This window comes from Pseudomonas sp. S2_B10 (assembly GCF_054668425.1).
This window is the reverse complement of the sequence record NZ_CP162768.1, coordinates 576716-632185: the sequence shown is the minus strand read 5'-3', so window position 1 is coordinate 632185 and position 55470 is coordinate 576716. Positions and strand designations below refer to the sequence as shown.

54 protein-coding genes (2 of these 54 only partly in view) are annotated in these 55470 nt (G+C 60.6%); 22 read left to right on the top strand and 32 right to left on the bottom strand.

Annotated elements, in window-relative coordinates:
• The 5 genes from AB4O45_RS02675 to AB4O45_RS02655 all read right to left on the bottom strand — a co-directional run.
• Positions 1 to 982, bottom strand: the 5' portion of a protein-coding gene (locus AB4O45_RS02675; protein WP_016775201.1) for a branched-chain amino acid aminotransferase. Its footprint begins 38 nt before the window's first position; the window shows 982 of its 1020 coding nt (coding positions 1-982); the start codon lies at positions 980 to 982; the stop codon falls past the left edge of the window.
• A 216-nt stretch (positions 983 to 1198) separates the two neighbouring features.
• Positions 1199 to 2572 carry a dihydrolipoyl dehydrogenase gene (gene lpdA / locus AB4O45_RS02670; protein ID WP_460161034.1) on the bottom strand — a complete coding sequence of 458 codons (1374 nt, stop codon included), beginning with the start codon at positions 2570 to 2572 and terminating at the stop codon, positions 1199 to 1201.
• Positions 2573 to 2576: 4 nt separating this feature from the next.
• Positions 2577 to 3851: a dihydrolipoamide acetyltransferase family protein gene (locus AB4O45_RS02665; protein WP_056789044.1), complete on the bottom strand. Its 1275-nt coding sequence runs from the start codon at positions 3849 to 3851 to the stop codon at positions 2577 to 2579.
• Positions 3852 to 4910 (bottom strand): alpha-ketoacid dehydrogenase subunit beta, encoded by a 1059-nt coding sequence (locus AB4O45_RS02660; RefSeq protein WP_003224000.1) that lies wholly within the window; start codon positions 4908 to 4910, stop codon positions 3852 to 3854.
• Between the two features lies 1 nt (position 4911).
• The gene (locus AB4O45_RS02655; protein ID WP_071172847.1) at positions 4912 to 6147 is read right to left on the bottom strand and encodes a 3-methyl-2-oxobutanoate dehydrogenase (2-methylpropanoyl-transferring) subunit alpha; all 1236 of its coding nucleotides are present in this window, start codon (positions 6145 to 6147) and stop codon (positions 4912 to 4914) included.
• A gap of 184 nt (positions 6148 to 6331) precedes the next feature.
• Here AB4O45_RS02655 and bkdR point away from each other — a divergent pair, with 184 nt between their 5' ends.
• Entirely contained in the window at positions 6332 to 6820 is a 489-nt protein-coding gene (bkdR, locus tag AB4O45_RS02650; RefSeq protein WP_039762201.1) for a Bkd operon transcriptional regulator BkdR, read from the top strand.
• Between the two features lie 177 nt (positions 6821 to 6997).
• Here the strand turns inward: bkdR and AB4O45_RS02645 are convergent, their stop codons facing one another.
• Positions 6998 to 7861: an MBL fold metallo-hydrolase gene (locus tag AB4O45_RS02645; protein ID WP_460161033.1), complete on the bottom strand. Its 864-nt coding sequence runs from the start codon at positions 7859 to 7861 to the stop codon at positions 6998 to 7000.
• A gap of 92 nt (positions 7862 to 7953) precedes the next feature.
• Between AB4O45_RS02645 and AB4O45_RS02640 the strand changes: the two genes are divergently transcribed.
• From AB4O45_RS02640 to AB4O45_RS02630, 3 genes are all read left to right on the top strand, one after another.
• Positions 7954 to 8295, top strand: a complete 342-nt coding sequence (locus AB4O45_RS02640; RefSeq protein ID WP_016775194.1) for an ArsR/SmtB family transcription factor — start codon at positions 7954 to 7956, stop codon at positions 8293 to 8295.
• A 166-nt stretch (positions 8296 to 8461) separates the two neighbouring features.
• Positions 8462 to 9706: an NAD(P)/FAD-dependent oxidoreductase gene (locus tag AB4O45_RS02635; protein ID WP_460161032.1), complete on the top strand. Its 1245-nt coding sequence runs from the start codon at positions 8462 to 8464 to the stop codon at positions 9704 to 9706.
• A gap of 10 nt (positions 9707 to 9716) precedes the next feature.
• The gene (locus AB4O45_RS02630; protein ID WP_236168611.1) at positions 9717 to 10517 is read left to right on the top strand and encodes a sulfite exporter TauE/SafE family protein; all 801 of its coding nucleotides are present in this window, start codon (positions 9717 to 9719) and stop codon (positions 10515 to 10517) included.
• Between the two features lie 85 nt (positions 10518 to 10602).
• Here AB4O45_RS02630 and AB4O45_RS02625 read toward each other — a convergent pair whose 3' ends face one another.
• From AB4O45_RS02625 to AB4O45_RS02600, 6 genes are all read right to left on the bottom strand, one after another.
• Entirely contained in the window at positions 10603 to 11883 is a 1281-nt protein-coding gene (locus tag AB4O45_RS02625; protein ID WP_016775191.1) for a TRAP transporter large permease, read from the bottom strand.
• Complete coding sequence (locus AB4O45_RS02620) at positions 11883 to 12410, bottom strand: TRAP transporter small permease (protein ID WP_056789065.1); 528 nt, start codon at positions 12408 to 12410, stop codon at positions 11883 to 11885. Before AB4O45_RS02620 ends, AB4O45_RS02625 begins: the two co-directional genes overlap by 1 nt.
• 75 nt (positions 12411 to 12485) lie before the next feature.
• Positions 12486 to 13460, bottom strand: a complete 975-nt coding sequence (locus AB4O45_RS02615) for a TRAP transporter substrate-binding protein (RefSeq protein WP_150634991.1) — start codon at positions 13458 to 13460, stop codon at positions 12486 to 12488.
• Positions 13461 to 13521: 61 nt separating this feature from the next.
• The gene (locus AB4O45_RS02610; RefSeq protein WP_460161031.1) at positions 13522 to 14415 is read right to left on the bottom strand and encodes an SMP-30/gluconolactonase/LRE family protein; all 894 of its coding nucleotides are present in this window, start codon (positions 14413 to 14415) and stop codon (positions 13522 to 13524) included.
• A gap of 44 nt (positions 14416 to 14459) precedes the next feature.
• Entirely contained in the window at positions 14460 to 15284 is an 825-nt protein-coding gene (locus tag AB4O45_RS02605; protein WP_252867827.1) for an NAD-dependent epimerase/dehydratase family protein, read from the bottom strand.
• Positions 15285 to 15556: 272 nt separating this feature from the next.
• The gene (locus tag AB4O45_RS02600; RefSeq protein WP_130899229.1) at positions 15557 to 16852 is read right to left on the bottom strand and encodes an OprD family porin; all 1296 of its coding nucleotides are present in this window, start codon (positions 16850 to 16852) and stop codon (positions 15557 to 15559) included.
• Positions 16853 to 17161: 309 nt separating this feature from the next.
• Here AB4O45_RS02600 and AB4O45_RS02595 point away from each other — a divergent pair, with 309 nt between their 5' ends.
• Together AB4O45_RS02595 and AB4O45_RS02590 are read left to right on the top strand one after the other, a co-directional pair.
• The gene (locus tag AB4O45_RS02595; RefSeq protein WP_056789076.1) at positions 17162 to 18817 is read left to right on the top strand and encodes an MFS transporter; all 1656 of its coding nucleotides are present in this window, start codon (positions 17162 to 17164) and stop codon (positions 18815 to 18817) included.
• Entirely contained in the window at positions 18814 to 19956 is a 1143-nt protein-coding gene (locus AB4O45_RS02590; protein WP_041480937.1) for an HlyD family secretion protein, read from the top strand. Before AB4O45_RS02595 ends, AB4O45_RS02590 begins: the two co-directional genes overlap by 4 nt.
• A 126-nt stretch (positions 19957 to 20082) precedes the next feature.
• Here AB4O45_RS02590 and AB4O45_RS02585 read toward each other — a convergent pair whose 3' ends face one another.
• On the bottom strand, positions 20083 to 20277 hold the full coding sequence (locus AB4O45_RS02585) for a hypothetical protein (protein ID WP_024013337.1): 195 nt from the start codon (positions 20275 to 20277) through the stop codon (positions 20083 to 20085).
• A gap of 106 nt (positions 20278 to 20383) precedes the next feature.
• On the opposite strand from AB4O45_RS02585, the gene thpR reads away from it, so the two are divergent.
• Complete coding sequence (gene thpR / locus AB4O45_RS02580) at positions 20384 to 20923, top strand: RNA 2',3'-cyclic phosphodiesterase (RefSeq protein ID WP_460161030.1); 540 nt, start codon at positions 20384 to 20386, stop codon at positions 20921 to 20923.
• Between the two features lie 244 nt (positions 20924 to 21167).
• Here the strand turns inward: thpR and AB4O45_RS02575 are convergent, their stop codons facing one another.
• The 5 genes from AB4O45_RS02575 to AB4O45_RS02555 all read right to left on the bottom strand — a co-directional run bounded on the left by AB4O45_RS02575 (position 21168) and on the right by AB4O45_RS02555 (position 26419).
• On the bottom strand, positions 21168 to 22265 hold the full coding sequence (locus tag AB4O45_RS02575) for a polyamine ABC transporter substrate-binding protein (RefSeq protein WP_095182000.1): 1098 nt from the start codon (positions 22263 to 22265) through the stop codon (positions 21168 to 21170).
• A gap of 195 nt (positions 22266 to 22460) precedes the next feature.
• A complete protein-coding gene (locus tag AB4O45_RS02570; protein ID WP_252876523.1) occupies positions 22461 to 23333 on the bottom strand; it encodes an ABC transporter permease subunit in 873 nt (290 codons plus the stop codon).
• Positions 23330 to 24244, bottom strand: a complete 915-nt coding sequence (locus tag AB4O45_RS02565) for an ABC transporter permease subunit (RefSeq protein WP_024013334.1) — start codon at positions 24242 to 24244, stop codon at positions 23330 to 23332. Before AB4O45_RS02565 ends, AB4O45_RS02570 begins: the two co-directional genes overlap by 4 nt.
• Positions 24241 to 25383 (bottom strand): ABC transporter ATP-binding protein, encoded by a 1143-nt coding sequence (locus AB4O45_RS02560; RefSeq protein ID WP_039763289.1) that lies wholly within the window; start codon positions 25381 to 25383, stop codon positions 24241 to 24243. The genes AB4O45_RS02565 and AB4O45_RS02560 overlap by 4 nt, the downstream gene beginning before the upstream one ends.
• A 274-nt stretch (positions 25384 to 25657) precedes the next feature.
• On the bottom strand, positions 25658 to 26419 hold the full coding sequence (locus AB4O45_RS02555) for a gamma-glutamyl-gamma-aminobutyrate hydrolase family protein (protein ID WP_150741092.1): 762 nt from the start codon (positions 26417 to 26419) through the stop codon (positions 25658 to 25660).
• A 282-nt stretch (positions 26420 to 26701) separates the two neighbouring features.
• On the opposite strand from AB4O45_RS02555, the gene AB4O45_RS02550 reads away from it, so the two are divergent.
• The 5 genes from AB4O45_RS02550 (at position 26702) to AB4O45_RS02530 (ending at position 33129) form a co-directional block, all read left to right on the top strand.
• Positions 26702 to 28078: a glutamine synthetase family protein gene (locus AB4O45_RS02550; RefSeq protein WP_007918694.1), complete on the top strand. Its 1377-nt coding sequence runs from the start codon at positions 26702 to 26704 to the stop codon at positions 28076 to 28078.
• A 256-nt stretch (positions 28079 to 28334) separates the two neighbouring features.
• Positions 28335 to 29825 carry an aldehyde dehydrogenase gene (locus AB4O45_RS02545; protein WP_460161029.1) on the top strand — a complete coding sequence of 497 codons (1491 nt, stop codon included), beginning with the start codon at positions 28335 to 28337 and terminating at the stop codon, positions 29823 to 29825.
• Positions 29826 to 29874: 49 nt separating this feature from the next.
• Positions 29875 to 31158, top strand: coding sequence for an NAD(P)/FAD-dependent oxidoreductase (locus AB4O45_RS02540; RefSeq protein ID WP_024013330.1), 1284 nt, complete (start codon positions 29875 to 29877; stop codon positions 31156 to 31158).
• Between the two features lie 349 nt (positions 31159 to 31507).
• Positions 31508 to 32056: a cupin domain-containing protein gene (locus AB4O45_RS02535; RefSeq protein WP_011333561.1), complete on the top strand. Its 549-nt coding sequence runs from the start codon at positions 31508 to 31510 to the stop codon at positions 32054 to 32056.
• A 167-nt stretch (positions 32057 to 32223) separates the two neighbouring features.
• Positions 32224 to 33129, top strand: coding sequence for a hypothetical protein (locus AB4O45_RS02530; RefSeq protein WP_460061840.1), 906 nt, complete (start codon positions 32224 to 32226; stop codon positions 33127 to 33129).
• Between the two features lie 160 nt (positions 33130 to 33289).
• On the opposite strand, the gene AB4O45_RS02525 is transcribed toward AB4O45_RS02530, so the two are convergent.
• The gene (locus tag AB4O45_RS02525; protein WP_406226771.1) at positions 33290 to 33574 is read right to left on the bottom strand and encodes a fructose-bisphosphate aldolase; all 285 of its coding nucleotides are present in this window, start codon (positions 33572 to 33574) and stop codon (positions 33290 to 33292) included.
• A 552-nt stretch (positions 33575 to 34126) separates the two neighbouring features.
• Between AB4O45_RS02525 and AB4O45_RS02520 the strand changes: the two genes are divergently transcribed.
• The gene (locus AB4O45_RS02520) at positions 34127 to 34411 is read left to right on the top strand and encodes a hypothetical protein (RefSeq protein WP_252884419.1); all 285 of its coding nucleotides are present in this window, start codon (positions 34127 to 34129) and stop codon (positions 34409 to 34411) included.
• Between the two features lie 70 nt (positions 34412 to 34481).
• Here AB4O45_RS02520 and AB4O45_RS02515 read toward each other — a convergent pair whose 3' ends face one another.
• Complete coding sequence (locus AB4O45_RS02515) at positions 34482 to 34913, bottom strand: hypothetical protein (protein ID WP_457262789.1); 432 nt, start codon at positions 34911 to 34913, stop codon at positions 34482 to 34484.
• 157 nt (positions 34914 to 35070) lie between these two features.
• Here AB4O45_RS02515 and AB4O45_RS02510 point away from each other — a divergent pair, with 157 nt between their 5' ends.
• Together AB4O45_RS02510 and AB4O45_RS02505 are read left to right on the top strand one after the other, a co-directional pair.
• Entirely contained in the window at positions 35071 to 35493 is a 423-nt protein-coding gene (locus AB4O45_RS02510) for an HD domain-containing protein (protein ID WP_095181993.1), read from the top strand.
• 145 nt (positions 35494 to 35638) lie between these two features.
• Positions 35639 to 36658: an AbrB family transcriptional regulator gene (locus AB4O45_RS02505; protein WP_460161028.1), complete on the top strand. Its 1020-nt coding sequence runs from the start codon at positions 35639 to 35641 to the stop codon at positions 36656 to 36658.
• A 133-nt stretch (positions 36659 to 36791) separates the two neighbouring features.
• On the opposite strand, the gene AB4O45_RS02500 is transcribed toward AB4O45_RS02505, so the two are convergent.
• Positions 36792 to 36956, bottom strand: coding sequence for a hypothetical protein (locus AB4O45_RS02500; protein ID WP_163012744.1), 165 nt, complete (start codon positions 36954 to 36956; stop codon positions 36792 to 36794).
• 83 nt (positions 36957 to 37039) lie between these two features.
• Between AB4O45_RS02500 and AB4O45_RS02495 the strand changes: the two genes are divergently transcribed.
• On the top strand, positions 37040 to 37822 hold the full coding sequence (locus tag AB4O45_RS02495; RefSeq protein ID WP_460161027.1) for a DeoR/GlpR family DNA-binding transcription regulator: 783 nt from the start codon (positions 37040 to 37042) through the stop codon (positions 37820 to 37822).
• A 112-nt stretch (positions 37823 to 37934) separates the two neighbouring features.
• On the opposite strand, the gene AB4O45_RS02490 is transcribed toward AB4O45_RS02495, so the two are convergent.
• From AB4O45_RS02490 to AB4O45_RS02470, 5 genes are all read right to left on the bottom strand, one after another.
• Positions 37935 to 39218 carry an NAD(P)/FAD-dependent oxidoreductase gene (locus AB4O45_RS02490; protein ID WP_460161026.1) on the bottom strand — a complete coding sequence of 428 codons (1284 nt, stop codon included), beginning with the start codon at positions 39216 to 39218 and terminating at the stop codon, positions 37935 to 37937.
• Between the two features lie 146 nt (positions 39219 to 39364).
• A complete protein-coding gene (locus AB4O45_RS02485; RefSeq protein ID WP_460161025.1) occupies positions 39365 to 40729 on the bottom strand; it encodes a glutamine synthetase family protein in 1365 nt (454 codons plus the stop codon).
• A gap of 573 nt (positions 40730 to 41302) precedes the next feature.
• Entirely contained in the window at positions 41303 to 42202 is a 900-nt protein-coding gene (locus AB4O45_RS02480) for a bestrophin family protein (protein WP_350567067.1), read from the bottom strand.
• A gap of 25 nt (positions 42203 to 42227) precedes the next feature.
• A complete protein-coding gene (gene moaA, locus AB4O45_RS02475; RefSeq protein WP_041480911.1) occupies positions 42228 to 43226 on the bottom strand; it encodes a GTP 3',8-cyclase MoaA in 999 nt (332 codons plus the stop codon).
• Positions 43227 to 43345: 119 nt separating this feature from the next.
• Positions 43346 to 44197 (bottom strand): CAP domain-containing protein, encoded by an 852-nt coding sequence (locus AB4O45_RS02470; RefSeq protein WP_460161024.1) that lies wholly within the window; start codon positions 44195 to 44197, stop codon positions 43346 to 43348.
• A gap of 197 nt (positions 44198 to 44394) precedes the next feature.
• Here AB4O45_RS02470 and AB4O45_RS02465 point away from each other — a divergent pair, with 197 nt between their 5' ends.
• Positions 44395 to 45015 carry a cell wall hydrolase gene (locus tag AB4O45_RS02465; protein ID WP_130929693.1) on the top strand — a complete coding sequence of 207 codons (621 nt, stop codon included), beginning with the start codon at positions 44395 to 44397 and terminating at the stop codon, positions 45013 to 45015.
• Here the strand turns inward: AB4O45_RS02465 and AB4O45_RS02460 are convergent.
• On the bottom strand, positions 45012 to 45725 hold the full coding sequence (locus AB4O45_RS02460) for a murein L,D-transpeptidase catalytic domain family protein (RefSeq protein WP_016775166.1): 714 nt from the start codon (positions 45723 to 45725) through the stop codon (positions 45012 to 45014). The genes AB4O45_RS02465 and AB4O45_RS02460 overlap by 4 nt on opposite strands.
• Positions 45726 to 45877: 152 nt before the next feature.
• On the opposite strand from AB4O45_RS02460, the gene AB4O45_RS02455 reads away from it, so the two are divergent.
• A complete protein-coding gene (locus tag AB4O45_RS02455) occupies positions 45878 to 47494 on the top strand; it encodes a L,D-transpeptidase family protein (RefSeq protein ID WP_460161023.1) in 1617 nt (538 codons plus the stop codon).
• Positions 47495 to 47644: 150 nt separating this feature from the next.
• On the opposite strand, the gene AB4O45_RS02450 is transcribed toward AB4O45_RS02455, so the two are convergent.
• The 4 genes from AB4O45_RS02450 to AB4O45_RS02435 form a co-directional block, all read right to left on the bottom strand.
• Positions 47645 to 48487, bottom strand: coding sequence for an NAD-dependent protein deacetylase (locus AB4O45_RS02450; protein WP_460161022.1), 843 nt, complete (start codon positions 48485 to 48487; stop codon positions 47645 to 47647).
• 54 nt (positions 48488 to 48541) lie between these two features.
• Positions 48542 to 49588 carry a class I SAM-dependent methyltransferase gene (locus tag AB4O45_RS02445; protein WP_460095151.1) on the bottom strand — a complete coding sequence of 349 codons (1047 nt, stop codon included), beginning with the start codon at positions 49586 to 49588 and terminating at the stop codon, positions 48542 to 48544.
• A gap of 150 nt (positions 49589 to 49738) precedes the next feature.
• On the bottom strand, positions 49739 to 51049 hold the full coding sequence (locus AB4O45_RS02440; protein ID WP_110645568.1) for an ATP-binding protein: 1311 nt from the start codon (positions 51047 to 51049) through the stop codon (positions 49739 to 49741).
• Complete coding sequence (locus AB4O45_RS02435) at positions 51046 to 51786, bottom strand: response regulator (RefSeq protein ID WP_039762337.1); 741 nt, start codon at positions 51784 to 51786, stop codon at positions 51046 to 51048. Before AB4O45_RS02435 ends, AB4O45_RS02440 begins: the two co-directional genes overlap by 4 nt.
• A gap of 299 nt (positions 51787 to 52085) precedes the next feature.
• On the opposite strand from AB4O45_RS02435, the gene AB4O45_RS02430 reads away from it, so the two are divergent.
• The 3 genes from AB4O45_RS02430 to AB4O45_RS02420 all read left to right on the top strand — a co-directional run bounded on the left by AB4O45_RS02430 (position 52086) and on the right by AB4O45_RS02420 (position 54023).
• The gene (locus tag AB4O45_RS02430; protein WP_016775158.1) at positions 52086 to 52349 is read left to right on the top strand and encodes a DUF2790 domain-containing protein; all 264 of its coding nucleotides are present in this window, start codon (positions 52086 to 52088) and stop codon (positions 52347 to 52349) included.
• A gap of 33 nt (positions 52350 to 52382) precedes the next feature.
• Entirely contained in the window at positions 52383 to 52721 is a 339-nt protein-coding gene (locus AB4O45_RS02425; RefSeq protein WP_056789129.1) for a hypothetical protein, read from the top strand.
• Between the two features lie 90 nt (positions 52722 to 52811).
• Entirely contained in the window at positions 52812 to 54023 is a 1212-nt protein-coding gene (locus tag AB4O45_RS02420) for a cytochrome c biogenesis protein DipZ (protein ID WP_460161021.1), read from the top strand.
• A 17-nt stretch (positions 54024 to 54040) separates the two neighbouring features.
• Here AB4O45_RS02420 and AB4O45_RS02415 read toward each other — a convergent pair whose 3' ends face one another.
• Positions 54041 to 54502: a GNAT family N-acetyltransferase gene (locus AB4O45_RS02415; RefSeq protein WP_323621657.1), complete on the bottom strand. Its 462-nt coding sequence runs from the start codon at positions 54500 to 54502 to the stop codon at positions 54041 to 54043.
• Between the two features lie 230 nt (positions 54503 to 54732).
• On the opposite strand from AB4O45_RS02415, the gene AB4O45_RS02410 reads away from it, so the two are divergent.
• Positions 54733 to 55470, top strand: partial view of a class I SAM-dependent methyltransferase gene (locus AB4O45_RS02410; protein ID WP_056789144.1) — the 5' portion only. The gene runs 75 nt beyond the window's last position; the window shows 738 of its 813 coding nt (coding positions 1-738); it begins with the start codon at positions 54733 to 54735; its stop codon lies off the right edge, out of view.

Genomic DNA, 55470 nt, shown 5'->3' with positions numbered 1-55470 from the left:
CGCCGGTCTGCACGCCAGTCAGCTCTTTGTAGAGCTGCTGGGTTACCGGGCCTACCTCGGTTTCGCTGTGGAACACATGCAGGTGGTCGTTGTAGCTGATGCCGCCAATCGGCGTGATCACCGCAGCGGTACCGCAGGCACCGGCTTCCTTGAAGTCCGACAGCTTGTCGATCAGCACGTCGCCTTCAACCACTTCCAGGCCCAGACGCGATTTGGCCAGTTCGATCAGCGACAGGCGGGTGATGCCTGGCAGGACCGATGGCGAGTTCGGGGTGACGAACTTGTTGTCGTGGGTGATCCCGAAGAAGTTGGCCGAACCGACTTCCTCGATCTTGGTGTGGGTCATCGGATCGAGGTAGATCGCGTCGGCGAAGTTGGCCTTCTTGGCTTTCGAGCCCGGCATCAGGCTGGCGGCGTAGTTGCCACCGACCTTGGCCGCACCGGTGCCTTGCGGGGCCGCGCGGTCGTAGCTGGAGATCTGGAAGTTGTGCGGGGTCAGGCCGCCCTTGAAGTAGGCGCCGACCGGGATGCAGAAGATCGAGAAGATGAACTCGGGCGCAGTGCGCACGCCGATGTTGTCACCCACGCCGATCACGAACGGACGCAGGTACAGCGCGCCGCCAGTGCCGTAAGGCGGGATGAAACGCTCGTTGGCGCGGACCACGGCTTTGCAGGCTTCGATGAACTGCTCGGTGTCGACCGTCGGCATCAGCAGACGCGCGCAGCTGCGTTGCATGCGCAGGGCGTTCTGGTCCGGGCGGAACAGGTTGATCGAGCCGTCCTTGCAGCGATAGGCCTTCATGCCTTCGAAGCACTGCTGACCATAGTGAAGGGCGGTGGAGCCTTCGCTGATGTGCAGGACGTTATCTTCGGTCAGGGTGCCTTTGTCCCACTCGCCATCGCGAAAGTACGACAGATAGCGCTTGTCGGTCTTGATGTAGTCAAAACCCAGCTTGTCCCAATTGATGCTTTCGTTACCCATGACACCCTCTATCACTGAACAACCGCCGAAACGGTTCAAGGCTTCTGACGTTTTTTTGGATGGGCACAACAATACTTCATTCTTGAGCGGTTTCGCAGCCCGGACTATCGGATGACACTCAGATAAATAGTGTTGCCCTCAAGAATTCGCGAGCAGGCTCGCTCCCACAGGGGGAATGCATTTCAAGTGTGGGAGCGAGCCTGCTCGCGAAGGGGCCTACAGATGCAGCGCATGCCCCAGCGCCCGCAACGCCGCTTCCTGCACCGCTTCGCCCAAGGTGGGGTGGGCATGGATGGTGCCGCCGATGTCTTCCAGTCGCGCGCCCATTTCCAGGCTTTGCGCAAACGCCGTCGACAGTTCGGAAACCCCAACGCCCACCGCTTGCCAGCCGACAATCAGATGATTGTCGCGACGTGCGACCACGCGCACGAAGCCGCTTTTCGATTCCAGGGTCATCGCCCGGCCGTTGGCGGCGAACGGGAAGCTGGAAACTATGCAGTCCAGCCCCGCAGCCTTGGCCTCGTCCGGGGTTGTGCCGACCACCACCAGTTCCGGGTCGGTAAAGCACACGGCGGCGATGGCGGTCGGGTTGAACTCACGGCTCTTGCCACTGATCAGCTCGGCAACCATCTCGCCCTGGGCCATGGCGCGGTGGGCCAGCATCGGTTCGCCGCTCACATCGCCAATGGCGTAGACGTTGCGCATGCTGGTCTGGCAACGGCTGTCGATCCTGATCGCCGAACCGTTCATGTCCAGATTCAGCGCTTCGAGATTAAATCCCTGCGTATTGGGTTTGCGGCCGACGGCAACCAGTACCTGATCGGTTTCCAGATTGAGGGTTTCGCCTTCGGGATCGCGCACCTGCAACGTGCCGTCGAAACCGAGCACGCTGTGCTTGAGGTACAGTTTCACGCCCAGCTGCTTCAGCGCGTCGTGGACCGGTTGTGTCAGCTCCGCGTCATAGGCCGGCAGGATGCGGTCCTGTGCTTCGACCACGCTGACCTCGGCGCCGAGCTTGCGATAAGCGATGCCCAGCTCCAGACCGATGTAACCACCGCCGACCACCACCAGACGTTTCGGCACAGACGTCGGTGCCAGCGCTTCGGTGGAGGAAATGATCGGCCCGCCAATCGGCAGGATCGGCAGATTGACGCTGGTCGAACCGGTGGCCAGCACCAGATGTTCGCACTGGATGCGGGTATCGCCGACTTCCACGGTTTTGCCGTCGATGATTTTCGCCCAGCCATTGATGACCTGGACCTTGTTCTTCTTCAACAGCGCGGCAACGCCAGTGGTCAGGCGATCAACGATGCCATCCTTCCACTCGACGCTTTTGCTGATATCCAGGGTCGGCGCGGCAACGTTGATGCCCAGCGCCGAATGCTGGCTGTGATGCTGCGTCTGGTGAAACTGCTCAGCCACATGAATCAGCGCTTTTGACGGAATGCAGCCGATATTCAGGCAGGTGCCGCCCAATGACTGGCCTTCGACCAGAATGGTCGGGATACCCAGTTGCCCGGCGCGGATCGCGGTGACGTAACCGCCGGGGCCGCCGCCGATGATCAGCAGCGTGGTGTTCAAAGTCTGCATTCCATTACTCCACAAACAAGGTAGCGGGTTGTTCGAGCAAGCCACGGATGGCCTGAATGAAAAGCGCCGCATCCATGCCGTCGACCACGCGGTGATCGAAGGAGCTGGAGAGGTTCATCATCTTGCGGATCACCACTTGGCCTTTGACGACCATTGGCCGCTCGACAATTTTGTTCACGCCGACAATGGCCACTTCCGGCAGATTCAGCACCGGCGTGCTGACAATGCCGCCCAATGCGCCGAGGCTGGTCAGAGTGATGGTCGAACCCGACAGCTCATCGCGGCTGGCCTTGCCATTGCGCGCGGCGTTGGCCAAACGCGAAATTTCCGCGGCGCTGTCCCACAGGCTGCGCGCTTCGGCGTGACGCACCACGGGCACCATCAGGCCGACATCGCTTTGCGTGGCGACGCCGACATGCACCGCACCGAGGCGGGTGATGACTTGCGCTTCGTCATCGTAACGGGCGTTCATCTGCGGGAAGTCGCGCAGGGCGACGACCAGCGCGCGAACGAGGAACGGCAGCAAGGTCAACTTGCCACGGCTGGCGCCATGTTTTTCATTCAGATGCGCGCGCAGTTCTTCGATCGCGGTGACGTCGATTTCCTCGACATAACTGAAGTGCGCGGCACGCTGAGTGGCATCCTGCATGCGCTGAGCGATCTTGCGGCGCATGCCGATCACTTGAATCTGTTCTTCGTCGTGGCGCTGGGCATAAGCGGCAGCGGCCGGCGCCGAAGCGTTCGACTGACCTTGCGCCAGATAGGCCTCCAGGTCTTCATGCAACACACGACCGGCCGGGCCGCTGCCGCGAACCAGACGCAATTGAATACCCAGATCCAGGGCATGTTTGCGCACGGCTGGCGAGGCTAGCGGGCGTTCATCCGCTTCGCGAGCGACCATCGGACCCTGGCAAACGGCAGCCGGACGTGGTGCGGCGGCTGCGGCGGGTTTGCTTTCGACAGCGGTCTCAACTTTCGGCGCAACCGGTGCTTCTTTGACCGGCGCGGGTGCGGCGGACTCTTTAAGGTTGCCGGCACCTTCAACTTCAATGCTGATCAGCACACTGCCGACCGCCATCACTTCACCCGGCTGACCACCGAGGGCAATCACTTTCCCGTGTACTGGCGACGGAATATCGACCATCGCCTTGTCGGTCATGACATCCGCCAGCACCTGGTCTTCAACCACCAGATCGCCAACCTTGACGTGCCACTGCGACAGTTCTACTTCTGCGATGCCTTCGCCGATGTCCGGCATCTTGATAACGTGCGTGCCCATTCAGACCTCCATGACCCGTTTCAACGCCGCGCCCACGCGGGACGGCCCTGGGAAATACGCCCACTCCTGCGCGTGCGGGTAGGGAGTGTCCCAACCGGTGACGCGTTCGATCGGCGCTTCCAGGTGATGGAAGCAGTGCTCTTGCACCAGCGATACCAGCTCGGCGCCGAAACCGCAGGTGCGGGTGGCTTCGTGTACCACCACGCAGCGGCCGGTTTTCTTCACCGACTTGACGATGGTTTCCAGGTCCAGCGGCCACAGGCTGCGCAGGTCGATGACTTCGGCATCGACGCCGGATTCTTCGGCAGCGACTTGCGAGACGTAGACGGTGGTGCCGTAGGTCAGCACGGTCACGTCCTTGCCCGGGCGAGTGATCGCGGCAACGTCCAGCGGCACGGTGTAGTAACCGTCCGGCACCTGGGCTTGCGGATGTTTCGACCACGGGGTTACCGGGCGGTCGTGATGGCCATCGAACGGGCCGTTGTACAGGCGTTTCGGCTCGAGGAAGATCACCGGGTCATCGTTTTCGATGGAGGCGATCAGCAAGCCTTTGGCGTCGTACGGGTTGGACGGCATCACCGTACGCAGACCGCAGACCTGAGTGAACATCGCCTCGATGCTCTGGCTGTGGGTCTGGCCGCCGTAGATGCCGCCGCCGCAAGGCATGCGCAGGGTCATCGGTGCGGTGAACTCGCCGGCCGAGCGATAACGCAGACGCGCCGCTTCGGAAATGATCTGGTCGGAGGCGGGGTAGACGTAGTCGGCGAACTGGATTTCGGCGACCGGACGCAAACCGTAGGCGCCCATGCCGACGGCGACGCCGACAATGCCGCTTTCCGAGATCGGTGCGTCGAACACCCGCGAGGTGCCGTACTTGGTCTGCAGGCCTTCGGTGCAGCGGAACACGCCGCCGAAGTAGCCGACGTCCTGACCGAAGACGACGACGTTGTCATCACGCTCAAGCATCACATCCATGGCCGAGCGCAGGGCCTGGATCATGGTCATGGTGGTCGTGGTCATGGCGGTTTCCAACTGAATATTGTTGTTGTGATCGTTCATGTCAGATCCCCAACTGCTGACGCTGGCGCTTCAAGTGCTCCGGCATCTCTTTGTAGACGTCTTCGAACATGGTCGCGGCGCTCGGAATCTGCCCGCCGGCGAGGGTGCCGTACTGTTCGGCCTGTTTCTGCGCGGCAATCACTTCGGCTTCGAGTTCGGCGCTGACGGCGGCGTGCTCTTCCTCTGACCAGTGACCGACCTTGATCAGGTGCTGTTTCAGACGCGCGATCGGATCGCCGAGCGGGAAGTGGCTCCAGTCATCGGCAGGGCGGTATTTCGATGGGTCGTCGGAGGTCGAGTGCGGGCCGGCGCGGTAGGTGACCCATTCGATCATGGTCGGGCCGAGGTTGCGCCGGGCGCGTTCGGCAGCCCAGGCGGAAGCGGCGTAGACCGCGTAGAAGTCGTTGCCATCGACACGCAGCGAGGCGATGCCGCAGCCGACGCCGCGTCCGGCGAAAGTCGTGGCTTCACCGCCGGCGATGGCCTGGAAGGTGGAAATCGCCCACTGGTTGTTGACCACGTTGAGGATCACCGGCGCCCGATAAACGTGGGCGAAGGTGAGGGCGGTGTGGAAATCCGATTCGGCGGTGGCGCCGTCGCCGATCCACGCCGAGGCGATTTTGGTGTCGCCCTTGATCGCCGAGGCCATGCCCCAGCCAACGCCCTGAATGAATTGGGTGGCGAGGTTGCCGGAAATGGTGAAGAAGCCAGCGTCCTTGACCGAGTACATGATCGGCAACTGGCGGCCCTTGAGCGGATCGCGCTCGTTGGACAGCAACTGGCAGATCAGGTCGACCAGCGGTACATCGCGGGCCATGAGGATGCTTTGCTGGCGATAGGTCGGGAAGCACATGTCGTCGATGTTCAGCGCCAATGCCTGGGCGCTGCCGATGGCTTCTTCGCCAAGGCTCTGCATGTAGAACGACATCTTTTTCTGCCGCTGGGCGACGACCATGCGGTTGTCGTAGATGCGCGTCTTGAGCATCGCGCGCATGCCTTTGCGCAGGATCTCGACCGGCACGTTTTCGGCCCACGGGCCGAGGGCGTTGCCCTGATCGTCAAGCACGCGAATCAGGCCACGGGCGAGGTCGGCGGTATCGGCAGGTTCTACATCGACAGGGGGTTTGCGCACCGTACCGGCATCGGTCAGATGCAGGTAGGAAAAATCGGTTTTGCAGCCGGGACGGCCCGAGGGTTCAGGGACGTGCAGGCGCAGCGGTTCATACGCTTGGGTCATGGCTTCTACGCTCGATTTTGTGAATTTCTTGTAGTGAGCTGGCAGTCATTCCGGGATGAGGAAATCTTGTCCTACAACAATCATAGGCGTGGCCAAGAAGAATATTTCTCTGTGTTTCGTTGCGCTGGCGACCATTTGCAGATAGAAATTCTGCATAAACATAAAAAACAGGTGGTTTTGTCTCATGCGCAAACTGGACCGTACCGACATCGGCATTCTTAACAGCCTTCAGGAGAACGCGCGCATCACCAACGCCGACCTCGCTCGCTCGGTGAACCTGTCGCCGACGCCGTGCTTCAACCGGGTCAAGGCCATGGAAGAATTGGGCTTGATTCGCGAGCAGGTCACGCTGCTGGATGCCGATCTGCTGGGGCTGCACGTGAACGTGTTCATTCACGTCAGCCTGGAAAAGCAGGTGGAGGAAGCGCTGCAGCACTTCGAGGAGGCGATTTCTGATCGGCCGGAGGTGATGGAGTGCTATCTGATGGCCGGCGACCCGGATTATCTGATCCGTGTGCTGGTGCCGAGCATTCAGTCGCTGGAACGCTTCATGATGGATTTTCTGACCAAGGTGCCGGGGGTGGCGAACATCCGATCGAGCTTTGCGCTGAAGCAGGTGCGTTATAAGACCGCGTTGCCGTTGCCTGCGAACGGTTTGACGTTGGGGACGTGAAGATCAAAACATCGCAGCCACGGCAGCTCGATTCGCCGATCGTTCCCACGCTCCGCGTGGGAATGCATCCCGTGACGCTCTGCGTCACTTCTTGAGGCGGAACGCGGAGCGTCCCTGGCGGCATTCCTTTGCTGCGCGTGGGAACGATCAGTTGGCTCCGCGCGTGAATCAGCGTGGTCAGAGTTTGTTAAGCGGAATCTTCAGGTAAACCACGCCGTTGTCCTCAGGCGCCGGCATATTCCCCGCCCGCACGTTCACCTGAATCGCCGGCAGCAGCAACGTCGGCATGCCTAACCCAGCGTCACGTGTCGTGCGCATCTCCACGAACGCCGCTTCATCGATCCCGTCATGCACATGAATATTGCTTTTGCGCTGTTCGCCGACAGTGGTCTGGCACTGCGAGGCGCGGCCCTCGGGCGGGTAATCGTGGCAAACGTAAAGCTTCACGCTGGCCGGAAACGCCAACAGCTTCTGGATCGACTTGAACAAGTGCTGCGCATTGCCACCGGGGAAATCACAGCGCGCGGTGCCGACATCGGGCATGAACAGCGTGTCGCCGACGAGGATCTGTTCGCCGTCGATCAGGTAGGCCATGTCCGCTGGCGTATGGCCGGGGACGTGCAGGGCGGTGGCCTTGAGGTTGCCGATCATGAATGACTCGTTCGGCGCGAACAGGTGATCGAACTGCGAGCCATCGACGCAAAATTCCGGCTCCAGATTGAACAGCGCCTTGAACACATTCTGCACTTTGCTGATCGATTCACCGATGGCGATCTTGCCGCCCAGTTCACGACGCAGGTACGGCGCGGCGGAGAGGTGATCGGCGTGGGCGTGGGTTTCCAGTAGCCATTGCACTTGCAGCCGGTGCACACGCACGAAAGCGATGATCTTGTCCGCCTGCGCCGTGCCGGTGCGCCCGGCGGCGCCATCGTAATCGAGCACCGGGTCGACGATCGCGCACTGGCCGCCGTCGGCTTCGTAGACCACGTAGCTGTAGGTCGAGGAGGCGGGGTCGAGGAACGCTTCAATCAGGGCGGGCATGGCGAAAACCTGTGCTGGGTAATTTCGGGTTGCAACACTTTATGTAAAAACATAATGTTCGCAGCTTAAGTGACCTTCAAGGCCTCGTGCAAATGCAATCCAGTCTGACCGAATGTGAAGTCGCCCAACTGCGCGCCTCGGCGTCTAAAGCCTGCGCCTTGCTCAAAGCCCTGGCCAATGAGGATCGCCTGTTGATCCTCTGTCAACTGACCCAGGGCGAACGCAACGTCGGCGAGCTGGAAAAAATGACCGGCGTACGCCAGCCGACGCTGTCCCAACAACTGGGCATCTTGCGCGACGAAGGGCTGGTCGCGACCCGCCGTGAAGGCAAATACATTTTCTATGGCCTGGCCAGTCACGAAGTGATTCAGGTGATGAAAACCCTCTCGGGGCTTTATTGCGGAGCGGTACTCAAGAGCTGGGAACAGCCATAAATGCCAGCCCTCACAAACATCTCCTGTGGGAGCGAGCCTGCTCGCGAAGGCGGCGTGTCAGCCGACGAATAGTTGACTGAGCCACCGCTTTCGCGAGCAGGCTCGCTCCCACATTGGTTGTTGTGGTGAGCCAAAAAATCCTTGCGTGCAGCAAAAGGAACAAGCAATGAACGATCAACACTGGGGCCTATCCATCAGTGCGGACATCGTGGTCATCGGCGGTGGCACGGCCGGCATCGGTTTTGTCGCCAGCCTGCTCAAGCGTGACCCGCAGCTTAAAGTCACCGTGATCGAACCGAGTTCACAGCACTACTATCAACCGGCGTGGACGCTGGTCGGCGGTGGCGCGTTTGACGTGAAGGACACGGTCAGGCCGATGAGCAAAGTCATGCCGCGTCAGGCGACGTGGATTCAGGCCAGTGTCAGCGCCATCGACCCGCAAAGCCGCCAACTCACCCTCGACGACCAGCGCACCGTCAGCTATCAGAACCTGATCGTCTGCCCCGGCCTGCGCCTGGCCTGGGAGAAAATCGAAGGCTTGCAGGAAAGCCTCGGCCAGCACGGCGTCACCTCCAACTACAGCTATCAACACGCCCAGTACACCTGGGATCAAGTGCAGAAACTGCGCGATGGCCGGGCGCTGTTCACCCAGCCGGCGATGCCGATCAAATGCGCCGGCGCGCCGCAAAAAGCCCTGTACCTGTCTTGCGATCACTGGCGCAAATCCGCCGTGCTGAAAGACATCAAGGTTGAATTCAATCTCGCTGGCGCTGCGCTGTTTGGCGTGCCGACCTTCGTGCCGCCGTTGATGAAGTACATCGAACAGTACGACGCGCAACTGGCGTTCAACTCGAATCTGGTCAAGGTCGACGGCCCGGCAAAAACCGCGTGGTTTGAAGTCAAGGACGCCGACGGCAATGTCAGCCGGGTCGCGAAAACCTTCGACCTGCTGCACGTCGTGCCGCCACAAGTCGCGCCGGATTTCATCGCACAGAGTCCGCTGGCCGATGCCGGCGGTTGGTGCGAAGTCGATCCACACAGCTTGCAGCATCCGCGCTATCCCGAGGTGTTCGCACTGGGCGATATCTGCGGCACCAGCAATGCGAAAACTGCCGCAGCGGTGCGCAAGCAGGTTGTCGTCGTTGCGCAGAACCTGCTGGCCGCGCGCAAACAACAGCCGCTGCCGCTCAAGTACGACGGCTACGGCTCGTGCCCGCTGACGGTGGAGAAGGGCAAGGTGATCCTCGCCGAGTTCGGCTATGGCGGCAAACTGCTGCCGACCTTCCCGCTGGACCCGACCGTGGCCCGCCGTTCGGCATGGTGGCTGAAGGCGACGCTGCTGCCGTGGTTCTACTGGCACGGCATGCTCAAGGGCCGCGAGTGGCTGACGCGTCTGTCCAGGGTCGACTGAGAAAACTCCTATGTTGCTGGCAAGTCTGTTTGGAGTGGTGATGGGTTTGGTCCTCGGCCTGACCGGCGCGGGCGGCGGGATTCTCGCGGTGCCGGCGCTGGTGCTCGGGCTCGGCTGGACGATGACGCAAGCGGCGCCGGTGGCCTTGTTTGCGGTCGGCAGCGCGGCAGCGGTCGGTGCGATCGACGGTTTGCGCCATGGCCTGGTCCGTTACCGCGCGGCGCTGTTGATCGCCGCGTTGGGTGCGGTGTTTTCGCCGCTGGGGATCTACTTCGCGCATCAGTTGCCGGAAAAGATTCTGATGATGCTGTTCAGTCTGCTGATGGTCTTGGTCGCCTGGCGAATGTTCAGAAAGGACCGTCAGCAAGCGGGGCCGAGCGATCACGGCCACGCCAGTTGGGGCCAGAAAAACTGCATGCTCAACGAGCAGACCGGGCGCTTCGACTGGACCGCCAAATGCACCGCCACCCTTGCTGCACTGGGCGCGATTACCGGCGTGGTTTCGGGTTTACTTGGCGTCGGCGGCGGCTTCCTGATTGTGCCGGCGTTCAAGCAACTGACCGATGTGCAGATGCGCGGCATCGTTGCGACGTCGTTGATGGTGATCAGTCTGATTTCCGCGATCGGGGTGATCGGCGCGTTTCATGCGGGGGTGCGTATCGACAGTCAGGGTGCGGCGTTCATTGTCGCCAGCATCGTTGGCATGATCGTCGGTCGCAGGCTGTGCGCGCAGGTGCCGGCGCGGGCGTTGCAGGTGGGGTTTGCCAGTGTCTGTCTGGTGGTGGCGGGGTACATGCTGGTGCGGGCGTGAAGATCAACAGATCGCAGCCTCGTTGCACTCGACAGCTCCTACAGGGGAATGCGATTCCTGCAGGAGCTGCGATCTTTTCAGCGGGTTACAACACCAGGTGCGGCAGCCACAGCGAAATCGCTGGAACGTAGGTCACCAGCAGCAGCACCAGGAACAGCACGCCATAGAACGGCAGCAGCGCTTTTACGGTGCTTTCGATACTGACCTTGCCCACCGCCGAGCCGACGAAGAGCACAGCGCCCACCGGCGGTGTTATCAATCCGATCCCCAGGTTGACCAGCATGATCATGCCGAACTGCACCGGATCGACACCGATGCCCATGATCACTGGCATCAGGATCGGCGTGAGGATCAGGATCAGCGGCGCCATGTCCATCACCGTGCCCAACAGCAGCAACATCACGTTGATGCACATCAGGATCACGTAGCGGTTGTCCGACAGGGTCAGGAACAGCGTGGTGATCTTCGCCGGGATCTGCATCAGGGTCATGATGTAGCCGAAGCTGGCGGCGAAACCGATCAGGATCATCACAATGGAGATGGTGCGCACCGTGCGGTGCATCAGCTTGGGCAGCTCGCTCCATTTGTAGTCGCGGTAGATGAACATGGTCACGAAGAATGACCACAGCACCGCGATGGCCGCCGATTCAGTGGCGGTGAAAATACCCGAGAGAATGCCGCCGAGGATGATCACCATCGCCATCATGCCCCACAGGGCTTCGCCGACGATCTTCAGCGCCTGGCGCATCGGGATCACTTCGCCCTTGGGGTAGTTGCGCTTTTTCGCGAAGATCAGGCACAGCACCATCAGGCAGGCGCTCATCAGCAGGCCCGGGACGATGCCGGCCATGAACAGCGAAGCGATCGACACCGTACCGCCTGCAGCCAGGGAGTAGAGCACCGAGTTATGGCTTGGCGGAGTCAGCAGGGCTTGCACCGAACCGCTGACGGTCACGGCGGTGGAGAAGTCCCGTGGATAGCCCTTGCGTTCCATTTCCGGAATCAGCACCGAACCCACCGACGCCGTGTCAGCCACCGACGAACCGGAGATCGCGCCGAAGAAAGTCGAGGCAACAATGTTGACCAGCGACAGGCCACCGCGGACGAAACCCACCAGCACCCCCGCACATGCCACCAGCCGCCGGGACATGCCGCCCTCGGCCATGATCGCGCCGGCCAGGACGAAGAACGGAATGGCCAGCAGCGAGAATTTGTTCACCCCCGAGGCGACCTGGATCATCACCGCCTGGAAGGGAATGTCGATCCACCATGCGCCGATCAGCGCAGCGGCGCCCAACGCGTAGGCGACCGGCATGCCGATCAGGATCAATACGATAAAACTGCCCAGCAGAATCAGAGCGTCCATTAAGCGGCACCTTCACTTTCTTCAACCAGGTCGAACTGCACGACCCGCCGTTTGCTCTGGTCACCGAGCAAGAGTTTTTCCAGAACAAAAATGAGCGTCAGCAGGCCGCCCACGGGGATCGGCAGATAGGTCACGCCAACGCGCAGATCGGGCAGGGCGGCCATGAACTGGTTCCAGGTGGAGATGCACAGCTTGGTGCCCCAGATGGTCATGAAGATGCAGATTGCCGCCATCAGCAGTTGCGAAAAAATCGCTGCTGCGGATTTCAGCTGCGGTGGCATGCGGTCGGTGAGCATGGCCACGGCCATGTGCGCACCGGCGCGGTAACTGGCGGCGGCGCCGATGAAGGTGAACACCATCATCAGCAGGATCGCCGTCGGCTCTGGCCAGCTCGAACCGGTGCCGAGCACGTAGCGGGCGAAGACGCCCCAGGGAATCATCAGGGAAATCGCCAGGACGGAAAGGCCGGCGACCCAGATGCACGTCATGTAGATCTTGTCGTTGATACGCAGCAGCAGATTCTTCATCGGGTTCCACCGTAACCGGGCGCGCCTGAACCGCTGGCGCGCCGGGCCTTTTTCATGAGTACGGAGCGGGAGGTGTTACTGAACGGCTTCGATCTTTTTGATCAGATCTGCGTACTTCGCACCGTACTTTTCACGTACCGGAGCGGTGGCGTCGTAGAAGGGTTTCTTGTCAACGGTGATGAACTCGACGCCGGCGGCCTTGAGTTTTTCTTCACTGGCGGCGGACTTCTTGTCCCACAACACGCGTTCTTCAGCCTGGGCAGCTTTGGCCGCCGTTTTCACCATCTTCTGTTGATCCGGAGTGAGTCTTTCCCAGGTGATTTTCGACATCACGATCGGCTCTGGCAGGATCAGGTGACCGGTCAGGCTGTAGAACTTGGCGTTCTGGAAGTGGTTGTGTTCGAGCAGGGTCGGCGGGTTGTTTTCCGCGCCGTCGATCACGCCGGTCTGCAGGGCGCTGAAGATTTCCCCGGTGTCCATGGCGATACCGTTACCGCCCATGGCGTTCATCATGTCGATGAACATCGGGTTGCCTTGTACGCGGATTTTCATGCCCTTGAGGTCTTCGAGCTTGCGCACCGGTTTCTTGGTGTAGATGTTGCGCGTGCCGCCGTCCATCCACGCCAGGGCCACCAATTTGAATTCGGAGTTGGTGATCTTGTCGAGAATCTCATCGCCCACCGGGCCATCGATGACGTTACGCATGTGTTGCTGGTCGCGGAAAATGAACGGCATGTTGAACACGTTCACATCCGGCACCACGGGGCCGACGATACCCAGGCTGACCCGGGACATCTGTATCGCGCCGACTTGCATCTGCTCGATGACTTCCTTCTCGGAACCGAGCACTCCGCCCGGGAAGTACTGGAAGGTCAGCTCGCCGTTGGTTTCCTTTTCAAGCGTTTTGCCCATGCTCTTTTCGGCCACCACAGTTGGGTAACCGTCTGGATGAATATCAGCGAATTTGAGTTTCATATCTGCCTGAGCGCCACCAGCAAAGGTGAACATCAGCGGGAGTGCAGCGGCGAGCAAGGTGCGTTTGAAGTTCATGGGGGGTGAGTCTCCAGTCTTGTTATTTTTGTGTTCAAGGCGCAGCGGTGCAGCAGAGGGTCTAAAGCAAATCGTTGAATTGCGGTTCGGCGAGGCCCTTGATGCCTGGCTTCAGGGCGAACACGCCGCCGGCCAGGGATTGCGGATCGTGGTCATCGCCGGGGCGAATCGAGGCGACAAACAAGGTGTCCAGGTTGCTGCCGCCGAAGGCACACATGGTCGGTTTCTTCACCGGTACTTCCAGTGAAAAATCCAGACGACCGTCCGGGGCGAAGCGGTGAATCAGGCCGGCGTCGTTGGCGCAGATCCAGTAGCAGCCTTCGGCATCCACGGCAGCGCCATCGGGGCGGCCGGGGAAGTGATTCATGTCGACGAAGATTCGGCGATTCGATGGCGTGCCGGTCTCGGTGTCGTAATCGAAGGCCCAGATCAGTTGCACGTTGGGGTGCGAGTCCGACAGGTACATGGTTTTGCCGTCGTGGCTGAAGGCGAGGCCGTTGGGCACGATGAAGCCATCCAGCTGCGCTTCGATCACGCCAGTCTGCCCGGCGCCGTAGCGATAGAGCCGGCCTTCAGGCGCGTTCTGGCCCATATTCAGCACCATGCTGCCCGCCCAGAAACGACCTTGGCGATCACAGCGACCGTCGTTGAGGCGCATGTCCGCGCGGCTGTGCCCGACGGTGGCGAGCAATTCGCTGTCGAGGCTGCCGTCGCTGTGCGGGTGCAGGCGATAGAAACCGCTTTCCATGCCGGCGACCCAGCCGCCACTGCGGTGGCGGCTGATGCAGGCGAGCATTTGCGGGGCTTTCCACGAGGCGACGTGCCCGGTGTCAGCGCTCCAGCGTTGCAGCCCGCCGTTGGGAATATCGACCCAGTACAGGGCGTTTTCCTGCGGCACCCAGACCGGGCTTTCACCGACCGCGTTGCGGGCGTCGACGATCAATTCGGCTTGCATACTCATTCCCATGGTTTTTATTGGAGGGGGATCAAGTCGAGCGATCAATCGCCAAACGGGCCTGCTGCGACGAAGGCGCCGCCCTGATAGATCCGCGCCGGATCATCGTCGGCTGGCATCGGTTGCGCTTCGACCTTGTCGCGGAACACTTCCGAGGTGTCCTTGGCTTCGAAACCGAGGTGGCTGGCGTAGCGGTTGTCCCACCAGACGTCTTTGTTGGCGGACATGCCGTAGACCACGGTGTGGCCGACATTTGGGGTGTACAGCGAGCGTTCGAGCAGTTGCGTGAGATCGTCGAAGCTCAGCCAGGTGTGCATCATCCGGCGGTTCTGCGGTTCGGGGAACGAGGAGCCGATGCGGATGCTGACGGTTTCGATACCGTAGCGATCGAAGTAGAAACTGGCCATGTCTTCGCCGTAGGACTTGGACAAGCCGTAGTAACCGTCGGGGCGGCGTGGAGATATGGCGTCGAGTTTCTCGTCCTGTTTGTAGAAACCGATGACGTGGTTGGAGCTGGCGAAGATCACCCGCTTCACACCGTGCTTGCGTGCCGCTTCGTAAATGTGGAACACGCCGCAGATGTTGGCGCCGAGGATTTCTTCGAACGGCCGCTCAACCGAAACGCCGCCGAAATGCAGGATCGCATCGACTCCTTCGACCAGTTGATGCACGGCTTGCTTGTCGGCGAGGTCGCAGAGCACGACTTCTTCGTGGTCATCGACGGCCGGGGCGAGGGCTGCAATGTCGGACAGGCGCAGCACCTTGGCATAAGGGCGCAGGCGTTCGCGCAGGACTTTGCCCAGGCCTCCGGCGGCACCGGTCAGCAGCAGGCGATTGAAAGGAGCGCGGGGGGTAGAGGTAGACGTCATGGCAATCCCTGAACACATTGTTATTAGGTTTGTTGTAGGTTGTCGTATGACTGCGCTGAAGTATCGGTAGGGTTTCCGGATCTTGTCAACGCGACTTTTGGTGTAGATGACGGAAGGGGCGATTCATTTTCTCAACACCCTATACCCGACTTGCAATGCAATCCCCTTGTGGGAGCGAGCCTGCTCGCGAAGGCGTTGTGCCAGTCAGAACAAGTCGACTGGTCCGGCGTTTTCGCGAGCACGCTCGCTCCCACAGGGCAAACCGCCAACCCTTACAACAACGAAATCGGATAGCTGATAAAAATCCGGTTCTCGTCAAATTCGTTGGTGCTGAAGTCCCGGCGAATGGTCGCGTTGCGCCATTTCACGTTGAGGTTCTTCAGCGGGCCGCTCTGCACGGTGTAGGCCAGTTCCGATTCGCGGCCCCATTCCTTGCCGTCGTTGGTGGTGGCGGTGTGTACGTTATCGCCGCTGATATAGCGGTTCATCAGGGTCAGGCCAGGCACGCCCAGCGCAACGAAGTTGTAGTCGTGACGCACCTGCCAGGAGCGCTCTTTGGCGTTGTCATAACTGGCGTTGTAACTGTCGTTGGCCAGGGTGCCGCCGCTGGTGCCGTTGACGCGCATCCAGGCATCGTCGCCGGTGAGTTTCTGCAGGCCGACGTAGAAGGTGTTGCCACCATATTTCGCCGAGAGCAGGGCGAACGCGGTCTTGTTGTCGAGGTCGCCGGCCTGAGCGCTGCCGTCTTCCTTGCCGGTGAAGAAACCGAGGTTGGCGCCCAGCGTCCAGTCGCCCATCGGCTGGCTGTGGCTGAGGTTGAAATACTGCTGCTGATAGATGTCGGTGAGCTCGGCGTACCACACGCCGACCATCGTGCGTTTTTCGTTGAAGGTGTATTCGCCGCCGCCGAAGTTGAAGCGATCGGAGGTGAATGCACCGCGGCCGTTCATCGACATGTCTTCCATGCTCGCGTCGTTGCGCGGGCTGTTGCCACGGAACTGGCCACCGTACACGGTCAGGCCGTTGATTTCAGTGGACGTGATTTGGCCACCGCGAAAGGTCTGCGGCAGGGAGCGGCCGTCGTCGGAGCGCAGGATCGGCAGCACCGGCATCCATTCACCGACTTTCAATTCGGTCTTCGAGACTTTGGCTTTCAGCGCCACGCCGAGGCGACCGAAATTGTCGGCCGGGCGACCGTCATCATGAATCGGCAACAACTGCGTACCGCCAGTGCCTTTGCCGCCATCGAGCTTTTGCGAATACAGCCCGAGCACATCGAGGCCGAAGCCGACGGTGCCTTGGGTGAAGCCGGATTTGGCGTCGAGAATGAAGCTCTGCGTCCACTCTTCAGCCTTGCCCTGCGGATAGGCCGGGTTGACGAAGTTGCGGTTGAAGTAGGCGTTGCGCAGGTTCAGCGTAGCTTTGCTGTCGTCGAGAAAGCCTTCGGCATCAGCGCTCATGGGCAAGGCCAGAGCGAGGCTGCTGCAACCGATCAGGCTGAGGGTCGAACGCGGCTTGAAATGGGCAAAACGTGAAGGGCGGACGGAATTGCGGGCGAGTGGGCTCACTGTGACGCTCCCTGGATCGTTTGTTGTTTTTATTATTTGTCATACGTCGTCGTACAACATCGATGCGGATATTTCCCAGATTTTCAGGGATTGTCAACTGGAAGTTATACGATGACCTCCCATGCGACGCCGAACCCATGTGGGAGCGAGCCTGCTCGCGAATGCGGACTTTCAATCAATGAAGTTGTCGACTGACACAGCGCTTTCGCGAGCAGGCTCGCTCCCACAGGGTTCCTTGGTGTCTGTCGAGTCGTGTGTTGCCCGTGAAATTGCGGCAAACTTCCCTCACCCCCAGCACCAGGCCGCTCCATGGATAAATACGCCCCGCGCAACTGGCAACCCCACGAAAAGCCCAGCCTGCCCGGTTCTCCGTCGACACCGCTGCACTCCACGCCCAAGCGCCTGGCGTACGCGGCGGTTGGCGTGCTGGTGGCGGTGACCGGTGGATTAGGCAACTCGCTGGTGGTTGCCAACCTGCCTTACCTGCAAGGCTCGCTCGGCGCGACCACGGCGGAAATGGCCTGGTTGCCGGCGGCGTATGTGATGACCAACGTGTCGATGAACCTGCTGCTGGTGAAGTTTCGCCAGCAATTCGGCTTGCGCGCGTTCACCGAAGTGTTTCTGGTGCTGTATGCGCTGGTGACCTTCGGCCATTTGTTCGTCAACGATCTCAACTCGGCAGTGGCGGTGCGGGCTGCCCACGGCATGGTCGGTGCGGCGCTGAGCTCGCTGGGTCTGTATTACATGGTGCAGGCGTTCCCGGCGAAGTGGCGGCTCAAAGCGTTGGTACTCGGCCTCGGCACGTCGCAATTGGCGTTGCCGCTGGCGCGGCTGTTCTCCGAAGACCTGTTGCAGATCGCCGAATGGCGCGGCCTCTATCTGTTCGAATTGGGCATGGCCCTGCTGTCACTCGGCTGTGTGTTGCTGCTGAAGTTGCCGCCCGGTGACCGCTTCAAGACCTTCGAAAAACTCGACTTCCTGACCTTCGCCATCCTCGCCACCGGTGTGGCGTTGTTGTGCGCGGTGCTGTCGCTGGGGCGCATCGACTGGTGGCTGGAGGCGGACTGGATCGGCGTGGCGCTGGCCTGCTCGATCGCGCTGATCATCATGGGCCTGGCTATTGAGCACAACCGCAGCAACCCGATGCTGATGACGCGGTGGCTGGGCAGCGGAACGATGATTCGCCTGGCGCTGGCGGTGACCCTGATTCGCATGGTCACCTCGGAGCAATCCACCGGCGCGGTCGGTTTCATGCAGAACCTGAACATGGGCTATGAGCAGTTGCACAGTCTGTATGTGGTGATGCTGATCGGCAGTATCGCCGGGCTTGCCACCAGCGCGTTGACCATCGACCCCAAACACTTGCTGATGCCGTTGATCATCTCGCTGGCGCTGATGGCCACCGGTTCGGTGATGGACAGTTTTTCCAACAACCTGACCCGCCCGCAAAATCTCTACTTCAGCCAGTTCCTGCTGGCGTTCGGCAGTACGTTTTTTCTCGGCCCGACCATGGTCTTCGGCACGCGCAACGTGCTGACCAATCCGCGCAACCTGGTGAGTTTTTCCGTGCTGTTCGGGATCTGCAACAACCTCGGCGGGCTGCTCGGCGCGGCGTTGCTTGGCACCTTTCAGATCGTGCGGGAGAAGTACCACTCCAGCCACATCGTCGATCATCTGGTGATGTCCGATCCGTTGGTGGCGGCGCGCGTGCAGAGCGGCGGTTCGGCCTACGGCGGTTTGCTCGCCGACCCGAGCCTGCGCAATCTGGCCGGCATGCGCAGTCTCGCCAATGCGGCGACACGCGAAGCGAACGTGCTGGCCTATAACGATGTCTTCATGCTGATCGCGGTCATTGCCGTCTTGACCATGATCTGGCTTTCGATTCGCGCGTTGTGGCTGATGAGCACCACCAAAGCCATTGAACCGACACCTTCCGTACCACCCAGCGGTGCCACTTCTTCATGACCGAACCGACCACCACAACCACCAATGCCATCGCCGCCACGCCTGAAGGGGAAGCGCCGCCATCGTCGCCGAACACTGCGCCGCGTTCGCTGCGGGTGCGGATCATATCTTCGCTGGGCTTTGCCGCAATCGCCATCGTCGGTGTCCTGATCGTGCTGTATGCGTGGCAACTGCCGCCGTTCAGCAGTGCGGTCGAAACCACCGAAAACGCCTTGGTGCGCGGGCAGGTGACGATCATCGGCCCGCAGCTCAGCGGCTATGTGTTCGAGGTGCCGGTGCAGGACTTCCAGTACGTCAAGGCCGGGGATCTGCTGGTGCGTCTGGACGACCGCATTTATCAGCAACGCCTCGACCAGTCCCTGGCACAACTGGCGGTGCAGAAGGCCGGGCTGGCCAACGTCGTGCAGCAACGCAACAGCGCTGAAGCGACGATCAAATTGCGCCAGGCAGTGTTGGCCGACAGCCAGGCGCAGTTGCGCAAGAGCGAGGCCGATCTGCGGCGTAATCAGGAACTGGTGCGCGACGGCTCGGTGTCCAAACGCGAGTTCGACGTGACCCTTGCTGCCAACGCGCAGAGCACGGCTTCTGTGGCGCAGGCCAAGGCCAATCTGGAAATCGCCCGGCAGGATCTGCAAACGGTGATCGTCAATCGCGGCTCGCTGGAGGCCGCCGTGGCCAGTGCCGAAGCAGCGGTGCAACTGGCGCGCATCGATCTGTCGAACACGCGGATTGTCGCCCCGCGCGACGGCCAGCTCGGGCAGATCGGCGTGCGCTTGGGGGCCTACGTCAACTCCGGCGCGCAGTTGATGGCGCTGGTCCCGGACCAGAAATGGGTGATCGCCAACATGAAGGAAACCCAGATGGCCAACGTACGTGTCGGGCAACCGGTGCGCTTCACCGTCGACGCCTTGAACCACCGCAGATTCACCGGCCATGTGCAGCATATTTCGCCGGGCACCGGTTCGGAATTTGCCTTGCTGCAGGCCGACAACGCCACCGGCAACTTCGTCAAGATCGCCCAACGGGTGCCGGTGCGCATCACTATCGATCCCGATCAGCAGGAAGCAGAACGCTTGCGGCCGGGGATGTCAGTTGTTGTCAGCATCGACACCGCCGCCGGCGACACCCAACCCCACTGATCAATGCATAACCCTGTGGGAGCGAGCCTGCTCGCGAAAGCGTCGTATCAGTAACATTTCTTTATCTGACACACCGCTTTCGCGAGCAGGCTCGCTCCCACAGGATTAGTGCTCACGGGGCTCTATTCATTCGGGCGAGGGGGTGACCCGGCAACTTTTGCGGTTGCGAATCTGCTCGTCGCTGGGCCTCTCGCGGACGAATTCGAAGCGCGGTTCGCCTTCGCTGTAATGCACCAGCCAGCCCCATTCCAGTTCGCTTTCGTCCTGTCCGGGATGTGGTGGCCGGGCCCACCAGGGTTCTTTGCTGAGGATCTCGCGCATGGCAGCCTCCGGTTGATGGCAATCCCTGAACTATAGCTTCCTGTCGCGAGTCGTCAGAACAGGCTGTGTAGAATCGGCGTGATCATGACGAACAGGGGGCAGGGCAATGATTGATGGGGTGCGCAAGGATGAACCTGCAAAGCGGCTGTTCTTTGCCCTGGATTGCCCGCCGGCGCAGCGCAAGGCAATCGCCCAGTGGCGCGCGGAGCTGGGCCTGCGCAGCGGCAAACCGGTGCCGGCGGATAACTTTCATCTGACTCTGCTGTTCCTCGGTGCGGTGCCGTTGGCGCAGATTCACGGCGTCTGCGAAGCAGCGGGCAGTGTGCGTATTCCGGGCGAAACGTTGCGTATTGAGCTGGATCGCTTGCAGGTCTGGCATCGCGCCGGTGTGCTGTCGCTGGCGCCCGAGCAGGCACCGCCGGCGCTGTTGCGCCTGGTTTACGCGCTGGAGCAGGCGATGCTGCCGTTCGGTTTTGAACAACCCACCCACGAGTTCCGTCCGCACTTGACGCTGGCCCGCGAGTACCGCGCGCCGCAGCCGGAAGCGCGCACGCCGCCGGAGTTTTTCCTGCGCCCTGAACGCTTCGGCTTATTCGAATCGCACAAGGGCCGCTATCGAGTTGTGCAGGACTGGCCGCTGATCTGAACGGACAAAAAAAGGCGCCCGAAGGCGCCTGCAAATTCACCCGAGCCGAGGGAGCCGGGTGAGGCCGTTCAGAGCAGGGTGCAGCGGTGGTAAGGCGCTGCGTGAACGGAAAATTTTCAGCACTGCATTGCTTCATTGTGGGAGCGAGCCTGCTCGCGAAAGGGTCGGCACATGCGGCATCTCAATCGCCTGACACGACGCCTTCGCGAGCAGGCTCGCTCCCACATTTTGATCATCGGTGTTTTTATTTACCAAGCTTCACCCGCGTCCAGCCGCGCGTCATGATCCGCTGTGTGGCAATCGGCTGATCCGGCACTGCATACAAAGTCGCCATCACCGCTTGCGACGGATACGAGCCCGGTTCGTTGCGGATCGCTTCGTCCACCAGTGGCGTGGCCGCTGCGTTGGCGTTGCTGTAGCCGATGCTGTTGGTGACTTCGGCGATGATGTCCGGGCGCATCAGGAAATCCATGAACAGGTAGGCGTTGTCGACGTTCGCCGCATCCCGGGGGATGGCGACCATGTCGTAGAAACTGCCGGCGCCTTCCTTGGGAATGCTGTAGTCGATCACCACGTTGTTGCCCGATTCCACCGCGCGGGCCTTGGCCTGCAGGACGTCGCCGGAGTAACCCACCGCCACGCAGATGTTGCCGTTAGCCAGATCGGAGATGTACTTCGAGGAATGGAAGTACGCCACGTAAGGGCGGATTTTCATGAACAGCGCTTCGGCTTCGGCGATGTGCGCCTTGTCCTTGTCGTTCACCGGATAGCCCAGGTAGTGCAGGGCAGCCGGAAGCATTTCGGTCGGCGAATCGAGGAAACTGATGCCGCAGGCTTTGAGCTTTTCCGCGTTCTCCGGTTTGAACAGCAAGTCCCAGGAGTTGGTCGGGGCGTTGGCGCCGAGTACTTCCTTGACCTTCGCCGGGTTGAAACCGATGCCGATCGAGCCCCACATGTACGGAAAGGCATGGGCATTGTCCGGATCACTGGCGGCGGCGTTTTTCAGCAGCACCGGATTGAGATTCTTCCAGTTCGGCAGCTTCGATTTGTCCAGCGGCTGGTAGACGCCGGCTTTGATCTGCTTGGCAAGGAAACTGTTCGACGGCACGACGATGTCATAGCCGGATTTGCCTGCGAGCAGGCGCGCTTCAAGGGTTTCGTTGCTGTCGAAGACGTCGTAGGTCACGCGAATGCCGGTCTCGTCTTCGAATTTCTTCACGGTGTCCGGCGCGATGTAATCGGACCAGTTGTAAACACGCAGCACCTTGTCGTTGGCCTGGGCGCCCATGACCATCGCGCCCATTAAGGACAGTGTCAGCAGAGTCCTGCCAAACATTTTCATCGGTACAACTCCCTTCTTCTTATTCAAAAACACAAAAGCTCGGTGCACTTGAACCTTGTGGCGAGGGGATTTATCCCCGCTCGGCTGCGTAGCAGTCGCAAAACCTGAATACGGAGTCTTCAGGTAGAACTGCAGGGGCCGCTTCGCAGCCCAACGGGGATAAATCCCCTCGCCACAGTTGTTCATCGGTGTTGCTCAGGCAGTCGCCGTTGCCGGCTGTTGCCACGACTCGTTTGCGGTCTGATCCATCGCTTCCTGGATCGCCCGTTTGCGATTGGCTTCGGCCTTGCGGCCGAAGTACCAGACCAGGAAAGTCACCAGCGATACCGCCAGTAGAATCAGGCTGGCCACGGCGTTGATCTCGGGTTTAACGCCCAGGCGCACCGCCGAGAACACTTCCATCGGCAGCGTCGTCGAGCCCGGCCCGGAAACGAAACTCGCCAGCACCAGATCGTCCAGCGACAAGGCAAACGACATCATTCCGCCGGCGGCCAGCGACGGCGCGATCATGGGAATGGTGATCAGGAAAAACACTTTGAATGGTTTGGCGCCGAGGTCCATCGCCGCTTCTTCGATCGACAGATCCAGCTCGCGAAGGCGCGCGGAGACTACCACCGCGACATAGGCTGCACAAAACGTGGTGTGGGCGATCCAGATGGTGACGATGCCGCGCTCCTGCGGCCAGCCGATCAGTTGCGCCATCGCCACGAACAGCAGCAACAGCGACAGGCCGGTGATCACTTCCGGCATCACCAACGGCGCGGTCACCAGGCCACCAAACAGCGTGCGGCCCTTGAAGCGCGTCACCCGCGTCAGCACGAACGCCGCCAGCGTCCCCAGTGCCACAGCGGCAATCGCGGTGTAGCAGGCGATCTCCAGCGAGCGCAGCACCGAGCCCATTAGTTGCGTGTTGTCGAGCAGGCCGACATACCACTTCACTGACCAGCCACCCCACACCGTCACCAGCTTCGAGGCGTTGAACGAGTAGATCACCAGAATCAGCATCGGCAGATAAATGAACATCAAGCCGAAGATCAGCATGAACCTGGAAAAGTTGAAGCGTTTCATCCCCGTGCCTCCATCTCTTTGGCCTGGCTGCGGTTGAACAGCAGAATCGGCACAATCAGGATCAACAGCATCACCACCGCCAGCGCGGAAGCTACCGGCCAGTCGCGGTTATTGAAGAACTCCTGCCACAGCACGCGACCGATCATCAGCGTCTCCGGGCCACCCAGCAGTTCTGGAATCACGAACTCGCCGACCACCGGAATGAACACCAGCATGCAGCCGGCAATGATGCCGTTCTTGGCCAGCGGCACGGTGATCTTCCAGAAGTTGTTGAAGTTGCTCGAACCCAGATCCTGCGCGGCTTCCAGCAGGCTGTTGTCGTGCTTGACGAGGTTGGCGTAGAGCGGCAGAACCATGAACGGCAGATACGCGTAAACCACACCGATATAGACGGCAGTGTTGGTGTTGAGGATCTCGATCGGGTGATCGGTGAGCCCGGTCCACATCAGGAACCCGTTGAGCAGACCGTTGTTGCTGAGGATGCCCATCCACGCATACACGCGGATCAGGATCGCCGTCCAGGTCGGCATCATGATCAACAGCAGCAGGACATTTTGCGTTTCCTTGCCGGTCTTGGTGATCGCGTACGCCATCGGGAAACCGATCACCAGGCACATCAGCGTGCTCAATGCCGCGACCTTCAGCGAGCCGAGGTACGCCGACAGGTACAGCTCGTCTTCGCCGAGCAGGGTGTAGTTGCCGATGTTCAGCAGCAGCTGGAATTTCTGTTCGGCGAAGGTGTAGATCTCCGAGTACGGCGGGATCGACAGCGCGGCTTCCGAGAAGCTGATCTTCATCACCAGAAAGAACGGCAGCATGAAGAACAGGAACAGCCAGATGAACGGAATGCCGATCACCAGTTTTCGTCCGCTGGGCACCAGGCGCAAGAATTGCTGATTGAAAGTTCTCATGAGCGCAGCACCACGCCGCTGTCGTCTTCCCACCAGACGTAGACTTTGTCGTCCCAGGTCGGCCGCGCGCCACGCCGCTCGGCATTGGCCATGAACGACTGGACGATCTTGCCGCCGGGCAGCTCGACGTAGAACACCGAATGGCCGCCGAGGTAGGCGATGTCGTGGACCTTGCCTTCGGACCAGTTGTAGCGGAACTCCGGTTGGGTGGTGCTGACGAGCATTTTTTCCGGGCGAATGGCGTAAGTGATCGACTTGTCCTGCACCGACGTGCTGACGCCGTGACCGACATAGATCTTCTGCTGCAAGTCGGGGCTGTGAATGATCGCGTGGCCTTCCAGATCTTCCACCACGGTGCCGTCGAAGGCGTTCACGTTGCCGATGAATTCGCAGACCATGCGGCTGACCGGCGCTTCATAAATGTCCACCGGGCTGCCGATCTGCGCGATCCAGCCCAAGTGCATGATCGCAATGCGCTGGGCCATGGTCATGGCTTCTTCCTGGTCGTGGGTCACCATCACGCAGGTCACACCAACGCGCTCGATGATTTCCACCAGCTCAAGCTGCATCTGCGAACGCAGCTTTTTATCCAGCGCGCCCATCGGCTCGTCGAGCAGCAACAGTTTCGGCCGTTTGGCCAACGAGCGGGCGAGGGCGACGCGCTGACGCTGGCCGCCGGACAACTGGTGCGGGCGGCGTTTGGCGTATTGGGTCATGTGCACCAGACGCAGCATTTCTTCGACGCGGGCATCGATTTCGCTGGCCGGCAAACGATCCTGTTTGAGGCCGAAGGCGATGTTCTGCGCCACGGTCATGTGCGGGAACAGCGCGTAGGACTGGAACATCATGTTGATCGGCCGCTCGTACGGCGGCATGTCGGTGATGTCCACGCCATCGAGCAGAATCCGCCCCTCGGTCGGCCGCTCGAAACCGGCGAGCATGCGCAGCAGAGTCGATTTGCCCGAACCGGAACCGCCCAGCAGCGCGAAGATTTCGCCCTGATGGATCTCCAGGGACACATCGTCCACGGCCACGGTTTCGTCGAACTTCTTGGTGACACGATCGACTTTCACCAACACCTTTTTCGGTTGCTGATGACCTTCGAGTGCCTTGCGGTAAGTGCTGGAGGCGTTTGCCATGTGAAACTCCCAACAGGTGTCGTGTGCCTGGCCAATGTGGCCGGGCTTAAGTGGATTGCGGAACGGTCCGGAATGCCTGTCAGCTCCCACAGGGGATATGCGTTGACCTGAGTGGCCTTTGTCCGTACCGATCCGGCTTGTTCGGCGCCGCCGTCCTGGCTGCCTGGGTCGTACTTGTTGTTATTACGGGTGTCGCTGTTCACGAATGACGGATGTGCAGATGCACATCCGCCAGCCGTGGGGGCAGTAAATTGTTATCGAGTCTGGGATTGCGTCAGCGCTGACTGCGCTTCGCCGCCCGTTGCCGGCACGCTGCGCCGAACGCCTGGAAAATCTTCAGGTAGTTCGGGTTGTCCAGCACTTGCCATTCCGGGTGCCATTGCACGCCGAGGGCGAAAGTCGGGCTGTGCTCGACCGAGATCGCTTCGATCAATCCATCCGGTGCCACGGCTTCAGCACGCAGACCGGGGGCGAGGCGGTCGATGCCTTGGCTGTGAATCGAATTGACCTGAAATTCGTCGGGCAGCTCCAGCGCTTCGAACACGCCGCCAGCGATCACGCTGACCGCATGGGCTGGTGCGTATTGCACGGCCACATCCGGGCTGTCGGCTTCACGGTGGTCGAGCATGCCGGGCAGCTCGTGCACCTTTTGATGCAGGCTGCCGCCGAAGGCCACGTTCATTTCCTGGAAGCCACGGCAGATGCCGAGCACCGGAACGCCCGCCGCGATGGCTGCACGCAATAAAGGAAGGGTGGTGGCGTCGCGGGCCGGATCATGATCCGTGCCGGGGGCGCTGGCCGGGCCTTGATAGTGGAAGGGCTCCACGTTCGAGGGAGAGCCGGTGAGCAACAGACCGTCGAGCTGACCGAGCAGGTCATCGATTTCAGTCAGGTTGCCGAGGGAAGGAATGACCACCGGCAACCCTTGAGCGCCAACGCTGACAGCACGTACGTACTTGTCGCCGCTGATGTGATAGGGGTGCAGGCCAATCTGTTTGACGCACGCAGTAACGCCGATCAATGGCTTGAATGCCATTTTTATTCACCTCGAAGTCTGTCACTTGAACGAGCTTTTCCGGAGCTTAGCCTCGTTGATTTTAATTAACAACTGTCATGTAAAAAATTCTAAACGCCGTTCATCAAATCGCTTAGGTTTACCGGGGTTTGCCGGTAGATATGGCTCGAGAGTGTTAAGAAAAGCCCGAAAAATAAAGGCTGCAGGGCAGGGTGTTCGCTATTGACTTCACTTTGCCTTTCGGATTGACTGGCTGCGCAACACGGTGGTGAACATAATAATTAACAGCTAAATAGGTGCATCATGTCGGTCCCTCTGCGTACCGTTCAACTCAACGAAGCCAACGCATTCCTTAAGAAATATCCTGAGGTTTTGTACGTCGACCTTCTGATTGCGGATATGAACGGTGTGGTGCGCGGCAAGCGCATCGAACGCACCAGTCTTCATAAGGTGTACGAAAAAGGCATCAACCTGCCGGCGTCGCTCTTTGCGCTGGACATCAACGGCTCGACGGTGGAAAGCACCGGTCTGGGCCTGGATATCGGCGATGCCGATCGCATCTGCTACCCGATCCCCGGCACCCTGAGCATCGAGCCGTGGCAAAAACGCCCGACCGCTCAACTGCTGATGACCATGCACGAGATCGAAGGTCAGCCGTTCTTCGCTGACCCGCGTGAAGTACTGGCCAACGTTGTGCGCAAATTCGACGACCTCGGCCTGACCATCTGCGCGGCGTTCGAACTCGAGTTCTACCTGATCGACCAGGACAACGTGAATGGCCGTCCGCAATCGCCACGTTCACCGGTATCCGGTAAGCGTCCGGTGTCGACCCAGGTTTACCTGATCGACGATCTCGACGAATACGTTGACTGCCTGCAAGACATCCTCGAAGGCGCGAAAGAGCAGGGCATCCCGGCGGATGCCATCGTCAAGGAGAGCGCCCCGGCGCAGTTCGAAGTCAACCTGCATCACGTCTCCGACCCGATCAAGGCGTGCGATTACGCGGTCCTGCTCAAGCGTCTGGTGAAGAACATCGCCTACGACCACGAGATGGACACGACTTTCATGGCCAAGCCTTATCCGGGCCAGGCCGGCAATGGTTTGCACGTGCACATCTCGATTCTGGACAAAGAAGGCAACAACATCTTCGCCAGCGAGGATCCCGAGCAGAACGCCGCACTGCGTCACGCGATCGGCGGTGTGCTCGAGACCCTGCCGGCGCAAATGGCGTTCCTCTGCCCGAACGTCAACTCCTATCGCCGCTTCGGCGCGCAGTTCTATGTGCCGAACTCGCCGAGCTGGGGCATCGACAACCGCACTGTGGCCGTGCGCGTGCCGACCGGTTCAGCGGACGCCGTGCGCATCGAGCACCGCGTCGCCGGTGCCGATGCCAACCCGTACCTGCTGATGGCGTCGGTGCTGGCCGGTATCCACCACGGGCTTACCAACCAGATCGAGCCAGGCGCCCCGGTCGAAGGTAATAGCTACGAGCAGAACGAGCAGAGCCTGCCGAACAACCTGCGCGACGCCTTGCGCGAACTCGACGACAGCGAAGTCATGGCGCGCTACATCGACCCGATGTACATCGACGTATTCGTCGCGTGCAAGGAAAGCGAGCTGGCCGAGTTCGAGAACTCGATTTCTGACCTTGAGTACAACTGGTATCTGCATACGGTCTGAAGATCAAAAGCCCCTCACCCTAACCCTCTCCCGGAGGGGAGAGGGGACTGACCGCGTCGTCTGGAGATATCCGGCGACCTGAACGATCCAGTCGATGATGGATTCGGCAAAGATTTTTCAGGTCGGCGCAGTTACCAGACATCCCCCGATCGGTTCCCTCTCCCTCTGGGAGAGGGCTAGGGTGAGGGCAGCGATTCCCGGCCAGGCAAAGCAACCAGACCAACCCCCAAATTCCCCCTTGTCGAGCTCAAAAACAATGACCACAACCCGCAACGACTGGGAACAACGCTTCCAGTCTCTGTCCATCGAATCCCGCGCCTTCATCAACGGTGAATATCGCCCGGCGATCAGCGGCGACACTTTCGAATGCCTGAGCCCGGTCGACGGCCGCTTTCTTGCTGCCGTCGCCAGCACCGATGAAGCCGACGCCAACCTCGCCGTCGAAGCCGCGCGCCAGTCCTTCAACTCCGGCATCTGGGCGAAAAAAGCCCCGGCCGAGCGCAAGCGCGTGCTGATCCGCTTCGCCGATCTGATCCTGCAGCACCAGGAAGAACTGGCACTGCTGGAAACCCTCGACATGGGCAAGCCGATCAGCGATTCGATGAGCATCGACATCCCGGCGACCGCCAACGCGATCCGCTGGAGCGCCGAGGCCATCGACAAGATTTACGACGAAGTCGCCGCCACCCCGCACGACCAACTTGGCCTCGTCACCCGTGAGCCCTCGGGTGTGGTCGCGGCGATCGTGCCGTGGAATTTCCCGCTGATCATGGCCAGCTGGAAGTTCGCCCCGGCGCTGGCGGCGGGTAACTCGTTCATCCTCAAACCTTCGGAAAAATCACCGCTGACCGCCATCCGCATCGCGCAACTGGCGCTGGAGGCGGGCATTCCAAAGGGCGTGTTCAACGTGCTGCCGGGCTACGGCCACACCGTCGGCAAGGCACTGGCGTTGCACATGGACGTCGACGTGCTGGCCTTCACCGGCTCCACGGCGATCGCCAAGCAACTGATGATCTACGCGGGCCAAAGCAACATGAAACGCGTCTGGCTTGAGGCCGGCGGCAAAAGCCCGAACGTGGTGTTCGCCGACGCACTGGATCTGCGCGCGGCAGCCCAGGCAGCAGCCAGTGCCATCGCCTTCAACCAGGGCGAAGTCTGCACTGCCGGCTCGCGTCTGCTGGTCGAGCGCTCGATTCGCGAGCAGTTCATTCCGCTGCTGGTGGAAGCGCTGCAAGCGTGGAAACCGGGGCACGCGCTTGATCCGGCGACCACCGTCGGCGCCGTGGTCGACCAGCGTCAACTGGACAACGTGCTGCGCTACATCAGCATCGGCCGCGAGCAGGGCGCCGAGTTGATTGCCGGCGGCCAACGCACCCTCGAAGAAACCGGCGGCCTCTACGTGCAGCCAGCGATTTTCGACGGCGTGACCAATGCGATGACTATCGCCCAAGAAGAAATCTTCGGCCCGGTGCTGTCGCTGATCACCTTCGACACTGCCGAAGAAGCCCTGCAGATCGCCAACGACAGCATCTTCGGCCTCGCCGCCGGGGTGTGGACCAGCAACCTGAGCAAGGCGCACACCTTCGCCCGCGGCCTGCGCGCCGGCAGCGTCTGGGTCAACCAGTACGACGGCGGCGACATGACCGCGCCATTCGGTGGCTTCAAGCAATCGGGCAACGGTCGCGACAAATCGCTGCATGCGTTCGACAAGTACACCGAACTGAAAGCGACCTGGATCAAGCTCTGACTCTTTTACAGCGGCGGCCGCCCCTGGTTGGCGGCCCTCGGAGAAACCTATGAAACAGCAACACGTAAACAGCTACTACGCCGCCACCCGCAACGAAGTCATCGACTTCCCGATTCTCGAAGAAGCGCTGGACTGCGACGTCTGCATCATCGGCGCCGGTTATACCGGCCTGTCCTCGGCGCTGTTCCTCAGCGAAGCCGGCTACAAAGTCACGGTGCTGGAAGCGGCGAAAGTCGGCTACGGCGCCAGCGGGCGCAACGGCGGGCAACTGGTCAATTCCTATAGCCGCGACGTCGATGTCATCGAAGAGCGCTACGGCGACAAGACTGCAGAAATCCTCGGCAGCATGATCTTTGAAGGCGCCGACATCATTCGTTCGCGCATCAAGGATTACGACATCAAGTGCGACTACCGCCCGGGCGGTATTTTCGCGGCGATGAACAAGAAACAACTCAATGGCCTGGCCGAGCAGAAGCGCAATTGGGAGCGCTACGGCAACCGCAATCTGAAGATGCTCGATGCAGCGGATATTCGTCGCGAAGTCGGCTCCGACGCTTACGTTGGCGGCTTGCTGGACATGCAGGGCGGCCACGTTCATCCATTGAATCTGGCGTTAGGGGAGGCCGCTGCCATCGTGCGTTTGGGCGGCAAGATCTACGAGCAATCGGCGGCGGTGGAAATCACCTACGGCGAGCCGATCACCGTGCGCACTGCCAAAGGTCTGGTCCGCGCCAAATATTTGCTGATCGCCGGCAACGCTTATCTGCCGCAAGGCCTCGACAATCGCGTCACCGCGAAAAGCATGCCGTGCGGCTCGCAGATCGTCGTCACCGAACCGCTGACCGAGCAGCAGGCGCGCAGCCTGATCACCAATAATTACTGCGTCGAGGACTGCAACTATCTGCTGGATTACTACCGCCTCACCGCTGACAACCGCCTGCTTTACGGTGGTGGTGTGGTCTACGGCGCGCGGGAGCCGGACGATATCGAGCAGCTGATCCGGCCGAAGATCCTCAAGACCTTTCCGCAGCTCAAGGACGTGAAGATCGACTACCGCTGGACCGGCAACTTCCTGCTGACCATGTCGCGCATGCCGCAATTCGGCCGCATCGAAAAGAACGCCTACTACATGCAGGGCTACAGCGGCCACGGCGTCACCTGCTCGCACCTGGCCGGCAAACTGATCTCGGAAATGATCCGCGGCGACGCCGAACGCTTCAACGCCTTTGCCTCCTTGCCGCACATGCCGATGCTCGGCGGTCGCACCTTCTCCGCACCGCTTACCGCACTGGGTGCCGTCTACTACTCCCTGCGCGACCGCTTCGGCGTCTGATTGACCTTGCCGGCGGCGGTCCGAAAGGCCTCGCCGGTTTTTCACTTATGCAAAAGCACTGATGTCCACTGTGGGAGCGAGCCTGCTCGCGAAGAGGCCATATCAGGCGACATCGATTCGCCAGACACTACGCTTTCGCGAGCAGGCTCGCTCCCACAGTGACTGTATTGCCAAGGCCAACAGGACTTTTGCCGCACCATCCATCGAACCTGCTGAGCAACACCGGCAAACGTGATTTAATAGCCGCCTTTCACGGTTCCGGGACACGGGAGCAACGTGATCCGCGCGACCTGCGCGTCACCCGCCACCCACCCCCATCGCCCTTAAGTCGCTCTTACATAAGGCTGTCATGGATACGGGTTCTCGACTCAAACTAGTACGCGAAAGCTACAAACTCTCCCAGCGCGAGCTCGCCCGGCGTAGCGGCGTGACCAACGCGACCATCTCGCTGATCGAACAGAACCGCGTCAGCCCCTCCGTCAGCTCGCTGAAAAAGCTGCTCGAAGGCATACCGATGTCCCTGGCCGACTTCTTCACCTTCGACCAGCCCCCGCGCGAACACCAATACGTGTTCCGCGCCAACGAACAACCCGACCTCGGCCGCCACGGCCTGCGTCTGCTGCTCATCGGCGCCTCCGTCCCTAGCCGGCAGATGCGCCTGCTCCGCGAACAATATGCCCCCGGCGCCAGCTCCGGCGAAGAGCCGATCGTGCATGCCGAAGGCGAAGAGTGCGGCTTGGTCACGCGCGGCACGGTGGAATTGACCGTGGACGGGCAGGTGAGTGTGCTGAGTGCGGGGGATGGGTATTACTTTCCGACGACGCTGCCGCATAAGTTTCGCAATATCGGGGCGGATGAGGCGGAGATTATTAGTGCGAATACGCCGGCGAATTTTTGAAAAGCCTAAAATATTGACGGCGGATGGTGATTATCCAATATCGCCATGCGGTTTCTTAGCCTGCCTCGTCCCAGCGTTTGTAATGTTGACGGTGATCGCTGGCGCTTTGCGTAGAAAAATTCTCCGGTTATATCCTTTCTTAGGGATTGATTATGTCTAGATCTCAAATGGAGCTTGAGCTGATTGACGAGCTTTCAGGTTATAAGAAAAAAATCATTGCTGATGCGGGCAAGGCTTGGGAGAGTTGCGACTTTACGGTTAGCGAGCCCAATCTGGTAAGAAGCTTTGCAATGGATCAAGGTAAGGGCGTTGACTATCTGAACTCTACTTTAGCTTCGAATTTCAATTTGGCTCAGAATCGTTATGTTTTAAAATTTGCCGCCGCATTTACACATCAGCGGCCTTATGTCAGGCGTAAGAGTTCGAACGTTCAATTGCGAAAAGGCACAAACCCTACGGAACAATGCGAGCTCGCTGACTTGGGTTTTATATCTGTTTTTGTCGATTGCAATAAAACTGTGATCGCGTCTCGCTCGACTTTTTTTCAAGCTAAAAAAGAGGAGTGCATCGATAACTTAACTCAGCAATGGCTTTACGATTTTGACGACGGCTTTGAATATAGACACTCCTCCTTTTGGGAATTGACCAATTGCGTTTCTCCGATACGGGACTTTCCGGATTGGAGTGAGGGCCGTTCCACTGCCTTCCAATATTTGCTTCTTCTAGACAGTAAGAAGGTAAGGGTGCGATTAAGCCCTTGGAAAGTGGATCATACGCATGATTTTGGCTTCTTTTTTTATCGGTTATTGACTCTCGGAGCCGGCGTGTCTTATCTGCCCGCAGACAGTAAAGCAGGGGGGTTTTCATCTATCGTCAATGATGTCTTGCGCATGGCATCTGGTCATATGGCAGGCAAGGGTCGAGGTAGTATAGATCTAGATAAGGTTGTCGATTTTTTCAATGATTTTAGAGAGCATGAAAAGTATTTTGCTGACTCGCCGTCTGGGGAAGGGTTTCCGATGTTCATTGCGATAATGCAGGATACTGACCGCAGGTTGAAGGCTGAGAATTGATGGCTGGTTTCACAATAAGCAAAGGGTGACACGATTCAATATGAAAAGTGATCTGTCACCCTAGGGAGCGGTTACGTGGGGTAGCTTTCGTTTGATTTTTGTGGATCTAAATCTCTCGAGCGTGGAAAAATTAACTTGCTTCGATAGTAGAGAACACGAGTCAAACTAGAGAATCAAACCCCCGACGCTCAATCACCCGAAACACATCACTAACATCCTGAACCATGATCCTGGCGATGTTGGTGACGGTGTTGATGTCGTGTTCGGCATAGTCGGGGAGGCTGGTGCAGGCGATGAGGTCGAGGTATTTGAGAACGGCGTTGAGGCGTTCGGAGAGACAGGCGTGGAGGTCGCGTAGCGGTGCGTCTTCGTTGATGAGGAGGACAGGTTGCTCCGTGGCGGGGTGAGACATGTGTGAATAGTGGTGAAGTGGCGGATGGTTCATCGGAACACCTTTAGCTCATTAGGAATTTGCCACCGCTCGCTGCGAAACGAGGTGGGTGGCAGCTATGCGCGGGTTCGCAGACCGAGGAGCTAAGACCCGGCAGACCCGAAGGTCTCCCACGCACAGCCGCCATTAAATGAAGCACAGGCATGCTGCCGGGCCGTATTTTGCCGGGTGTGAACTTAACTCGCTAGGGCTGCGAAACCCTTTCGCCAACTGAGGTCGGCGACGGGTTCACTTTAGGCAGTGATTTCGCCTGTCGCAACCGGCCTGTAGGACGCAGAACCGCTGCTTGTAGCGACCGGGCTTCTTCAACCTTTTATAAGGAGTCAGCGTAATTTGGGCCGTATAGCGTTGCTAACGAAATGGATTAACCATTATTGATCCCGGTTCGCAGCCCATCAGTCGCAAGCTCCCTCGCCAAGCGGTGCGTTTTCCTACGCATTTTTCAGAATTTGAAGTTTGTGGACATTGCCATTCGTCAGCCCCTCTGCATTTTCGCCGCTCGCCTGATTCCAATGCATACCTTACCCCCGCAAAGGAACCGCCAACATGCGCCCAGTCAAACTCGCAGCACTGACGCTAGCCACGCTGTTATCCGCCACCTCGCTCTACGCGACAGCCGCCAGCGACACCCCGGCACCCACCGCCAACGACGGCAACAGCCAGACCAACCCGAGTGCGCCGGAAGATATTCATTCCAACGGTGCCACCGTGCCCAAAGGCACACAGGGCAACACCACCAACAATGACGGCTCTACACCTTCGGGTTCCAAGCCCAGTGGTTCGAAGCAATCGAACGACAGCGGCACGAGCAGCGGTGCTGGTCAAGGTTGAAGCTGTTTGCAGATACAGCAAGCCCGGCATCAAGCCGGGCTCTCTGTCAGGCAATCCTCGATGACCGAGGTTACTTAGCCTTCCAGTTCCCGCCGCTGTTTTCACAATCAATCTTCGCCTGCGCCAAGTGCTCACCGTTGTAGTAATACGTGGTGACTTTGGCGTTGTCGGGCATGTTCAGCGGTTTGGCGCTTTTGTCTTTGCTGGTCGAGTGCGGGTTGGCGAGGGATTCCTGGGTGAGGCGGGCGGTGCAGGTGGCCTGGTAGTGGTCGTCGCAGCGATCGACTTTTTTCTTGGTGGCGTTGAGGGTGTCCTTGGTTTCGTTGCTGCATGACCAGTTGATGGAGTCCACCGGCATGCCTTCGTATTCGTAACAGCTATGGGTTTCAACGGCGGGCACTGCGGCGCTGGAGGAGCGGGTCTGCACGTCGCAGCCTTCGGCCATGACGCAGGTGGGGATGATGGCGAACGTGGCGATCAGGAGCAGCAGTCGGGTTTTCATCGGCAATTCCTCTCCAATGGCGCCGCGTCTGATCGGATTTGGCGCTTGTCTGGTTTCGAGGCGGCTAGGGCGGGCAAGGTTCAATCGGCTTTGCGCTGCGCCATCTTCGCGTACACTGCGCAACAATCAGAAACATTCAGCGCAGGATTCGATTCCCATGGCCCAAACCCTCGAACGCGCTATCGCCATTGCCGCCACGGCCCACACCGGGCAGGTGGACAAGGGCGGGGCGCCGTACATTCTGCATCCGCTGAAAGTCATGTTGCGCATGCACACGCTGGAAGAACGCATCGTCGCTGTGCTGCACGATGTGGTCGAGGATTGCGGGGTGAGTCTGGATGATTTGCGCGGGGAAGGATTCAGCGAAGAGGTGCTGGCGGCGATTGCGGCGGTGACCAAAGTGCCCGGCGAGTCCTACGAGGATTTTGTCGACCGCGCCGCGCAAAACCCGATCGGCCGGGTGGTGAAGCTGGCGGATCTGGAGGAGAACAGCGATATCTCGCGGATCGCCTCGCCGAGTTGGGAGGATCTGGAGCGGATCGAGAAATATCGGCGGGCGATTGCACGCTTGCGTATGTAAGACGTATTGGATTCTTGTGGGAGCGAGCCTGCTCGCGAAGGCGATAGATCAGTTATTTATCTGTGACTGGCAGGATGCTTTCGCGAGCAGGCTCGCTCCCACAGGAAAATAGTGGTGTCTCACAAAATAGCCAGGAAGGCGAACCATGAAATCCATTGTGTGCTTGTTGATTGCGGCTGGTTTTGGCGCGTTGTTGCAGTTTGAAGGCGTACCCCACGGCTTGCTGCTGGGCTCGATTGTCGTTACCGCGTTGTTTGCCAGTAAAACCGGCATTGCCCCGGCAACTCCTTATGGACTGGGCTACATCCAGGTCACGCTGGGCATCGCCACCGGGCTGATGTTCGAAGCATGGGACAGCGAAACGGCCGCAACAATGTTGCCCAGCCTTGGCGTATTGCTGATCTGCCTGAGCGTACAAATTGCACTCGCCGGATGGTGGCTGACACGCGGTGCCGGATGGAATCGCACCGATGCACTGCTGGCGGTGTATCCCGGCGCATTGGCCGCAGTGTTCGATTTGCTCGAGTCGGAAAAGGCTTCGAGCAAAGTCATCATCGTGCATCTGATGCGGCTGCTGTTGATCACCGTACTGGTGAGTTTGCTCATTCCCGGGCAAGCAGCGGTGGCTGAAGTCGCCAGCGATCCGTTGACCACAGGCATGGCGCTGACCGCGTTCTCTGTCATCGCGCTGAGCGTATTGCTCGGACGCTTGCTGTTGCTGGTCGGCGTCCCGGCGCCGTTCATGCTTACCGCGATCATCATCACCGCTGTATTTGTGAAGTCGGGATGGCTGCACGGCTTTCACATGCCGGAGTGGAGCCTGAACCTGGCCGCACTGATTCTCGGCGTGCGCATCGGCTCACGTTTTCAGGGACTCGGCATCGCAGAACTGGCGCGGCACGGGCGCACCGCTCTGGTTTCGGTCGGCTTGATGATCATCGTTGCAGCGGCGTTTGCCGAGGTGGCTGCGCGCTGGCTGGGCAGTGATCCGCTGGCGCTGTGGCTGGCGTACATGCCGGGCGCGATCGAGACGATTGCGATTGTCGCGTTTGGCGGCGGGCTGAACGTGGTGTTTATCCTGACGCATCACTTGAGCCGGATGGTGTTGCTGCATTTTGCTCCGGCGTTGTTGGTGCAGGTCAGGCGGGTGCGCCAGGAAACTTGAAGCAAGCCAGTGCTGCCTGGCGATTGCGGCGTGTCATTCAGATCCATCCCCCTCAGCCCAGCCCTTTCCCCCAGGGCGGCTGCGGCGCATAAGCGGCTTCGTGAGCAATTGCTGGGCTCGGTTTGACGCGCTGTCAGGCGTGGCCCAAGGCAATCGCGAACGACACGACGATCATGCAGGCGAAGGCGAAGTTGAGATTCATGGGCTGTTCATCCTGAGCTTTTGAGAGTGGGGCCATTGTGAACAGGCGCAGCGCAAAGAAAAAATTCGCCGTGTTGATTCCAATGATCGAAAGCATTGATAGCCGTTGCGTTTGTATTTGCCTGAGACTTTCGCTAGTGTCGCTGAAACCTGCAACTACAAGCACAAACAGGCATAACCATGCACGACCACTCCATCGCCGAATTGCCGTCCCTGCGCCGGCAGAAAATCCTTTTGCTTCTCGAACGTGACGGCAAGGTCATGGCCTCCGAACTGAGCCAGCATTTCGCAGTGTCCGAAGACACCATCCGCCGCGACCTTGCCGAGCTGGACAGCGCCGGACTGGTGCAGCGGGTGCATGGCGGGGCGTTGCCGCGACCGAAAGACTCGGGCAAAGATTACTTCACCCGTCTGGATGAGACCGACGAGGTCAAGGTGCGCCTGGCGCAATTGGCGGCGCAGCACATCGAGGATGGGCAGATTGTGCTGTTCGATTCCGGCTCGACCACCTTGCAGGTGGCGCGCGCGTTACCGTCCGATATCCGCATCACCGCCGTGACCGCTTCACCGCTGACGGCGATTGCCTTGTCCGAATACAAGGGCGTGAAAGTGATTCTGGCGGGCGGTGAATTGAATCCGCATTCGATGTCGGCCAGTGGTCAGGAAGCGCTGCGACTGCTGGCGGGAATCAAGGCGGATCTGGCAATTACCGGGGTGTGTGCGATTCATCCCGAGGTCGGGATCACCTCGCTGCATTTCGATGAAGTGCCGATCAAACAGGCGATGCTCGACAGTGCAACGCGGGTGATTGCGGTGACCACGGCAGACAAGCTGGGTGCGGTGGAGCCGTTTGTGGTCGCGCCGTGCACGCGCCTGCATAGGTTGATTACCGAGCGGCATCCGGGGGCGAATGTCGAGGATTATCGGCGGCTGGGGATTGTGGTGGAGCAGTTGCCGGATTGAGTTTTGTGTGGGGTTTGAGGGCCTCTTCGCGAGCAGGCTCGCTCCCACAGGGTGTTGTGTCGTGCACAAATCCAATGTGGGAGCGAGCCTGCTCGCGATAGGGCCAGTGAATTCAGCGCAACCGCTCAAGCATCTGGTAATACCACATCCCCGCCGCCAGCAACGGATTGCCCAGCAGGTCGCCCATTGGCACGCGGATGTGCTGGCACGCGGCGAAGGTGTCGAATTGCTCCATTTGCCCGGTGATCGCGCGGCTCATGATCTCGCCCATGATGTGCGTGGTGGCGATGCCATGTCCCGAGTAGCCCTGGCAATACCAGACGTTGTCCGAGAGCTTGCCCAGTTGCGGGATGCGGTTGATGACGATGCCCATCGCGCAGCTCCACTGGTAATCGATCGGCACGCCTTTTAGCGCCGGGAACGTGCGCTCGATGCACGGGCGCAGTTCCGCAGCAATGTCGCGCGAATCCTTGCCGCTGTAGTTGGCACCGCCGCCGAACAGCAAGCGGCCGTCGGCGGTCAGCCGGTAGTAATCGAGGACGAAGCGGCAGTCGTACACGGCGAGGTCTTCGGGGTTGATCTGTTTTGCCAGATCACCCAGCGGCGCGGTGGTGACGATGCCGCCCATGGCCGGGAAGATCTTGCCCTTGAGCTGACCCGGTTCGAGCTTGTGATAGACGTCACCGGCGAGCATCACCTGATTGGCGTCGATCTGACCGTGAGCGGTGCGCACGCCAGGTGTGTCGCCGTGAATGATCTCCAGCACTTCACTGTTTTCGAAGATCTGCGCGCCCAGGCTTTCGGCTGCGCGTGCTTCGCCAATGCACAGGTTGAGCGGGTGCAGGTGCATGTTGCGGGTGTTCTTGATGGCGCCGTGGTAGAGCTCGCTTTGCAGCAGGTCGCGAACCTGGCTGCGGTCGAGCAGGCTCACTTCATCGCCCAATCCGCGACGCACGGCTTCGTCGTAATCCTTTCGCAGATCGACCATGTGGCTCGGCTTGTACGCCGCGTGCAAGTGGCCGTGTTTGAGGTCGCACTGGATCGCATATTTCTCGACGCGCTCGCGGATGATTTCATGCCCGCGCCAGCGCAGATGCCAGATGAAATCGTCCACGTCATCGCCCAGTTTCGCGCGCATCTGTTTGCGCATCGCACCGTCGCCGGAAAGGCTGCCGGTGACTTGCCCGCCATTGCGCCCGGTGGCGCCCCAGCCGATCTTGTGGCTTTCGACGATGGCGACTTTCAGGCCTTTTTCCGCCAGTTCAACGGCAGTGGCGACGCCAGTGAAACCGCCGCCGATGATCACCACATCGACCTTGTGCCGGCCTTGCACGGTCGGGTAGTCGGTGTCGTGGTTGAGGGTGGCGGTGTAATAGGAATTGCAGCGAATGGTCATGTCAGGGTCCACAAAAATTCTAGTTCGAAGTGCATTCCCTGTGGGAGCGAGCCTGCTCGCGAAAGCGGTGTGTCAGTCACCCAAAATGTTGAATGTGACGACGCCTTCGCGAGCAGGCTCGCTCCCACAGGTTCGGTGTTGGATCTTTAAGCCTCGGTCAGGTACCACCGCCAATCCTGCTCACCCACTTCAGCCATGAACTGCCGATACTCGGCACGCTTTACCGCCAGATACACACCAAGAAATTCCTGCCCCAATGCCTCCCGTGCCCACGTGGAATTTTCCAGCGCCTGCAACGACGTCAGCCAATCGGTCGGCAGCAGTTCTTTCGCCTGGGCATAACCATTGCCCTCGACCGGCGCCCCCGGATCCAGCTCTTCACGAATGCCACGATGAATGCCGGCGAGGATCGCCGCCGCTGCCAGATACGGGTTGGCGTCGGCGCCGCAGATGCGGTGTTCGATGTGTCGCGTAGGGGCCGGGCCGCCGGGTACGCGCAGGCTGACCGTGCGGTTGTCGACGCCCCAGGTCGGCGCCAGTGGCGCGTAGCTGTTGGCCTGGAAACGCCGGTAAGAGTTGGCGTTGGGGCAGAACAGCAGCAGCGAATCGAGCAGGGAGGCGAGCATGCCGCCGATCGCCGTGCGCAACAGCGGCGTGCCGGCCGGGTCTTCAGTGGCGAACAGATTACGCCCCTCGGCATCGGCGAGGCTGACGTGCATGTGCATGCCGGTGCCGGCCAGATCATCGAACGGCTTGGCCATGAACGTCGCCTGCATGCCGTGCTTGTGCGCCACGCCTTTGACCAGACGTTTGTAGCGTACCGCCTGATCCATCGCCTCCAGTGCGTCGCCATGTTCGAGGGTGATTTCGACCTGACCCGGCGCGTATTCGGAGATCGCCGTGCGCGCCGGAATGCCGTGCAGTTTGCACGCGCTGTAGAGGTCGGCGAGGAACGGCTCGATCTGCTCCAGCTCGCGTAAACCGTAGACTTGCGTGTGTCGCGGTCGCCCGCCGTCGGCGTCCAGCGCCGGTTGCGGGCGGCCGTTGTGATCGCGTTTGGCGTCGAGCAGATAGAACTCCAGCTCGCACGCCATGATCGGGTGGAAACCCTCGGCCTTCAGTCCGTCGATCGCCTTGATCAGCAGGTGCCGAGGGTCAGCGATGCTCGCCGGCAGGCCCTCGCTCGGGTGCATGCTGACCTGTACGGCGGCGGTCGGAATCTGTCGCCACGGCAGGCGCACCAGACTGCCTTGCAGCGGATAGGCGCGGCAGTCGATGTCGCCCACATCCCAGACCAGTCCGGAGTTTTCCACGTCCTCGCCTTGTACGGTCAGGCCGAGGATGGTGCTCGGCAGTGGTCGGCCGCTTTCATACACGGCGAGCAGTTCTTCACGGTGCAACAGCTTGCCGCGCGGCACGCCGTTGGCGTCGAGAATGAACAGTTCGATCATGTCGATATCGGGGTTCTGTTCGAGGAACAGGCGTGCGTCTTCAATGGCTGCGAATTTCATGGCAAATCACTCACGGTGGCGCCGCACAGGCGCGCAGATTCGGCCGGACACGACGCGACAAGAAGGCGTAGGTGTCCCGGCAGGGATATCAGGAAAATCGGGAAATCGACTGTCGCGGTTCAGCTCACGCGATCAGACGGGAACGGCGATATCCGGCGGGCGTGCGGAGTGACGCAGCTTGGAGCGGCGCAGGGCCATGGGCAGATTGACGATGCGGTTCATACGCGGCCCCTGTTGCAGAGGGCGCGTACAGCAGAGACGTACAACCTTTGGGGTTGTTGTGGTGACGTACTCATAACGCGTGTTTCCGTTGGCGGAAAGCGTCGGCGGCAGGGCAGGCCCGGCGACCGGTGTGCCCGGATAGTAAGGGGGAATTCGCGCGCGTGTAAACGGAAGATTCGTCGGTGGCGCTTTCCACCGTTTGGGCTAATTGACCGAGTTGCCTTTTTCGCGAGCAGGCTCGCTCCCACAGGAGAATGCATTTCAACTGTGGGAGCGAGCCTGCTCGCGAATGGCCGCACCTCGGTCCCGAGCGGACGCGCCGGGCCATCTCGTTGTTTGCCGCTGAGCCATTCAGCGCAGCACGTAGTCGTCCGGCTCCGGCGCGGGGGGCAATGGCGAGACGCCCAGTTCGTACAACACATCGCGCTCCAGGGTGCGCACCAGTGCATCGGTCGGCAGATCGTTTTCATCGCGCCCGAACGGATCTTCGAGTTCATCGGCAATCGCGTCAAAGCCGAAAAAGGTGTAGCTGACAATTGCCGTGAACAGCGGCGTCAACCAACCCAGCGATTGCGCCATGGCGAACGGCAGCAGCAGGCAGAACAGGTAGATGGTGCGGTGCAGCAGCAGGGTGTAAGGGAAGGGCAATGGCGTGTTCTTGATCCGGTCGCACACCGCCTGGGCCTGGCTCAGGCAGGTCAGGTGATTGGCCAGCAACTGATAACGCCATGGCGACAGCACACCGGCCGTTTCCAGCGCTGAGCACTGGCGCCCGAGCTGATGAAGGATCTGTCCGCAGTGATCCGGCGCAGCCCCATCGATCGGTGGGCTGACCCAGTCGGTGCTGGCCTGCTCCTCGCTGTCTCCACGCAGCCGTGCATTCAACGCGTGGGCGAAACCGCACAGGTTGCGCAACAGTTGCCCACGCAGGCGCGTGTCATCGATGCCTTGGGTTTCGCGCATCACCGCGCGCACCCGCAGCAGCACCTCGCCCCAGGCCTTGCGCCCCTCGTACCAACGGTCGTAACAGGCGTTGTTGCGAAAACTCAGGAAAATCGACAGCGACAGGCCGAGCAGGGTGAACGGTGTCGAATTGATCTGGGCGAAGTAGCTCGGCACCAGAAGTTCGATCAGCACAATCGCCGCCGCCAGCAGTGTCAGCATCAAGGTGCGCACGGCGATGCGTTTGGCGATCGAGCCTCTAAGGGTGAACAGCACGGCGAACTGATTGGGTCTCGGTCTGACGATCATCTCGCGGTCCCGGTTGCGCGGCGAATCAGCCGCCGGTCATGTTCATGAAACGCACCACTTGCACGTCGTCGTTGACTTCGAAATTGTGTCGATACGGCTTGAGTTTCATCGCCTCGATGATCGCGTTTTCCAGGCGTTCCGGGTGGCCGGGATGGGCGCGCAACACCGCTTTGAGGTCCATCGAATGCTCGTTGCCCAGACACAGCAGCAAGCGACCTTCGACGGTCAGGCGCACGCGGTTGCAGGTACCGCAGAAGTTGTGGCTGTGCGGCGAAATGAAGCCCAGACGAATGTTCGGCGCCTCGGCCACGCGCCAGTAGCGCGACGGCCCTTGCGTCGATTCGGTCGAGTCGATCAGGGTGAAGCGTTCGGCGATGCGTTCGCGCACTTGCGCGCTGGAGTAGAAGGATTCGGCGCGGCTGTGTTCGGCGATCGCGCCCAGCGGCATCTCTTCGATGAAGGAAATATCCAGATCACGCTCGATGGCGAAACTGACCAGATCGTTGATCTCGTGATCGTTGCGGCCCTGCATCACCACGCAATTGAGTTTGGTGCGGGTGAAACCGGCGGCACGGGCGGCATCGATGCCGTCGATGACCTGCGCCAGATCGCCGGTACGGGTCAGCTCTTTGAAGCGCTGCGGATCGAGGCTGTCGAGGCTGATGTTGAGGCGCTTGACCCCGGCGTCGAACAGCGGCCTGGCCAGTCGGCCCAATTGCGAGCCGTTGGTGGTCAGGCACAGCTCGCGCAGGCCGGGCAGGGCGGCGATCTGTTCGCAGAGTTGCACGACGCCGGGGCGGATCAGCGGCTCGCCACCCGTGAGGCGGATCTTGCGCGTGCCGAGGGCGACGAAACTTTGCGCCACCTGGAACAGCTCTTCGAGGGTGAGGATCTGCTGGCGCGGCAGGAACTGCATGTCCTCGGCCATGCAATAGACGCAGCGAAAATCGCAGCGGTCGGTCACCGACAGACGCAGATAATCCACGCGGCGGTTGTGACCATCGATCAATTCACGCTGTGTCATGGGCTCGCCTCGTGGATGTGGAGCGCCGTCAGCGGGCGCAGATCGCGCAGGGTAGGCTGCGCTCGCCACGCCGTCCAATCACTCTGGCTGACCGAGTGATTGACGGCGTCGATGATGCCTTACGGTGCGCCAAACATTGCCGTCCAGTAAATGCCGGCGTTGCTTTTCGGATCGGTCGCGTAAGCGGCGCCCAGTTCCTGATATTGCGGATTCATCAGATTGGCGCAATGCCCGGGGCTGGCGAGCCAGCCGTCGACGACCTTGCCGACGGTGTCTTGCCCGGCGGCGATGTTCTCGCCGACCAGTTGCCCACTGTAACCGGACAGCTCGGCGCGGTCGCCTGGGGTGCGGCCGTCGCGGTCCTTGTGGTCGAGGTAATTGTTGTTGGCCATGTCGCGGCTGTGATCCTGAGCGACCGTGCCCAGCGTGGCGTTCCAGGCCAGCGGTGCTGCCGCTGCGAAGGACTGGCCGCCGCACTGGCGCGCCTGGCCGCGCGCGGTATTGAGTTGCGCCAGCAGCTTTTGCCCTTCGCTTTGTGCATCGCCGAGTTTCGCCGTCAGCAACGGCCGCGCAAGGACGATGCGCCAGTCGCGGTCGACACGGTTGACGCCAATATCGACAAACTGCGGATCGAGCACCACCTGACAGAAGCTTTCCTGAATCGCCTTCATTGCTGACGCCGCATCGCGCGGGCCATTGAGGGTGATCGCCTGCACGTTGACCATCGGGTAGTGGGCGCTGGTCATGGCCTGCTGCAGATCGACCGTGCCGCTGGCGGGCAGGCGCAGACGTGGATCGGCCGACAGCGGTGGCAACTCGTTCGATGCCTGCGTGCCACAACGCTGCGGCTGGCTGCGATAGCTGTTGATCGACTCGATCAATTGCAATTCATCGGCGGCCAGCGCCGAGGTGGCGAACACCACGCCCAGCGACAATGCGGCATAACGCAAAACGGACGGCATGAAGCGCATGGAAATCTCCCTTGAGCTGAATGCGCCCATGATGCGCGAAAGGCCCCCGGTGAGTGAATGTGTTTTTCTTTGCGGCGGATTTTTTCTGCGCTGGTGTGCCCGTGCATTTGCTCGCTACACTCTGCGAAGACCCCGCAAACCGGGCGTCTCACCGACGTAACATCTTGCCCCGGGCGGGCGCTGACGGAAGAACCGACATGGGATCGAAAGGCTTGGCGGGCGGTTTGTTGTGGATCTTTTTGACCGGCGCGGCATGGGCCGGGGCGCAGGCGCCGATCGAGGCCAAGGCCGAACAGAAAGCCGAGGTGCTGGAGGAGAAAGCGGCGGATAAAGTCAGCGCTGCTCCGGCGCCGAAATCCGAGGCCATCACCCCCACCGAAGCGCAAGCGGTGGATCCGGCCGGCGCCGCGCCGCTGGACGATCCGCTGACCTGTCTGGCGCGCAGTATCTATTGGGAAGCCAAGGGCAAGGACACCCCGGAAATGGAAGCCGTCGCCAGTGTGGTGATGAATCGCCTCGGCCACGACGGCTTTCCCGACACAGTGTGCGCGGTGGTCAAGCAAGGATCGGAAAGCGGCAATTGCCAGTTTTCCTGGTGGTGCGATGGCAGGCCCGATCAGGTCAAGGAAGACGCCGAATACGCGCTGGCCAAGGAAATCGCCGGCAAGGCGTTGAACCGTCAGCTCAAGGACCGCACGCGCGGCGCCCTGTATTTTCACGATCGCGGCGTGCACCCGAGCTGGGCCAAGGCCTATCGCAACACGGCGCAGACCGGCAGGTTCCTGTTCTACAAACCCGCCGGAGGCGACGCGCGTTAACTGGCGTGGGTATTGAGAATGCTCGCCACCTGTTGCGGCTGGCAGTTCAGATACGGTGACTTTTGCAGCCAGCGCTGATCCGGATACCAGGAAAACATGAACTGGCCGTTCTTCAGGCGATCGATCACCTGTTTGGCGATCTGCGGCCGTACGGCGGGGCAACCCTGACTGCGGCCGATGCGCCCCTGACGCTTGCTCCACAGCGGGTTCACGTAACTGGCGGCATGAATCACGATCGCGCGATCACGGGCCAGATCATTGAAACCGGGCTCCAGACCATCCATGCGCAGCGAATAGCCGTGAGTACCTTCGTAGCTTTCCTGAGTGCGGAACAGACCGAGGCTGGACTGATAACTGCCTTCGCGATTGGAAAACTGCGTGGCGAAGTTTTCCCCGGAGTTGGAACCGTGGGCAACCAGATCACGCAGCACCAGTTTCTTTTTGCTCAGATCGAAGATCCACAGGCGGCGTTCGGTGGACGGTTGCGAATAATCGATGATCGCCAGATGCCGCGAGGGTTTCGCGCCGTTGTTGACCGCGCATTGCATGGCGTTCAATGCACCTTTGAGCGCCTGGGGATTGAGTTCCGGCGCGGCGTGGGCGAGGCTGTTGTAGAGAACCGGCGATGGCTTGCCGGCGGCAAATACTGGGCTGGTCACGGCGACAAGGGTCGCGGTGCTCAACAGAAGTCGGCGCAAAAACGTCAACATTTTATAAAGTGTCCTCAACTTGCTACATAAACGGCACTTTGGCTCCTGACTCCCAGTCAATACCCGCAGGCTCGCGGTTCGAGCCTGACTGTTCAGCGCACCTGATGTAAGGTTGACCGTCATCTGGACGGCCATGGATTGGAGTAAAGCAGTTGTTCAAAAAGTACGCATGCTACTTGAGCATTTGTTTGCTCGCTGCGCCGTTTGTCGCTTGCGCCGATGAGCCGCTGCCCCCGCTCGAAACCCTGCCGACGTCGGAAACGCAATTGCCGGTCGAGCCGCGCAGCCCGTTGCAGGCGGTTTTGATCAGCCTGGCGCAGTCGTGCCCGGCCATTGCTCCGCGCCTCAGTGGCCCGGCGTTGAGCCAATTGCAGGCGTTTTATGAACAGCAGGACTGGATGCCGGTGTGGGCGAGTGAGTCGGCACGCTTGCCGGCATTGCGCGCGCAATTGCAACAGTTGGCCGATGATGGGTTGAATCCGAATCGCTATGCGGTCGCGACGACACCGCCGCAGGATGGCGAGCTGTGCGCCGACATCGACATCAGCCGCAACTACCTGCAGGCCTTGCAGGATCTGCATTACGGCCGTCTGTTGCAATCGCATTTCGAACCGCTGTGGCGTGTCGACGGCCCGCCGACCGATCGTCAGGCGCAACTGCTCAGCATTGCCGTGCCGGGCATGAACGATATTGCTGCGGCGTTCGACCTGGCGCGTCCGCATCTGCCGCAATATCAAAGCCTGCGTCAACTGTACGCCGCGCAACGCTTGCAAGCCCTGCCGCAATGGCAGCCGGTGGGCAACGGCCCGTTGCTGCGTCCGGCGATGGAAGACCCGCGCGTGCCGGAACTGGCCCGTCGTCTGTACAACGGAGGTTATCTGACACACGCACTGGTGACACCGGACAACGCCTACGATGACGTGCTGGTGGAAGCGGTGAAGCACTTTCAGGCCAGTCATTCGTTGCAGGCTGACGGTGTGGTCGGGCCGGGCACCATTGCCGAGCTGAACATCAGCCCGCTGACCCGCCGCGATCAGTTGCGCGTCAATCTGGAACGTTTCCGCTGGATGGCCCAGGACATGGAGCCCAGTGGTCTGGTGGTGAATGTCGCGGCCGCTGAGCTTACGCTGTATCAGGGCGGTCAACCGGTGTGGCAGACCCGCACCCAGGTCGGCCGCGCCGAACGCCAGACGCCGCTGCTCAAATCCCGCGTCACCCGCCTGACGCTGAATCCGACCTGGACCGTACCGCCGACCATCTGGAAAGAAGACAAGCTGCCGGAAATCCGCAAGGATCAGACGTTCCTCAGCCGTCAGAACCTGCAAGTGCTCGATGCCAACGGTCAGCCTCTGGCGGCAGCGGACATCGACTGGGACAACCCCGGCAATATCCTCCTGCGCCAGGACGCCGGCCCACGCAATCCGCTGGGGCAAATGGTCATCCGTTTCCCCAACCCGTTCTCGGTGTACCTGCACGACACGCCGAGCAAGGCGCTGTTCGACAAAGGCCCACGGGCGTTCAGCTCCGGTTGCGTGCGCGTCGAGCACCCGCTGCAACTGCGCGATCTGCTGCTGTCCCCGGCAGAAAAAGCCCGCACCGATACTTTGCTGGCAACCGGTAGCACCCATGAATTTCGCCTGTCGGCGCCGGTGCCGATCCTGATGACCTACTGGACGGCGCAAGTCGACAGCAGCGGCCAGGTGCGTTATGCGCCGGACATCTACAGCCACGACAGCGCATTGCTGGCGGGGCTGGATCGGGCGCATTGAGTCCGGCACCAGCACGGCAGTCAAAGATCTGAGTTCGATGAGTGATTTCAGGTCGACGAATCCCGTACAAACACCTCGGTCAGTCCCCTCTCCCTCGGGAGAGGGCTAGGGTGAGGGGCCGATTTCAAGCCGAACCCATTACTCAAAATCTCACCGCCTCAGCTCCTCCACCAACCACGGCAAAAGCTCCTCACACGACCCTTCAATCTTCAAATCGAGCAAATCATCCGCCCGAGTCTTGCCCAGATTGATCGCCATCAACGGCTTGCCACGCTCGGCAATCACCCGACACAAGCGAAACGCCGAATACGCCATCAACGACGATCCCACCACCAGCAACCCCGCCGCATTCTCGGCAGCGGCCAAGGCCCGCGCGGCCGTCGGTTGCGCCACGTTCTCGCCGAAGAACACCACATCCGGTTTCAACCGCTCACCCGCGCAATGCGGGCACTGCGGTACCTGAAAGAGCGCTTCAAATGCCGGGTCGAGCAAGGTATCGCCATCCGGCGCCTGCACCGCATCAACACCACTCAGGTAGGGATTCTGTGCCTCCATCAGCTGCTGGATCGCGTCGCGCTCGCTGCGCTGCCCGCAATCCAGGCACAGCACTCGATGCAGGCTGCCGTGCAGTTCGATCACATCGTGGCTGCCGGCCTGATCGTGCAAGGTATCGACGTTCTGCGTGATCAAAGCGCTGATCCGGCCACGCTGTTGCAATGTCGCCAGCGCCTCATGCGCGGCATTCGGTCGGGCCTGACGCACGCGCGGCCAGCCGAGCATCGCTCGCGCCCAATAACGCCGGCGTGATTCCGGGGCGGCGAGAAACTCCTGATACATCATCGGCTGCCGCCCACGACGCACACCGTCGCTGTCGCGATAGTCCGGAATGCCCGATGGCGTGCTGATGCCGGCGCCGGTCAATATCAGGAATTTATCGTCGGCCATGGCCTGCAACAGCGTATCGAGATGTTCGCGGATCGGGCTATCGAGCATGCTCAGCACTCCAGAATGGGCAGTGCCCGCAGGTTAGCACGCGATCCGCACGGGTTACTTGCGCGCCTCCAGAATCAGATTGAACGGCGTTTGCGTGGCGCGGCGGAACTGCTTGAACCCAGCCTCGACAAAGACTTTGCGCAGGCGCATTTCCCCAGCCTGCGCACCGAGCCCGAGGCCGACTTCCTGGGACAGCGAATTGGGCGTGCAGATAAACGTCGAGGCGGCGTAGAACAGGCGCCCGACCGCGTTGAGATTGTCGTCCAGTTTGTCGTTGGCGAACGGTTCGACCAGCAACACCGTGCCGTCGTCTTTCAGCGACTCATGAGCGTGGCGAGCGGCGCCGACCGGGTCGCCCATGTCGTGAAGGCAGTCGAAAAAGCAGATCAGGTCGTAGTCGCCGCCGGGATAGTTTTTCGCCGTGCCCTCGAAGAATCTGGCGCGGTTGCCCACGCCGCCTTCTTCGGCCCGTTGCGTGGCGACGGTGACTGACGGCTCGTGGAAGTCGAAGCCGACAAACTGCGATTTTGGAAACGCCTGGGCCATGATCACCGTCGAGGCGCCGTGGCCGCAGCCGATGTCGGCAACTTTGGCGCCGCGTTCCAGCTTCGCCACCACGCCGTCCAGAGCCGGAAGCCATTCGGCAATCAGGTGACCTTTGTAGCCGGGGCGGAAGAAGCGTTCGGTGCCGCTGAACATGCACGGATGGTGATCGCCCCACGACAAGGCGCCATTGCCGCGCATGGCCTTGACCAGTTTGTCCTTGTCATGGAAAAACGACGCCACCACGCCGAGACCGCCAGCGACGTACACGGGGGATTCCTCCACGGCCAGCGCCAAGGCCTGCTCTTCGGGCAAGCGAAACTGACCGTCAGAGTGTTCCATGTAACCGGACGCGGCATGGGCGCTGAGCCATTCGCGTACCAGGCGCGGATTGCAGGTGGTTTTTGCTGCGAGGGCTTCGGGGCTGATCGGTTGGCTGTCGGCCATTGCCCGGTACAGACCGAGTTCTTCGCCGACAATGACATTGGCCAGCATCGCCGCGCCGCCCATGTCGTTGACCAGTTTGCCCATGAATTCGTTGAGCTTCGCCTCATTCATCACGTGTGCTCCTGAAACAGGATCACCGTCCGGCGGCGTTGAATGTCGAGGCAGGCGCCACCGGGCGGTGGTCACGGATTGGGGCAGGGCACAGCAGACGTCCTGCGGCCCCCTCGACTGGGTAATGAATGAGTCTAGTCGGTGTTTTTCTCAGCGTGGCAGCGGCAACTTCAGTTCAGCGCACAACCCGCCACCTTCACGATTGCTCAACAGCAGCGAGCCTCCCAGCGCCATCGCCAATTGCTGGGCGATCGCCAGCCCGAGCCCGGTGCCGCCGGTGTCGCGGTTGCGCGAATTTTCTACGCGGTAGAACGGTTCCAGTACCTGCGCCAACTCGGCCTCGGCGATGCCCGGGCCGCGATCGAGGACTTTCACCGACAGGCTGTTGCCCTGCGCTTCGACCTGCAATTGCGCGGCGCCGGCGAATTTCAGGGCGTTGTCGGTCAGGTTCACCAGGACCCGGCGCAGGGCCTGCGGGCGGGTTTCGATTACCGCCTTGCTCTTGCCGCCGAGCTGCACGTCCTTGCCCATGTCCTGATAGTCGAAGACCAGGCTGTCGAGGAACGAGTCGAGATCAGTACGCCGGCTCTCTTCGGTGGCGCCGTGAACGCTGCGGGCGTAGGCCACGCCTTCGCGCACCAGATGCTCGATTTCGCCGAGATCGCTGCTCAGTTTGTCTTTTTCGACCGAGTCGTCCATGAACTCTGCGCGCAATTTCATCCGGGTGATCGGCGTTTGCAGGTCGTGGGAAATCGCCGCGAGCAGTTGCATGCGTTCTTTCAGGTAGGCGGCGATGCGCGTTTGCATGGCGTTGAACGCCCGCGCGGCGTGGACCACTTCGGTCGGCCCTTGCTCGTCGAGTTTGATCGGATGGGCGTTGGGGTCGAGGGTTTCCACCGCATTGGCGAGGCGGGTGAGGGGGCGAATGGCGATGCGCACGGCGAGCCAGGTGCAGAGGATCAGCAATGCCAGTTGGCCGAGCAGCACCACCGGCAACCACGGTGACAGCGGCACCATCGCCGGACGGATATCGATGGTCACCGGGCTGCCGTCGCTCAGGCGCAGGTGGCCCTGGAAGTGTTGTCTCGGACCGCCGGGAACTTCGGTAAACACGATTGGATAAGTGTCGCCGATGGCCGCCGTAATCGAGGCAATCGCGACGGACTTTTCAGCCGAGGTCACCGGCATGCCCGGTTCGCCCTCGTTGAGCAGGTAGCCGTAATTGCGCCGGGCCAGTCGCGGCAGCCAGGCCTCGCGCTCGGCGGCGGGCAGGCGATCGAGGATCGCCATCGAAGTCGAGACGTCGGTTTCGAGGTTGCCGAGCATGGTGCTTTTCGCGCTCTGGTAACGCTCGTAATACTGCGCGCCGAACGACAGGCCCTGCGCCAGAATCAGTCCGATCAGAAAAATCAGCGACAGGCGCGAGGCGAGGGTGCGCGGCCATTGCAGCTTGAGTTTCATGCTGAAGCTCCAAGCAGCTCGACCGGCAGCGAAAATACATAACCTTCACTGCGCACGGTCTTGATATAGGCCGGCTCGCGAGCATCGTCCAGCAGGCGTTGACGCAGGCGACTGACCAGCAGATCAATGGAACGGTCGAACAGATCGGCCTCGCGCCCTTGGGTCAAATTGAGTAACTGATCACGGCTGAGCACCCGTTGCGGATGGTCGAGGAACACCCGCAGCAAGCGGTATTCGGCACCGCTGAGGGCAACCATGGTGCCGTCGCTGTCGAGCAGGTGGCGGGCCGAGGTGTCCAGCTGCCAACGACCGAACGCCAGCAGGCGTCCGGCTTCGGTGACCACCAGGTTCGGCGGCAACATGCGTGTGCGGCGCAACACGGCGTTGATCCGCGCCAGCAGCTCGCGGGCGGCGAAAGGTTTGGTCAGGTAATCGTCGGCGCCCATTTCCAGACCGATGATGCGGTCGGTCTCATCGTTGCGCGCGGTGAGCATCAGCACCGGCGTGGCCTTGTGTTTGCCCACGCGCAATTCACGGCACAACTGCAGGCCATCGTCGCCGGGCATCATGATGTCGAGCACGATCAGGTCGACGGTGTTGGCATCAAGGAAGCTGCGCATCTGTCGGCCATCGGCGACCACTGTCGTGCGCAGGCCGTTCTTCTTCAGGTAGTTGCCTACCAGTTCACGGATCTCGCGGTCGTCGTCGACGATGAGAATGTGATCTACATGTTCCATCGGTTCAAGCCTCTGTCAAAGGGGGAATGCCGTGCAGTCTATAGCGCCGCTGACCGCACGCCTGCCTGCCTTTGTATTGCAGTGTATCTGTCGCGACGGCGGATACACACCGACGCAAAATCACGATTTTTTCGGGGTTTTGTATCGCTCTGTATCTACACACTGCATGGATACACAACGAGTGATTCTCGTCCTTTCCTGACACAGACGCGATACCTCGAAGGCCTCAAATAGGCTCCATCGAGGCACACACACAGACCGCCTCGGCTCAAACCCACTGAAGCCTTGAGGACTACACCATGAACAATAAATCCGTATTCGCCGCCTGCCTGTTCGCCGCTCTGAACATCTGCACCCTGTCGGCCCACGCCGAAGCTGACGTCAGCCGGCAAACCTACACCTACGGCACCCATCTGGATATCCAGAAAGTGCTGTCGATGACTGAAGACACTTCCGTGACCTGCGGCATCACCGAGGCGCGCATGACCTACCTCGATTCCGCCGGCAAAACCCGCGAGCTGGATTACAGCAAATTCGCTGACGGCTGCAACAACCAGAACTGAGTCATCCCTACTTTTTCTGCAAGGAGTTTTGCCATGAACAACGTCTCGCGCTTTTTGACCGCAGCAGCCTTCGCCTTCACCGGTGCCGCCGCCCACGCCAACAGTGCCTTGGAGCAGAGCAGCTGCGCCAGCAGCACCTGCTTCCAGCTGACCACGGTCGCGAAGGAGGGCAGCGATGCACTGATCGCCGCTGATGGTTCCAGCCGCACGCCGCAGGGGCAGATGGTTGCCGCTGACGGATCGAGCCGTACACCGCAAGGCCAGATGGTTGCCGCTGATGGTTCCAGCCGCACACCGCAAGGCCAACTGGTCGCGGAAAACGGTGCCAGTCGCACGCCTCAAGGGCAGCTGCTGGACGGCCAGACCGCATGAGCCACGGCGTAGATAAAGCAGGCTAGCGAGGGACGTTTCCCTCGCTGCCCGGTTGCGTGCCCAGCCCCCCACATTCAAGGTGACCCCGTTATGTACCTCATCGCATTTCTCGGCGGTCTGCTGACCGTTCTCAGTCCGTGCATCCTGCCGGTGGTGCCGTTTCTGTTCGCTGGCGCCAACCGTACCCGCTCCTCGATCCTCCTGACTCTCGCTGGCATGGCGCTGACCTTTGCGCTGATCTCCAGCCTTGCCGTGGTCAGCAGCGAGTGGGTGATTCAGGCGAGCAACACCGGCCGCCACGTCGCCTTGTTCGTCATGGCGCTGTTCGCCCTGTCGCTGATCTCGGCCCGCGTCGGTGACTGGCTGACCCGGCCGTTTGTCGCCCTGGGCAATCGCCTCGATCAGGACACCCGTAAACGAGCCGGACCGATGGGCTCGATCATACTCGGCGTCGCCACCGGCCTGTTGTGGGCGCCCTGTGCCGGGCCGATCCTTGGGGTGATTCTGACCGGCGCAATGTTGCAAGGCGCCAATGCCCAGACCAGCCTGTTGCTGCTGGCTTACGGCGTCGGCAGTGCCTTGTCGCTGGGCACGTTGATCTTCGCCGGGCGCGGTCTGGTCAATCGGCTGAAACCGTCGATCCCGTTCAGCGGCTGGTTGCGTCGTGGTGCCGGGGTTGCTGTGCTTGCGACAGTCGCGGTGATTTCCACGGGCGCCGATAAGACTCTGCTTGCCAACACCTCTTCCGAAGGCGTGGCCAGCGTCGAGAAAAACGTCCTGGAAAACGTGCCGAAAGTGGTCGACTACTTTGTCAGCAAGGTCCGCGCCGATTCGATGATGGACGAGGCGCGGGGCGCGATGCCGTCGCTGTCGGGCGCTGTGCAGTGGCTCAATTCACCGCAGCTCAGCGCCGAATCCCTGCGCGGCAAAGTGGTGCTGGTGGACTTCTGGACCTACGACTGCATCAACTGCCAGCACACCCTGCCGTACGTCAAAGACTGGGCGAAGAAATACGAGAAGGACGGCTTGGTGGTGATCGGCGTGCACACACCCGAGTATGGCTACGAGCGCATCATCAACAACGTCAAGGATCAGGTGAAAAAACTCGGTATCACCTACCCGGTGGCGATCGACAACGACTACGCAATCTGGCGCAACTTCGACAATCAGTACTGGCCGGCGCATTACCTGATCGACGCCAAGGGCCAGATGCGTTACAGCCACTTTGGCGAAGGTCGCTATGCGGAGCAGGAGCAGATGATCAAGCAGTTGCTGGAAGAGGCGAAAGCTCCGGCAGCCTGATCAAAAAAACCAATGGCTCACAGGTCGCGGACCATGAGCCATTGTTGTTTTTCCCACGCCTGGAAACCCTCCAATAGCTGCCAGCCGCGTTTACCGTAGTAGTCGTGTTTGTCTTGCGTGTGCAAGTACAAGCGCGACACCCCACGCTGCTTTGCTGCCTCGCAAATCCCTTCAATCAGCTGCTCCGCCAAGCCTTGCCCGCGCGCCTCGGGATCAACGAATACGCAGGCGAGCCATGGGCCGAGATCGGCGCGATCAGCCAAGTCGTTGCGGGCCAGTGCGGCACCACCGAGCAGGCGTTCACCGTCCATGGCAATCAGGCACGACCATTCACCATTGCTTTGGCCCTCGGCAAATTCGCGCTGCCATTGAGCCAGGGGCTGGTCGGCGTATTCGTAGTGGAATTGTTGGTGAATCCACGCCGCGTAGCGATCGCTGTGTTGCATGTGCGCGGCGAGCCAGTCGAGGTGCAGTGACATCGGTCGAGTCCTTTGCGTGGGCGAGCCCGCATCAGAAACCAATCCCGCGACGCTGACAATGCGCAAGGTGTATCAGGTGCTTGACAGATTCGCGCCGCTCATCGGCAAAGTGCCGGGTTTATGGGGCTGGCGGACGATTGACAGGGACGCCGTGCAGCCTCGGCGCGATAGTGACCAAGCACAGTCTGCGCCGCCGACTGTGCATTCTCTCTGCCACGGAGCTCGCTGTCATGAGTACCCCGCTTGATCTCACTGCCCTGAAGGAACGTCAGAAAGTCGCTTGGGCCAGTGGCGACTACGCCGTGATCGGCACCACATTGCAAATTGTTGGGGAAAACCTCGCCGAGGCTTGCGATCTGCGTTGTGATGAACAGGTGTTGGATGTCGCTGCCGGCAACGGCAATGCAACCCTGGCAGCGGCGCGGCGCGGGTGTGTAGTGACTTCGACCGATTATGTGGCGGCATTGCTGGAGCGTGGTCAGGATCGCGCCCGGGCCGAGCATCTGGAGGTGATTTTTCAGGTGGCCGATGCCGAGGCTTTGCCTTTTCCCGATGAAAGCTACGACGCCGTGTTGTCGACGTTCGGCGTGATGTTCGCGCCTGACCAGGTCACCGCCGCTGCTGAACTGGGGCGGGTCTGTCGTCGCGGCGGACGGATCGGTATGGCGAACTGGACGCCGGAGGGCTTCGTCGGCCAGATGTTCAAGACTCTCGGCCAGCATCTGCCACCGCCAGCGGTTGCACAGCCTCCATCGAACTGGGGCTCGGATGCGTGGCTGCACAAGCATTTCGATGACCGCGATTTTGTCGTGCGCGTGACCCGCAGCCACTTCAATTTCCGCTACCGCTCGGCGGCGCATTTCATTGACATCTTTCGGCACTGGTATGGGCCGGTGCACAAGGCTTTTGCGGTGTTGCCAGCGGAGGCCGGGCAGGCGCTGGAGGATGATCTGACCGAGTTGCTCAAC

Excerpts from the sequence above, each read along its gene's own strand:
- lpdA (WP_460161034.1), bottom strand. The coding sequence starts at position 2,572 with ATGCAGACTTTGAACACCACGCTGCTGATCATCGGCGGCGGCCCCGGC.
- AB4O45_RS02665 (WP_056789044.1), bottom strand. The coding sequence starts at position 3,851 with ATGGGCACGCACGTTATCAAGATGCCGGACATCGGCGAAGGCATCGCA.
- AB4O45_RS02660 (WP_003224000.1), bottom strand. The coding sequence starts at position 4,910 with ATGAACGATCACAACAACAATATTCAGTTGGAAACCGCCATGACCACG.
- AB4O45_RS02655 (WP_071172847.1), bottom strand. The coding sequence starts at position 6,147 with ATGACCCAAGCGTATGAACCGCTGCGCCTGCACGTCCCTGAACCCTCG.
- bkdR (WP_039762201.1), top strand. The coding sequence starts at position 6,332 with ATGCGCAAACTGGACCGTACCGACATCGGCATTCTTAACAGCCTTCAG.
- AB4O45_RS02645 (WP_460161033.1), bottom strand. The coding sequence starts at position 7,861 with ATGCCCGCCCTGATTGAAGCGTTCCTCGACCCCGCCTCCTCGACCTAC.
- AB4O45_RS02640 (WP_016775194.1), top strand. The coding sequence starts at position 7,954 with ATGCAATCCAGTCTGACCGAATGTGAAGTCGCCCAACTGCGCGCCTCG.
- AB4O45_RS02635 (WP_460161032.1), top strand. The coding sequence starts at position 8,462 with ATGAACGATCAACACTGGGGCCTATCCATCAGTGCGGACATCGTGGTC.
- AB4O45_RS02630 (WP_236168611.1), top strand. The coding sequence starts at position 9,717 with ATGTTGCTGGCAAGTCTGTTTGGAGTGGTGATGGGTTTGGTCCTCGGC.
- AB4O45_RS02625 (WP_016775191.1), bottom strand. The coding sequence starts at position 11,883 with ATGGACGCTCTGATTCTGCTGGGCAGTTTTATCGTATTGATCCTGATC.
- AB4O45_RS02620 (WP_056789065.1), bottom strand. The coding sequence starts at position 12,410 with ATGAAGAATCTGCTGCTGCGTATCAACGACAAGATCTACATGACGTGC.
- AB4O45_RS02615 (WP_150634991.1), bottom strand. The coding sequence starts at position 13,460 with ATGAACTTCAAACGCACCTTGCTCGCCGCTGCACTCCCGCTGATGTTC.
- AB4O45_RS02610 (WP_460161031.1), bottom strand. The coding sequence starts at position 14,415 with ATGCAAGCCGAATTGATCGTCGACGCCCGCAACGCGGTCGGTGAAAGC.
- AB4O45_RS02605 (WP_252867827.1), bottom strand. The coding sequence starts at position 15,284 with ATGACGTCTACCTCTACCCCCCGCGCTCCTTTCAATCGCCTGCTGCTG.
- AB4O45_RS02595 (WP_056789076.1), top strand. The coding sequence starts at position 17,162 with ATGGATAAATACGCCCCGCGCAACTGGCAACCCCACGAAAAGCCCAGC.
- AB4O45_RS02590 (WP_041480937.1), top strand. The coding sequence starts at position 18,814 with ATGACCGAACCGACCACCACAACCACCAATGCCATCGCCGCCACGCCT.
- AB4O45_RS02585 (WP_024013337.1), bottom strand. The coding sequence starts at position 20,277 with ATGCGCGAGATCCTCAGCAAAGAACCCTGGTGGGCCCGGCCACCACAT.
- thpR (WP_460161030.1), top strand. The coding sequence starts at position 20,384 with ATGATTGATGGGGTGCGCAAGGATGAACCTGCAAAGCGGCTGTTCTTT.
- AB4O45_RS02575 (WP_095182000.1), bottom strand. The coding sequence starts at position 22,265 with ATGAAAATGTTTGGCAGGACTCTGCTGACACTGTCCTTAATGGGCGCG.
- AB4O45_RS02570 (WP_252876523.1), bottom strand. The coding sequence starts at position 23,333 with ATGAAACGCTTCAACTTTTCCAGGTTCATGCTGATCTTCGGCTTGATG.
- AB4O45_RS02565 (WP_024013334.1), bottom strand. The coding sequence starts at position 24,244 with ATGAGAACTTTCAATCAGCAATTCTTGCGCCTGGTGCCCAGCGGACGA.
- AB4O45_RS02560 (WP_039763289.1), bottom strand. The coding sequence starts at position 25,383 with ATGGCAAACGCCTCCAGCACTTACCGCAAGGCACTCGAAGGTCATCAG.
- AB4O45_RS02555 (WP_150741092.1), bottom strand. The coding sequence starts at position 26,419 with ATGGCATTCAAGCCATTGATCGGCGTTACTGCGTGCGTCAAACAGATT.
- AB4O45_RS02550 (WP_007918694.1), top strand. The coding sequence starts at position 26,702 with ATGTCGGTCCCTCTGCGTACCGTTCAACTCAACGAAGCCAACGCATTC.
- AB4O45_RS02545 (WP_460161029.1), top strand. The coding sequence starts at position 28,335 with ATGACCACAACCCGCAACGACTGGGAACAACGCTTCCAGTCTCTGTCC.
- AB4O45_RS02540 (WP_024013330.1), top strand. The coding sequence starts at position 29,875 with ATGAAACAGCAACACGTAAACAGCTACTACGCCGCCACCCGCAACGAA.
- AB4O45_RS02535 (WP_011333561.1), top strand. The coding sequence starts at position 31,508 with ATGGATACGGGTTCTCGACTCAAACTAGTACGCGAAAGCTACAAACTC.
- AB4O45_RS02530 (WP_460061840.1), top strand. The coding sequence starts at position 32,224 with ATGGAGCTTGAGCTGATTGACGAGCTTTCAGGTTATAAGAAAAAAATC.
- AB4O45_RS02525 (WP_406226771.1), bottom strand. The coding sequence starts at position 33,574 with ATGAACCATCCGCCACTTCACCACTATTCACACATGTCTCACCCCGCC.
- AB4O45_RS02520 (WP_252884419.1), top strand. The coding sequence starts at position 34,127 with ATGCGCCCAGTCAAACTCGCAGCACTGACGCTAGCCACGCTGTTATCC.
- AB4O45_RS02515 (WP_457262789.1), bottom strand. The coding sequence starts at position 34,913 with ATGAAAACCCGACTGCTGCTCCTGATCGCCACGTTCGCCATCATCCCC.
- AB4O45_RS02510 (WP_095181993.1), top strand. The coding sequence starts at position 35,071 with ATGGCCCAAACCCTCGAACGCGCTATCGCCATTGCCGCCACGGCCCAC.
- AB4O45_RS02505 (WP_460161028.1), top strand. The coding sequence starts at position 35,639 with ATGAAATCCATTGTGTGCTTGTTGATTGCGGCTGGTTTTGGCGCGTTG.
- AB4O45_RS02500 (WP_163012744.1), bottom strand. The coding sequence starts at position 36,956 with ATGCTTTCGATCATTGGAATCAACACGGCGAATTTTTTCTTTGCGCTG.
- AB4O45_RS02495 (WP_460161027.1), top strand. The coding sequence starts at position 37,040 with ATGCACGACCACTCCATCGCCGAATTGCCGTCCCTGCGCCGGCAGAAA.
- AB4O45_RS02490 (WP_460161026.1), bottom strand. The coding sequence starts at position 39,218 with ATGACCATTCGCTGCAATTCCTATTACACCGCCACCCTCAACCACGAC.
- AB4O45_RS02485 (WP_460161025.1), bottom strand. The coding sequence starts at position 40,729 with ATGAAATTCGCAGCCATTGAAGACGCACGCCTGTTCCTCGAACAGAAC.
- AB4O45_RS02480 (WP_350567067.1), bottom strand. The coding sequence starts at position 42,202 with ATGATCGTCAGACCGAGACCCAATCAGTTCGCCGTGCTGTTCACCCTT.
- moaA (WP_041480911.1), bottom strand. The coding sequence starts at position 43,226 with ATGACACAGCGTGAATTGATCGATGGTCACAACCGCCGCGTGGATTAT.
- AB4O45_RS02470 (WP_460161024.1), bottom strand. The coding sequence starts at position 44,197 with ATGCGCTTCATGCCGTCCGTTTTGCGTTATGCCGCATTGTCGCTGGGC.
- AB4O45_RS02465 (WP_130929693.1), top strand. The coding sequence starts at position 44,395 with ATGGGATCGAAAGGCTTGGCGGGCGGTTTGTTGTGGATCTTTTTGACC.
- AB4O45_RS02460 (WP_016775166.1), bottom strand. The coding sequence starts at position 45,725 with ATGTTGACGTTTTTGCGCCGACTTCTGTTGAGCACCGCGACCCTTGTC.
- AB4O45_RS02450 (WP_460161022.1), bottom strand. The coding sequence starts at position 48,487 with ATGCTCGATAGCCCGATCCGCGAACATCTCGATACGCTGTTGCAGGCC.
- AB4O45_RS02445 (WP_460095151.1), bottom strand. The coding sequence starts at position 49,588 with ATGAATGAGGCGAAGCTCAACGAATTCATGGGCAAACTGGTCAACGAC.
- AB4O45_RS02440 (WP_110645568.1), bottom strand. The coding sequence starts at position 51,049 with ATGAAACTCAAGCTGCAATGGCCGCGCACCCTCGCCTCGCGCCTGTCG.
- AB4O45_RS02435 (WP_039762337.1), bottom strand. The coding sequence starts at position 51,786 with ATGGAACATGTAGATCACATTCTCATCGTCGACGACGACCGCGAGATC.
- AB4O45_RS02430 (WP_016775158.1), top strand. The coding sequence starts at position 52,086 with ATGAACAATAAATCCGTATTCGCCGCCTGCCTGTTCGCCGCTCTGAAC.
- AB4O45_RS02425 (WP_056789129.1), top strand. The coding sequence starts at position 52,383 with ATGAACAACGTCTCGCGCTTTTTGACCGCAGCAGCCTTCGCCTTCACC.
- AB4O45_RS02420 (WP_460161021.1), top strand. The coding sequence starts at position 52,812 with ATGTACCTCATCGCATTTCTCGGCGGTCTGCTGACCGTTCTCAGTCCG.
- AB4O45_RS02415 (WP_323621657.1), bottom strand. The coding sequence starts at position 54,502 with ATGTCACTGCACCTCGACTGGCTCGCCGCGCACATGCAACACAGCGAT.